Origin of the sequence: Thermomonas hydrothermalis (assembly GCF_900129205.1) — a bacterium.
GTDB classification, from domain to species: domain Bacteria; phylum Pseudomonadota; class Gammaproteobacteria; order Xanthomonadales; family Xanthomonadaceae; genus Thermomonas; species Thermomonas hydrothermalis.
The window spans coordinates 1-46,417 of sequence record NZ_FQUK01000019.1 but is presented as its reverse complement, the minus strand read 5'-3'; the positions used below and the strand labels follow the sequence as shown (position 1 = coordinate 46,417).

Here is a 46,417-nt window from a genome sequence, read left to right as displayed (position 1 = left end):
GTGCTCTCCGATAACGGCTCCGAGTTCGAGGCCGACTTCTCCAAGGCGCTCGCCACGCAGGGGATCCAGCGCTGGTACACGTATCCCAAGACACCCAAGATGAACGCGCATGTCGAACGCTTCAATCGAACCGTGCAGGAGTCCTTCGTGGACTACCACGAAGACCTGCTCTTTACCGACCTGGATGCGTTCAACCAGCAGCTGGCCAACTGGCTCGTCTTCTACAACGCCGAGCGCCCCCACCACGCCCTCGGCCAGCGACCCCCGCTACACTTCCTGCTCCAGCACCAACCCGAGTGCCAAAGGTGGTGGACTCATACAGGCCGTTGCCACCTGGGCAAGGCCGCAATAGCCTCCGGGGATGCCGATCCTGACCTTGCTGCGTCGTCTGCTGTCTGCCTTTGGGCTGTGGCTGCTGTTGCCTTCCCTCGCCGCCGCCGTCGACGTGGACCGGATCGAGCCGGGCAACTGGTGGGTCGGCATGCGCCACCACCAGGTGCAACTGCTGCTGCACGGCCAAGCGCTGGATCGCGCCACGGTGTCGATCGATCACCCTGGCGTCAAGCTGCTCGACAGTCGCGCCGGCGACAGCCCGCACTGGCGATTCGTCACTGTGGATATCGCCGCCGACGCCCGACCCGGCCCGGTTCCGATTCGGATCAGCGCGCCCGATACACCGGCACGTGTAGTGACGTGGTCTTTACAGGCGCGCGCTCCGGATGCCGCCAGCCGCCGCGGGTTCGGCCCGCAGGATGCCATCTACCTGCTCATGCCGGACCGTTTCGCCAACGGCGATCCCAGCAACGACACCATCGCCGGCCTGGGCGACCCAGCCAACCGCGCAGACCCCAACGGGCGCCACGGCGGCGATCTGGCCGGGATTCGCGCCCACCTGCCCTATCTGGCCGGGCTGGGCATCACCCAGCTCTGGCTCACCCCGGTGCAGACCAATGCCCAGCCGCAAGGCGCCTATCACGGCTACGCGATCACCGATTTCTACGCCATCGACCCACGCCTGGGTAGCCTGCAGGACTATCAGGCGCTCGCCACAGACGCCCGCCGGTACGGCATGGGGCTGATCATGGATGTAGTCCTCAACCACATCGGCGACCACCACCCGTGGTTGGCCGACCCGCCCCGCCGGAACTGGATCCACGGACAAGGCCGGTACTTCCCCACCAATCATCGCCGCACCACCGTGCAGGATCCGCATGCGGCACCGGAAGACCGCACCGCGTTCACCGACGGCTGGTTCGTTCCGACCATGCCGGATTTGAACCAGCAAGACCCGGAACTGGCGCGTTACCTGATCCAGAACACCCTGTGGTGGATCGAAACCGCTGGCCTATCCGGGCTGCGGGTGGACACCTTCAGCTATGTCGACGCCCAATTCCTGAGCCATTGGGCGCAGGCCATCCTCACCGAATACCCCAACCTGACCATGACCGGCGAGGAATGGAGTACCAACCCGGCGATCGTGGCGCACTGGCAACGCGGCAAGATCAATCCGGACGGCCATATCCCCTGGATGCCCGCGATGCTGGATTTCCCCCTGATGCAGGCCTTGCGTCAGGCCCTTACCACGCCACCCGCCGCAGGCGAGGACGGCTGGTTACCGGTGTACGAAACCCTGGCCAACGACTTTCAGTACCCGGCCCCAGGACAACTGGTCATCTTTGCGGAAAACCACGACACCACCCGCCTGCTGGCCGCCCTCGGCGGCGACGCGACCGGCTGGCGTCTGGCAATGGCGCTGCTGGCCACCACCCGCGGGATCCCGCAGATCTTTCAGGGCTCGGAGGCCCTGCTGGAGGGCCCCCGGCACCGCGACGATGGCCGGGTCCGCGCCGACCTGCCCGGCGGCTGGGCAGAAGATGCCACCAACATCTTCACCGGGGCCGGACTGACCCCGGCCCAGCAGCAAGCCCAAGACTGGCTGCGCCGTCTCCTGCAGTGGCGCAAGCGCACCCCGCTGGTTCAGACCGGCCAGCTGACCCACTACGCGCCACAGGATGACGTTTATGTCTATTTCCGGCATGCCGGCATCCCCGGTCAGGGGCCTGCGGTCATGGTTGCCCTCAACCGCGCCGAGGCACCCCGGCAACTCGACCTCACCCGCTTTGCCCGCTTCCTGCAAGGCCACCGGGCCCGCGAGGCCCTGGACGGCACGCCGGTCCGCCTGGACACGCCGTTGACCCTCCCGCCGCGGGCACCACTCCTGCTGGAAATCGACTAACTCCTGGCCGGGCCACCCACAGCAGGCACGCCGCAGGTTTGCCACCTCAGGGCTTGGGCATGTCCGCCGCGTCTGCAAGCGCAAGCCAACCGGACAGGATCTCTGCCAGCGTCTCCACGCCCTGGCGGGTTTCAGCAGAGAACAACTGCACACTGACCGCGCCCGGAAACTCCCGGCTCAAGGTCGCCCGCACTGCCTGCAGGGTATTCCCGGCAGCGCCGCGGCCCAGTTTATCGGCCTTGGTCAACAGCACATGGGCCGGCAGGCCGCGCTGTTGCGCATAGTCCAGCATCTGCCGGTCGTAATCCTTGAGGGGATGGCGGACGTCCATCACCACCACCAGTCCACGCAGCGCCTGGCGCCGGCGGAAATAGTCCTCGATAAAGGCTTGCCAGTGGGCTTGCAGATCCTGCGGCACCTTGGCATAGCCATACCCCGGCAGATCCACCAGATAGCGGCCCGCCGCCTGCGGCAGCTCGAAATACACCAGTTGCTGGGTGCGACCTGGCGTCTTCGACACCCGTGCCAACGCATTCTGCTGGCACAGGGCATTCAGGGCAGACGATTTGCCGGCATTGGATCGCCCGGCAAAGGCGACCTCGAAGCCGCCATCGGCAGGCAGTTGACGAGCAGTGTGCGCGGCCAGCAGGTAGCGCGCGCGTGCAAACGGATTGGGAGCAGCCATGCCAATAGCATGACACGTCCCCCCGATACCCGGCCGCCGGTGGTTGCACCGACTTGCACCGTCCCACCATAATCCAGAGGTTGTTCGACGGTTCATCACACCCCAGTCGCCAGTGGAGTCCTGCATGCGTCCTGCCCACGCCCTTGCCGGTGTTGCCTGCCTCGCCCTCGCTGCGTTCGCGTATGCGCAGAGCACCCCCTCGGCCGCTCCCGACAATGCGCCGGTTCAGACCGCGCCACTGGAGCAGGCACCGCCAACCTGGGGCGACCCCAAGGCAGGCCAGACCAAGGCTGCGGTGTGCGCTGGCTGCCACGGCGTCGATGGCAACGCCATGCTGCAGAATGCGCCCCGCATCGCCGGCATGCCCGAGCGTTACATCGCCGAGCAGCTGGAACTGTTCAAGACCGGGCAGCGCACCAGCGGGCTGGCCGGCGTGATGATGCCGTTCGCCAGCATGCTCAGCCCGCAGGACATGCGTGACGTCGGCGCCTGGTTTGCCGCGCAGACGCCCGGCGCTGGCGTGGCCGATGACACCCTCATCACCTCCGGCCCCAACAAGGGCCTGAAGTTCTATCAGGTGGGTGAGCGCCTGTTCCGTGGCGGCGACGCCAGCCGCGGGATTCCGGCCTGCATGGCCTGCCACGGCCCGGCCGGCGACGGCAACCCCGGCCCGGCCTACCCGGCCCTGCATGGCCAGGATGCCACCTACGTGGCGCGCCGGCTCGAAGAGTACCGCGCCGGCACCACCACCTATAAAAATCCGGCCCACTTCCAGCTGATGGCCGCGGTGAGCAAGTCGCTCACCGATGAGGAAATCCGCTCCCTGGCCAGCTACGTGCAAGGGCTGCACGCACGCTGACCGGTATGCCGGCGCTGCCGGCTGCCTGCCCCACGCCCCCGGAGCCTTCGAGAATGCGGACACTGCTGCTGACCCTGGCGCTGCTCCTGCTGCCACTGCTGCCTGCGCGTGCCCAGTCCTCCCTGCCCGGGCTGACCGAAGGGGTGGAATACCGCACCCTGGCCGATGGCCAACCCTACCAGCCACTGCCTCCGGGCATGGTGGAAGTGGCCGAGGTGTTCGCCTACACCTGCCCGCACTGCGCGCATTTCGCGCCGATGCTCAAGGCCTGGGAAAAACAGCTGCCGCCGCATGCACGGTTGGTGCTGGTGCCGTGGGTCTCCGATCGCAACGACCCCTGGGCGCGCATCTACTTCGCCGCCCGCAAGGCCGGCGCGCTGGATCTGCTACATCCGCGCCTGTTCGCCGCTATCCACGACACCGGCGAGCTGCCGCGCACCGCCAGCGGCCCGCAGATCCTGGCATTTGCCAGCACGGTCAGGGGCGTCAACACAACCGCCCTGAAGGCCGCCTGGCAGGATGAGGCCGCCCAGCTGGACGCCCTGCGCGCCGCCTTCGAGTTTGAACGCCGCACCGAGGTGGAAGGCACGCCCACCCTGATCGTGGCTGGCCGCTACCAGATCCTTGGCAACAGCTATCAGAACCTGCTGGACAATGCGCGCAAGGTGGTGGCTGCCCTGGCGCCGGCCCAGCCCGCACCGGCCAAGCCCACGCCGACCAAGCCTGCGTCAGCACCCCTGCGGGCAAGTCCCCGGCGCGTCCCGCCCCCCGTCACTGACCGATCATCCCTGCCATGACGTTGCTTCGTTCTGCCCTGCTCCTGCTCGCCCTGCTGCCACTGGCTGCCTGCAAAAACGAGTCCACCCCTTCAACCCCGGCCGCCGCCACTGCGACCAGCACCAGCGTGCCCGCCAGCAAGCCGGTCAGTGCCGAGGATCCGCAGCGCAAAGCCCAGGCCGAAGCCGCCTGGAAGGCAGTCGAAGCCGCTGCCGCCAAGGCGCCGCCGCCGGTGGAAGGCGTGGACTATGTGGTGATCCCGAATGGCGAGCCGTTCGACACGCCGCCGGGCAAAGTCGAAGTGGTGGAGTTCTTCGGCTACGTCTGCCCGTTCTGCGCCGCGGTTCAACCCACCGTGAGCGCGATGAAGGCCAAGCTGCCTGCGGACGTGCACTTCGTTTACGTGCCGGCCGCGTTTGGCTCGATGTGGGATAACTACGCCAAGGCGTTCTACGCCGCGCAGGCCATGGGCGTGGAAGAAAAGACCCACGATGCCCTGTTCCGCGCCATCCATGTCGACCAGACCCTCAAGGGCGAACGCGGCATGGATACCCCGGAACAGATCGCCGCCTTTTACGCCAACTACGGCGTCGATCCGCAGCAGTTTTTGAGCAGCATGGAAAGCTTTGCGGTGGCCACCAAAGTCAACCGTGCGCGCCAGTACATGCAGGCGGCGTTCGCCAATGGTGACCAGATGGGCACCCCGACCTTCCTGGTCAATGGCCGTTACCGGGTGAAAGGCAAATCGGTGGAAGACATGTTCCGCGTCCTCTACCAGCTGATCGTGGCCGAACGCGCCAAGCTGACGGCCCAGCCCGCCGCCTCGCAAGCCGCCACGACCACGCCTGCGCCGCAGGGCTGAACCTGGCACGCACATGCCCACCCGCCGGCTGCGGTTACTGAGCGCCAATATCCAGGCCGGCGCCAGTACCCGCGGCTACCGCGACTATCTGACCCGTAGCTGGTCGCACATCCTGCCCGCCGGCAACAAGCGCAACGCCCTGGACCAGATCGCCACACTGGCGCGCGAACACGACATCGTCGGCCTGCAGGAAGCCGACCCCGGCAGCCTGCGCTCTGGCTTCACCAACCAGACCCATTACCTGGCCGAACGGGCCGGGTTCCCCTACTGGAGCCACCAGACCAACCGCCGCGTTGGCACTGTCGCCTCCAGCGCCAATGGCCTGCTCAGCCGGCTGCCGCCAGTGCGGGTGGAAGACCATCCGCTGCCGGGCCGGGTCAAGGGCCGTGGCCTGCTGCTGGCTCGCTTCGGCCCCGGCAAGGCGGGTCTGGTGGTCGCCATCGCCCATCTTTCACTCGGCGCCCAGTCGCGCCGCCTCCAGCTGGAATGCATCGCCGAGCGGCTGGCCGATGCCCCGCACGCAGTCCTGATGGGCGATTTCAACTGCGAGCCGACACGCCCGGAGCTGCAAGTGCTGTTTCGAAAGACCCTGCTGCAACCGCCAACCCGGCCCCTGCCCACCTTCCCGGCCTGGCGCCCGCAGCGGGCCATCGACTACCTGCTGGTGACGCCGGCGCTACATCTTCACGCTCTGGACGCGTTGCCCGCTGCACAGTCGGACCACCTGGCCCTGTCAGCCACACTGGACGTCCCGGAGCACGCGCTGGCAGCCGAACGCACACCATGACGGGCAAAAACCAGCGCCGCACCTATCCCCGTTCGCAACGCATCATCGCCAGACAAACCCCGCCGCCACCAGCAGCAGAAAACCGGCAAACACCCGCCGCAGGGCGTCGGCGCTGAGCGCATGCGCCAACCGAGTGCCGTAGGGCGCGGCCAGAATCGACGTCAGCGCCACCCCGATGGCCGCCGGCAGATACACATACCCCACCGCCCCGGGCAGCGGTAGAGCGCCCGCCGGTGCCTGCATGGCATAGCCTGCGGCACTGGCCAGACCGATGAAGACCCCGCACGCTGACGACGTGCCGACGGCCCTGACCGGCACCACGCCGCGCCAGATCAGCAAGGGCACGGTCAAGCTGCCACCGCCGATGCCGACGATCGCCGATACCGCGCCGATGCCGACGCCAGCCAGGCTATAGCCCACCCCGCGCGGGGCCTCCGTGGCATGGGCTGCCGTCGCCGGACGTGGCCGTAGCAGCTCCAGCGCCACCACCACGCAGTAGCCGGCCACGCCCCAGCGCAGCACATCACCACTGAGCGCGATCGCCAGCCGGCTGCCCAGCCAGCCGCCCAGCATCATGCCTGGCGCCAACCAGGCCACCGTCGGCCACAGCACACTGCCACGCCGGTGATGCGCCCGTGCGGAAGCAGCCGCGGTCAGCACGATGCTCGCCAGCGAACTGGCCAGTGCCGCATGCATGGCCGCCTCCGGCGATACCCCTTGCCAGGGCAGCAGCCAGGCCAGCGCCGCGACCAGCACCAGCCCGCCACCGATTCCCAGCAACCCGGCCAGCAGGCCCGCCACGGCGCCTAGCGCCAGATAAATCGGGAAAAACGTCATCGCAATCGCTCACGTCAATGCTCACCAAGCGTGCCGGCATGCTCGGCTATAGTCGGCGCATGCACAAGCACGCATTCCCCCGGCTGCTGTGGCTGCTGCTGGCGATGACCGGCACCGCACTGGCCCAGACCACACCCGCGTCACCACTCCGGCCGACGGTACGCATCCCGCCGCCCGATCCAGCCCTGCGTGCCGCCTTTGCCGCCACCGACCAAAGCCGCCTCGACGATCTGGCACTGGCCGGTTTTCAGGGCCAACCCCTGGCCGGCTGGCTGGAATACGCCGCCCTGCGGCCGCAGCTGGACACCCTGCCTCTGACGCGCGGCCGCGCGTTCCTGACCGCCCATGCCGGCGAACCTGTGGCCGAGGCATTTCGCAGCGACTGGCTGGCGGCCTTGGCCCGGCGCAATGAGTGGCAAGCATTCCTGGACGCCTGGGACAGCCGCATCGAAAGCCCGGCACTGCGCTGCCTGCGCCTGCAGGCATTGATGATGCTGGATCGTGTCGATGCCGATTGGGATCGTCAGGCGCAGTCGCTCTGGCGCAGCAGCGGCGCGTCCCTGCCTGCGCAGTGCGATGCTCCCTTCGCCCTGCTCGCCGCCCGCGGTGGCCTGGACGATGCGCTGCGCTGGGAGCGCTTCGACAAGGCGCTGGACGCCGCCCAGACCGGGGTCATGCGCCGCATTGCCCAAGGCCTGCCACCCGACCAGGCCGCCCTCGCCCTGGCCTATGCCGACTACCTCGATGCCCCCGGTGGCGACATCCGCCAATGGCCCAAGACCGCGCGCAGCCAGCGCGTGGCTGTGCTGGCCCTGTCCCGGTTGGCCAAGACAGACCCTGACCGTGCTGAACGCCTGCTGCCGGACGTGGCCCAGGTGCTTGGGCTGGATGCCATAGCCCAGGGCAAGGTGCGCCAGCAGATTGCGCTGTGGTCGCTGGCGTCTTACCTGCCCGATGCCGAGCGCCGGCTGGCGGCGGTTCCAGCCAGCGCCGAGGACGACCTGCTGCGCGAATGGCGGCTGCGGCAGGCGCTGGCACGCGCCGACTGGCCGGCGGTACGCGCCGCCTTGGATCGGCTGTCGCCAGCCCAGCGCAGCGACAGCCGCTGGCTGTATCTGGCCGCACGCGTGCACGAACTGACCGGCGATGCCGATGGCGCCCGGGCGCTGTATGCACAGGCGGCCACACGCCCGGAATTCCACGGCTTCCTCGCCGCCGACCGACTGGGGCTGCCCTATGCCTTATGCCCGCGCCCACTCGAGGGCAGCGTTGGCGCAAAGCAGGCGCTGGCCCGCGATCCGGGCCTGCTGCGTGCCCTGCAGCTCTACCAGCTCAACCGGCGCAGTTGGGCGTTACGCGAATGGAACGCGCTGCTGGCCCGGCTGGATGCGCCACAACGCCGGCTGGCGGTGGAACTGGCGCAAGACAACGGCTGGTACGACCGCGGCGTGTTTGGCCTGGTCAATGTCGGCAACCAGCGCTACCCGGACGAGCAGGCACTGTATGTCCTGCGCTTCCCGCTGGCCTATACCGACATCGTGCAGCGCGAGGCCGCCCGCAATGGCCTCGACCCCGCCTGGGTGATTGCCGAGATCCGCGCCGAAAGCGTGTTCGACCCACAGGCACGCTCGAGCGCCGATGCCCGCGGTCTGATGCAGCTGCTGCCAGACACCGGCCGCACTATCGCGGCCCAGCTGGGCCTGCCCTGGTCCGGCCCGGACGCACTGCTGGATCCGGTCACCAACATCACGCTCGGCAGCGTCTATCTGCGCCAGTTGCTGGACCGCTACGGCAGCCAGCCCGCCTACGCCATCGCGGCTTACAACGCCGGATCGGCCGCGGTTGATCGCTGGCGGGCACAGCGCCCGGCCCTGGATACCGATTTCTGGATCGAAACCATCCCCTACCGCGAAACCCGCGACTACGTGGCCCGGGTGCTGGCCTTCAGCGTGCTGTACGACTGGCGCCTGCAGGGCACCGCGCTGCGGGTCAGCGACCGCCTGCGCGGCCGCTTCGATGCCCCCCGCACCGGCTTCGTCTGCCCCGCCGCCAATCCCACACCGTCTCCGCAACCGTCCCGTCCATGATCCCGATGCCCCCTTCGCTGCTGCCGGCCTCCGTGCAGGTGTATCTGGTCGGCGGCGCCGTGCGCGATGCCCTGCTCGGGCTGCCGCCCGGCGACCGCGACTTCGTGGTGGTCGGCGCCAGTGTGCAGGACATGCTGTCCGCCGGCTTCCGACAGGTCGGCCGCGAGTTCCCGGTATTCCTGCACCCTGAGACCGGCGAGGAATACGCACTGGCCCGCACCGAACGTAAGCGCGGGCTTGGCCACACCGGGTTTGTGGTGCATGCCGACCCTGGGGTCACCCTTGAAGATGACCTGCGCCGTCGTGACTTCACCATCAATGCCATCGCCCAGTCCGCCGATGGCCAACTGATCGACCCATTCGGCGGCCTCCACGATCTGCAGGCGCGCCGGCTGCGCCACGTCAGCGACGCATTCGTCGAAGACCCCCTGCGGGTGCTGCGCGCGGCACGCTTCATGGCGCAACTGGCCAAGTTGGGCTTTACGGTGGACGCCGGGACACTGACGCTGATGCAGCAGATGGCCGCAAGCGGGGAGCTCACCACGCTGACCCCGGAGCGGGTCTGGCAGGAACTGGCCAAAGCGCTGCGCAGCCCGGCACCGTCGGCATTTCTGCGCACCCTGCGCGCTGCCGATGCCTTACGCACCGTATTGCCGGAAGTCGATGCCCTGTACGGCATCCCGCAGCGCCCCGAATACCACCCGGAGGTGGACACCGGCCGGCATTGTGAACTGGTCTGCGACATGGCCGCACAGCTGGCCCCGGGCGATGACCTGATCGGCTATGCCGCGCTTTGCCATGACCTCGGCAAGGCGCTCACCCCGGCGGCCGAGCTGCCCCGCCACCTCATGCACGAACAGCGCGGCGTCGCCCCGGTACAGGCGCTGAGCGAGCGTCTGAAAACACCCGGCGAACACCGCACGCTGGCACTGCTGGCCTGCCGTGAACACCTCAACGTGCACCGCATCGCTGAACTCAGGCCGGCCACCGTGCACGACCTGATCAACCGCTGCGACGGCTTCCGCAAGCCGGCCCGGATCGACCAACTGGCCACCGTGTGCGAAGCAGATGCCCGTGGTCGCGCCGGTCTTGCCGACAGCCCCTACCCGCAGGCGCAATGGCTGCGCCGGCTGCACGCTGCGGCGCTGTCAGTGCGCGGCGAGACGATCGCAGCGCATGGGCTGACCGGACCGGCCTTCGGTCAGGCCCTGCGCCAGGCCCGGATCGAGGCGATCGCCGCAGCGCGCGCGGCACTGTGCTGAAAGACCGCCCAAGCATCCGGCGGTATCAGCGGCGAAACAGCCAGCCATCCAGCCGGAGCAGCGCATCGCGCAGCGGCATGAACATGGTCGCAAGCCCCAGCAACACCCCCAGCCCGTTGGCCAGCGCATCGCGCATGTCCTGAGTGCGCCCCAGCCCCATCGCGCCCTGCAAAAACTCCAGCAGCACGCCCAACAGGATCAGCAACACACAGACCACGACCAGCGAGCGGCGCCGCGAGAACAGCTGCACCGCACCGGCCGACAACAGACCGTAGGCAAGGAAATGCTCGGTCTTGTCACTCACCTGCCACTGCGGCAGATCTGATCCTGGCAACAGCGAGGCCACTACGACCGCCGCCAGCGCCAGTATCCACAGGCAGGCCCACAGCAAAGGGCGAGAAAACGGCTTGAACGAACGCAGCCTGGGCGACATCGGGCGTCTCACAACCGGTGGCTCAAATCACCCAGCGCAAACGCTGGCTCCAGATCGACGCCGCGCTGGAACCCCATGACCTGGAAGCGCTCGCCCATCTCACTGGGCAAGGTCAGGCGCTTGACCTGCTGGCGCAGATTGTGGCGCGCCACATCATCGGCGGCCTGCGCCTCGGCCGCCTGCAAATGCGCCTGCAGACCGTTGGCCAGCAGGAAGCTGGCCTGTGCGCAATAGCCGGAAAACTCAAAGCCTGCCGCCAGCCCAGCCTCGGCCAGGGCGGTGAAATCCACCGAAGCGGTGATGTCCTGCAGGCCCGGCCAGGCAAAGACATCCTCGATCAGGTGATGCTGCCTAAACGCCCGCAGGGTGCCGTCGCTGCGCTCGGGCAGGTAGTACTCCTGCCGGGCATAGCCATAATCGACGAACAGCAGCGCCCCGTTGCGCAGGCCACCGACCACCGCCTGCAACCAGTACGGCAGCTGCGCCAACACCTCGCTGCGGTAGCCATCCGGAAGTGGCTGCGGCAGGCGCGCACGGATCCGCTCCACGGCCTGCACCAACAGCGGATCGGCTGGCTGCTCGCAGCGCACGAACCGGCCATCGCCGTCCAGTCCCACGCATTCCTCGTGCACCACCCCACCGCGCAGCACGAACCGCGGCGTGGGCAAGGCATCAAGCACTTCGTTGGCAAACAGCACGCCATTCCAGGGCTGCTCGATCGGCCCCTGCAGCCACTCCACCCGGGCAAACAGCGCCGGGGCCAGCTGCGCCTGCAACCGCTCACGCTGCCGCTGCTGCAGATCGGCGCTGGGCTCCAGGATCGCGTAACGCGCAGGCAAAACGCCGATGTCCTGCAACCGGGTCAGACAGGCTTCGGCAAACGCCCCGCTGCCGCCGCCCAGCTCCATGAACACCGCACCTTTGCCGGCCTGTCGCAAAGCCGGGGCCAGCGCATCGGCCACGCAGGCGGCAAACAGCGGCGACAGCTCGGGCGCGGTGACGAAATCACCGGCCGGGCCGAACTTATGCGCACCGGCGCTGTAGTACCCCAGCCCCGGCGCGTACAGCGCCAGCTCCATGAACTTCCAGAACGGCAGATGGCCGCCGGCCGCAACGATCTGCGCCTGGATGTGGCGACGCAGGCGTTCGCTGTGGGCCTGCGCATCGGCCGACGGCAAAGGCAAGGTGCTGGTGCTCATTGCGGCATCACCATGCGCCGACCCGCACTCTGGCCCGGCCCCGAAAACACGCGGACTTCGATGGCCACCACGGCATGCTCGCGCAACGTCTGGGGATCTTCCGCCAGCCGCTCCAGAAACCAGCGCGCCAGCTCTTCCAGGGTAATGTTTTCCAGCGGCAGCAACCGCACATCACGACGCAGGAATGGAATCACCTGCCCGGCAAAATGCGCCAGCACTTGCTCGCCGGCCTCTTCGATCCGCAAGTAGGGCGACCGAGTGGGCAGCAACATCCATTCGTTGAGCTCCCGGCACAAGGCGATCACCCGGTCTTTGTACAGGCCGTAATCGAAGCACATGCCGTTGCCCAGCATGCGCGCCTCGATATCCACCTCGACCGTGAAGTTGTGCCCATGCAGGCGCTCACGCTCGCTGGCCGAAAAAATGGTGAAGTGCCCGGCGGAAAACTTCATCGCCTGCTTGGCCAGGCGGATCATCACGATCTCACCGGAGTCAGGCTGTCTCTGCATGCTCATGCGAAATCCGCCTCCCCGATATCACCGCGCTGCGGCCGCATCACGATGTCCTCCACCACGGTGCGTGCTGACAGATGCCACGCCGTCCAGGCCATTTCGGCGACATCCTCCGCTGGCATGAACCGCTCCGGCGGCAGTGCCACCCCAGCCCAGGAATCGGTGAGCGTGGCCCCTGGCAGCAACGCCACCACGCGTACGCCGTGCGGCTTCATTTCTTCGCGCAGATTGCGCGAGAACCCGTACAGCGCGTGCTTGGCGATGCTGTAGGAGCCGCCATTCGGGTAAGCGGCGATCGAGGCGGTGCTGCAGACATTGAGCACCATGCCGCTGCGGCGCTCGATCATCCGGGGCAGCAGCCGGCGGGTCAGCCGGTAGGCCCCAAACAGGTTGGCGCGCAGCATTTCCAGCAACGCATCGTCGTCTTCACTGGCGATCCCGCCGGGCCTGAATGCCCCGGCATTGTTGACCAGCAGATCCACCGCACCATGGCGGGCAAGCACGGCCTGCGCCAACGCATCGATGGCCGCGTCATCACGCATGTCGCAGGCATGGCATTCGACCTGCGGCAGCGCCGCCTGCAGCGCATCCAACCCGGCCTGGCCACGCGCACAGGCGATCACGCGGGCGCCCTCGCGGGCAAACCGCTCGACGATGGCACGCCCGATCCCGCGCGAGGCGCCCGTCACCAGCACGACCGGCGCCGTCATGACGACCTCCTCGCGCGCGCAATCTCCACGCCCACCGCCGCTGCAGACTTCAGCGCAGTAGGTTTGGCCAGACGTAGCTGCACACGCTCGGCGCCGAACTCGTCCAAGATCAGGGCAGCACAGCGCTCGGCCAGGGTTTCCACCAGCGCAAAGCGGGTGCTGGCCACGTACTCGGCCAGCCGCCGCGCCACGGCGTCATAGTCCAGCGCGTCGCTTAAGGCATCGCTGGCGGCGGCACGCCGGGTGTCGAACTGCATGCGAATATCCAGCCGCAGCGGCTGCGGGGCGAGGCGCTCGTGCGCATGCACGCCAATCACGGCGTCCAGACACAAGCCCTCAATGAACACGACGTCAGTCATTGCATTCCAGGCACAGGAGGTACGCCGCAGGTACTGCGGCAGAAGGCAAAGCAGATGCACAGCTTAGCAAGCCGACCCATGACGACGGCCGTCTCAGCCCACCGCTGGCAATGTCGCCATATCCCAGCGTGGCCAGACCGTGATGGCCGGTTCTTCGCACTGCCCTGCGGCCAGCCGCAAGGCACCCGCGAAGGCGATCATGGCGCCGTTATCGGTGCACAACGCGGGCGGCGGGAAGCACGCCCGCCCCCCACGCGCCTGGCACAGCGCCGTCAAGGCTGCACGCAGCCGCTGGTTGGCGCCCACGCCGCCGGCCACGACCAGGGTCTTGCCCCCCACCTGCTCCAGCGCCCGCGCGCATTTGATCGCCAGCGTCTCGACCACGGCATCCTCGAAGCCACGGGCCAAATCGGCCCGCGTCTGCTCGGACTGGTCGCTGTCACGCCAGGCCAGCAACACCTGAGTCTTGAGCCCACTGAAGGAAAAATCCAAGCCGGGCCGGTCGGTCATCGGGCGCGCAAAGCGAAACCGCCCGGGAACACCATGGGCTGCCAATGCCGCCAGCTGCGGACCTCCCGGATACGGCAGCCCCATCAGCTTGGCGGTCTTGTCGAAGGCCTCGCCAGCGGCATCGTCCAGGGTTTCACCGAGCAGGCGGTAGCGCCCAATCCCATCCACCTGCACCAACTGGGTATGCCCCCCGGACACCAGCAGGGCGACGAATGGCGGTGCCGGTGGATCGTCGGCCAGCAGGGGCGCCAGCAGATGCCCCTCCATGTGATGCACGCCAATGGCCGGCACCTCCAGTGCCCAGGCCAGCGCGCGACCGACCGCGGCCCCCACCAGCAAGGCGCCGACCAGACCGGGCCCGGCGGTGTAGGCCACCGCGTCGATGTCGCCCACGCCCAACCCGGCCTCCGCCAGGGTCTGACGAATCAACGGCAGCAGCTTGCGCACATGGTCGCGGCTGGCCAGCTCCGGCACCACCCCACCATACTCGGCATGCAGGGCAATCTGGCTGTAGACGGCGTGCGCCCGCAGGCCGGCCGGGCCACCGATGTCGGTGTCATAGACGGCCACGCCGGTTTCATCACAGGAAGTTTCAATGCCCAGGACGCGCATCCGCATATCTTGCGCCCAAATCTCTGTCGCTGCTATCATGCGCGGCTCGCCTGTCAGGCGTAATTGACTCCAGCCACGAGATTTCCGATGCCCAGCGTCAAAGTCCGCGAAAACGAACCGTTCGAGTTTGCCCTGCGTCGCTTCAAGCGCACCTGCGAAAAGGCCGGCATCCTGGCCGAGACCCGCAAGCGCGAGTTCTACGAGAAGCCCACGCAGGCCCGCAAGCGTAAGGCCGCTGCTGCGGTGAAGCGTCAGGCGCGCCGCGCCTCGCGCGACGTCACCAAGCGCCAGCGCCTGTACTGACGGCGCAGCGGATGACAGCGCAAGCCGGCACGCGCAAGCGTGGCCGGCTTTTCGCGTTTCTGCCTGTAACCCCCATTTCGCCAGGAGCCACGCCATGAGCCTCAAGCAGCAACTGATCGACGATATGAAGGCCGCCATGAAAGCCGGCGAGAAAGAACGGCTGGCGGTAATCCGCCTGATCAATGCCGCCATCAAGCAGAAAGAAGTGGACGAGCGGGTGGAGATGACCGATCCGCTGGTCATGGCGGTGCTGGAAAAAATGGTCAAGCAGCGCAAGGACTCGATCGCCCAGTACGAAGCCGCCGGCCGCGAGGATCTGGCCGCGCAGGAGCGCTATGAGATGCAGGTGATCGAGGCCTATCTGCCTGCGAAACTGGGCGAGGCGGAAATCCTGGCCGAAATCGACAAGGCCATCGCCGCTACCGGCGCCAGCAGTGCTGCCGACATGGGCAAGCTGATGGGGGCGCTCAAGACCGCCCTTGCCGGCCGCGCCGACATGGGGCTGGTGTCGAAGCTGGTGAAGCAGAAGCTGGGCTGACATGAACACCGGCACCGTCCAGCCCGTGCTGTCGATCCGCACCGCCACGCCCGCCGATGTGTCGCTGATCCACCAGTTCATCCTGGAGCTGGCCGAGTACGAACGCCTGACGCATGCCGTGGTGGCGCGTGAATGCGACCTGCAGGCCCAGCTGTTTGGCGAGCACCCCGCCGCCGAAGTCCTGATCGGCGAAGTCGACGGCGAGCCGGCCGGCTTCGCCCTGTTCTTCCACACCTTCAGCACCTTCCTGGGCAAGCGCGGCCTGTATCTGGAAGATCTGTACGTACGCCCGACGTTTCGCGGCCTGGGGCTGGGCCGGCATCTGATGACCACCCTGGCGCGGCTGGCCGTCCAGCGTGACTGTGGCCGCTTCGAGTGGAGTGTGCTGGACTGGAACCAGCCCGCCATCGACTTCTACCGCCAGCTCGGCGCGGTTGGCATGGACGACTGGACGGTGCAGCGGCTGGAAGGTCCGGCCCTGGCCGCCCTGGCGGCCCGTGCCGAGCTGTAAACAAACGCGCGAGCGTTCTCACGCCTCCTGGACGTCCCTCGCCCCCCCCTGAAGCAAGCGCCGGCCTACACTAGCCCGATGGCCCGCATCCCCGACGCGTTCATCGACGAGCTTCTGGCCCGCACCGACATCGTGGAGGTGATCGGCGCACGCGTGCCGCTCAAACGGCAGGGCAAGGAATACGCGGCACGCTGCCCATTCCACGACGAACGCAGCGCCAGCTTCACCGTTTCGCCCACCAAGCAGTTCTATCACTGCTTCGGTTGTGGCGCGCATGGCACCGCGCTGGGCTTTCTCATGCAGTACGAACGCCTGGAGTTTCTCGACGCGGTGGAGGAGCTGGCCAGACGCGCCGGCATGGAGGTGCCGCGCGATACCGCCCAGCGGCATGCCAATCCGGAAACTCGGGATCTGTATGGGGCGATGGAGGCGGCCGCCAGCTTCTTCCGCAGCCAGCTGCTTCGTAGCGACAAGGCACGCGCCTACGTCGAACGGCGCGGCATCGCACCTGAAATCGTCGAGCGTTACGCCATCGGCTATGCCCCCGACAGCTATTCGGCGCTGCGCGAGGCATTGGGCAGCGATCCGCGCCGCCTGCACTTGCTGGAACGCGGCGGCCTGTTTTCGAAGAACGACAAGGGGCACCTGTACGACAAGTTCCGCGACCGGTTGATGTTCCCCATCCACGACCGGCGCGGGCGGGTGATCGCCTTCGGCGGCCGGGTGATCGACCCCGAGGACGCTCCGAAATACCTCAACTCTCCAGAAACCCCGCTGTTCCACAAGGGCCGCGAACTCTACGGGCTGTGGCAGGCGCGTCAGACCAACCCAACGCTTGCGCGGCTGATCGTGGTGGAGGGCTACATGGACGTGGTCGCGCTGGCGCAGTACGGTGTCACGCAAGCCGTGGCGACCTTGGGCACTGCCACCACGGCCGATCATGCCGAGCTGCTGTTCCGCAATGCCCCGGATGTCTATTTCTGTTTCGACGGCGACCGCGCCGGCCGCAGCGCCGCCTGGAAGGCGCTGGAATCGGTACTGCCGCGGATGAAAGATGGCCGCCAGGCGTTTTTCCTGTTCCTGCCCGAGGGCGAGGACCCGGATTCACTGATCCGCAAAGAAGGTGTGGATGGTTTCGAAGAACGCCTGCGCACTGCCACACCACTGTCGGAGTTTTTCTATACCAGCCTGACCGCCGCAGTGAACCTGGCCACCCTGGATGGCAAGGCACGCCTGGCCGAGCGCTGCAAACCGTATCTGGCGCAGATCCCGGATGGCGCATTCGCCGACCTGATGCGGCAGCGCCTGGCCGAGCTGACCGGGCTTGCCGCCACACCCGCTGCGCCGCCACCCCCTGCCCGCCCGCCAACACGCCGTGCCTTTACCCCATCGCAAAAACCGAGCCTGGTGCGCACGGCCATCACTCATCTGGTGCAACACCCCGGCTTTGCCCGCGACCTGCATCCACCTTACCGGTTTGCCCAACTGCGCCAGCCAGGCATCGATCTGCTGGCAGAACTGGTCGTGCTGCTACGCGAACGCCCCGAGCTCAGCACCGGCGCACTGCTGGAACACTTCGCCGACCGCCCGGAACAGGCCGTGCTGCAAAAGCTGGCGCTGCTCGACCTGCCGGGCGAAACACGCGACCTGCGTGCAGAATTTCTCGATGCCATCGCTCAGCTCGACCGACTGGTCATCCAGCAGCGGCTGGAGGAACTGCAGCAACAGCAGCGCGAGGGCGGGCTGGACGAGGCCGGGAAACAGGAACTGCGGGCACTGCTCCAGGCCCGCCTGCAGCGATAGGCGATCTACGAGCACGTCGGCGCTTCCCATTCCCCACGGCTGGCCGCGGGCGCACCGCGACTGACGTCGTGTCAGTCGCGGGCGGGCGGCAACGCCTTTGCCTCACCGACCACCCGCCATGCCCCCAGCGTGAAGGCGCCTGCCACCAGCAGCCCGGCCGCGAACACTGCCTGCGAGCCAAACGCCGACAGCAGCTTGTGCAGCCAGACGAAGGTGAGATCGCCGCCACGGTAGATCACCGTGTCGATCGCCGCCCCGGCCTTGTAGCGCCACTCCCGCGCCACCCGCGTGTAGATCGTCTCGCGCGCCGGCTTGCCCAGCGAAAACTCACCGGCGCGGGTCGCCACCTGCACCACGGCGACCAGCAGTGGCAGCGGCGAAGCCGCCAGCGCGGCATAGCCCAGCACCACCGCCAGCGCCGGCAGCATGAGGGCCGGCGCGATCCCGAACCGCGACAGCAGGGCACGGGTGATGAACAGCTGGACCAGCAGGGTCAGCCCGTTCACCGCCAGGTCGATGCCGGCGTAATAGGCCGTGGCCGCCTGCGGATCCGGATAGAACTGCCGCACGATGGCCGCCTGTTCGTTGTACAGCAGCGTGCCGACACCGACACCGAATACAGTCAACACAGCCAGCCAACGCAGCAAGGGCTCGCGCACCACCAGCCGCAACCCCGCCAGCACGGTGCCCCCCATCGGCTGCTCGCCGCTGGTCAGATGCCGGCGCGCCTCACGCGCCACCGCATGGCGCCGCAGCCGCATCAGACACAGGATGCACAGCAGCAGGCAGCCAGCCGACACCAACATGAGCTGGGCGATCCCGACCCGCTCCACCAGCAGCCTGGTCAACACCGGCCCCAGGATCGCCCCCACGGTTCCGGCGGCACCGATGTAGCCATAGACCGCCCGCGCTTCCGTGTCACTGAAGACATCGGCCATGAAGCTCCAGAACACCGCCACCGCAAACAGGTTGAACACGGTCAGCCAGAGGAAAAACGCCATGCCGCGCCCCGGCATCCCGGCATGGAAGGCGGCATGGAACAGCAACAGCGTGATGATGAAAAACCCGTACACCGCGGGCAGAAACACCCGTCGCGGCCAGCGGCTGACCAGCCAGCCGTAGACCGGTTGCAGCACCAGCATGATCAAAAACGTCAAGGTGAACAGCACCTGCAACTGCAGATCCTTCAAGGCCACGCCATGTGCAGCGAAGAACCGCACCATCGCCGGCGGAAACAACGCGGTCACCTCACTGGACGCGCCCATCGCCTCACGCACCGGGCGCAGCACGTAATAGCCGGTCAGCAAGAAAAAGAAATACAGAAACGCCCACACCAGCGGCGGTGATTGCCGCAGTGCAGCCCGAAACCGGGCCAGGTGACCTAAGGCAAGCGAGTTGTCGGCCAAGGAACCGCATCGGGAAAACGGTGATGCGCAACGGTACTCGCGCCACACGCCCAATGCCAGCCTTGACGCCAGGGCGCTGCGCAGCCGGATCGAGCAAATGCTCTAACCAGCCCGCCTACGGTCAGGGCATGCCCGCTGCAGGATCCCACGTGTACGACTACATCATCATCGGCGCCGGCTCGGCCGGCTGCGTACTGGCCAACCGGCTGAGCGAAGATCCATCGGTCAAGGTGCTACTGCTGGAAGCCGGCGGGCGTGACTGGCACCCGTTCGTACACATGCCGGCGGGTCTGGCCAGAATCGCCGGGATCAAATCGATCAACTGGGACTACCAGACCGTGCCGCAACCGCACCTGGGCGGGCGCGTGCTCTGGTGCCCACGCGGCAAGCTGCTGGGCGGCTCCAGTTCGATCAACGCGATGTGCTACATCCGCGGCGTGCCTGGCGATTACGACGCCTGGGCGGCCGCTGGCGCCGAGGGCTGGCACTGGGACAACGTGCTGCCCTACTTCCGCAAGTCAGAGGGGAATACCCGCGGTGCCGATGCCTTCCACGGCGCGGATGGCCCGCTCACGGTCTCCGACCTGCGCTACGTCAACCCGCTCACCGAGGTGTACATCCAGGCCGGCCAGCAGCTCGGGCTGCCCTACAACCCCGATTTCAACGGGCCGCAACAGGAAGGCGTGGGGCTGTACCAGGTCACCCAGCGCAACGGTGCACGCTGCTCGGCAGCGGTGGCGTACCTGCATCCGGTCAAAGCCCGCCCCAATCTGACTATCCGCACCCATGCCCAGGTCAACCGCATCACCTTCGTCAAAGGGCGGGCCAATGGCGTGGTCTGCGCGATTCGCGGCCAAGGCTTCCACTTCGAGGCTGCGCGCGAAGTGATCGTCAGCGGCGGCGCGATCAACTCGCCGCAGCTGCTGATGCTGTCGGGCATCGGCCCGGCTGATCACCTGCGCCAGCTCGGCATCGAGGTGGTGCACGACGCCCCCGGGGTCGGCGCCAACCTGCAGGACCATCTGGACGTCACCACCCTGCAGCACTGCACGCAGCCGATCAGCTACGACCGTATCAGCGAAGTCAAAACGGCGCTGCAGTACTACTTCGGCGGCCATCGCGGCCCCGGCACCAGCAACGTGGCGGAAGGCGCAGGCTTCGTGCGCTCGCCGCTGGCGCCGGATGACCGCCCGGACATCCAGCTGCACTTCATCCCGGCGATGATCGACGACCATGGCCGCAACCGGCTGCCGGGCGACGGCTACACCCTGCATGCCTGCTTCCTGCGCCCGCGCAGCCGCGGCACGCTGCGACTGGCCAGCAACCGCGCCAGCGACAAGCCGATTATCGACCCCAACTATCTCGGCGATCCGGACGGGTTCGACCTCAGGATGCTGGTTGAATGCGCCAAGCTGTCGCTGGACCTTCTGGCACAGCCGGCCTTCGCCCCTTATCGCGGCGCACCGATCTTCCCGGATAAACCGCCGCGCAGCGACGCGGACTGGATCGCTTTTGTGCGCCAGCGCGCCGAGACCGTCTATCACCCGATCGGCACCTGCCGGATGGGCAACGACGCGACAGCGGTGGTCGATCCGCTGCTGCGCGTGCACGGCGTGGACGGCCTGCGCGTGGTCGATGCCTCGGTGATGCCAGATCTCCCCGGCGGCAACACCAATGCCCCCACGATCATGATCGCCGAACGTGCCGCCGACCTGATCCGGCACGGCAGCTAAGTGCCGGTCTGGCGCTGTCAGCACACACCGAACTCGGGCCATGAACGCGAAGCAGGTCACAGCTTGGCGCACATCCCGCCCGCGGCAAGCCCCCAATTCATGCAAAACGCGCGATCGCCGCTAGAATCGGGCGATTGATACACAGCGCAGGGGGCCTGCCGATGAACGAACGCATGCGCCAGCCGCGGTGGCGTTGGGGTGTGATCACTGCCCTACTGCTGCCACTGGCCCTGGCCTCGGCCGCACAGGATGCCGCCCACCCACCGGCTCCGGTCGCCGCGCGACCACACCCGGCACCATCGCCGGATGCCCTGCCCACACCGCTGGATGCAGCACCTCTGCCTGCATCCGCCTCCGACCAGAGCGCCACGGCGCTGGATGTCCGCCGCATTGAGGCCATGGCCGAGGCATTGGTGGCCAACGGCCGGGTGCCGGGCCTGGCCATGGCCATCGTCAAGGACGGCCGGATTCTGAGCCTGCGCGGCTACGGTGTCACCGATGTGCGCAATCCACAGCCGGTCGATGCACACACCGTATTCCGCCTGGCCTCGCTGTCCAAATCCTTCGCCGCCACCCTGGCAGGCTTGCTGGTCAACGATGGCGTCCTGCGTTGGGATAGCCGGGTCATCGACTATCTGCCGGACTTCCGGATGTCGCAGCCGGATGCCGCCGCCCACCTAACCCTGGCCGACCTGCTCAGCCACCGCACCGGGCTGCCGCGCAATGCCTTCGACCGTGATCTGGAGGCCAATGCCCAGTACCGCGACCTGACCCAACGCATCGCCGATACGCCGCTGATCTGCGCGCCCGGCGAATGCTATGCCTATCAGAACGTGGCGTTCAGTCTGGTGGGGGATTTAGTGTTTGCCGCCACCGGGCGCTTCTACAGCGAAGAGGTGGCCCGCCGTATCTTTCAGCCGCTGGGCATGCACGATGCCAGCTATGGCCTGGAAGGCCTACAAGCCAGCGCCCGCTGGGCGCGCCCGCATGCACGGGGCCGCGGCGGCTGGGTCTCGCTGGACCCGAAACCCAACTACTACCGCGTCCCGCCTGCTGCCGGCGTCAATGCCAGCATCAGCGATCTGGCGCAATGGCTGCTGGCCCACGGCGGCCACCGGCCCGACGTTTTGCCGCCGCCACTGCTCGCCACCCTGCATGCGCCGCGAGTGGCCACGCCCACCGAGATCCGCGGCTCCTCCTGGCGTCGCGCCCGCCTGCGTCAGGCCAGTTACGCCCTGGGCTGGCGCGAATACGACTATGCCGGGCATCCGCTGATCTTCCACGGCGGCGCAGTCCAAGGCTATCGCGGCATGATGGCCCTGCTGCCGGAACAGGACCTGGGCATTGCGATCCTGTGGAACAGCGAAAGCGCCCTGCCGAGCGGGCTGCTGCCGACCGTGCTCGACAGCGTGCTGGGGCTACCGGCTGGCCACTGGCTCGACAATGACGTGCTGGATGAGTCGGAAGAACTGCTCTATGCCGACCGCGCACAACCAGCCGGCACCACCAACGCACGCGCCCAGGCCTCGCCGCACTGACCGCTTGCGGTTCCGACATCGCCATCGCGGAAGCACTCGCTGACATCGCACTCGGGCTGCCCGGCACTCAACATCCGCGCAAACTCGCTGCGGCAAGTGTTTGTGTCAGCCCCACGCCTTGCCCACCCTGCAGCCTGCGGGTGTGGTGACGGCAAGACGGCCGCGCACAAAAGAAACCCCTCCCGCCTGGGCAACGGGAAGGGTCGTGCAGGGTTGATGCATGCCCGTCCAGACGTGCTGGACGGGCTGACTCGGTTACATCGTGGGGACCGGACCCGGGCTCGGAATCGGCGCGGCCGGAGCAGGCGCCGGCGCCGCCTTCTTGGCCGCAGGCTTCTTCGGTGCTGCCTTCTTGGCAACGGCCTTCTTCGCCGCCGGCTTCTTGGCAACGGCCTTCTTCGCCGCCGGCTTCTTGGCAACGGCCTTCTTAGCCGCCGGCTTCTTGGTAGCCGCCTTCTTCACCGCCTTCTTGGCGGCGGGCTTCTTGGCGGCTGCCTTCTTCACCACCTTCTTGGCAACGGCCTTCTTCGCCGCCGGCTTCTTGGCAACGGCCTTCTTCACCGCCTTCTTAGCGGCGGGCTTCTTGGCAACAGCTTTCTTCGCTGCCGGTTTCTTGGCAGCGGCTTTCTTCACCGCCTTCTTGGCGGCGGGCTTCTTTGCAGCTTTCTTCACGGCCATGGTATGGCTCCTCGTCAATGGGTAGATCGGTAAAGCCCAGTACGAAAGACGCCGCAGGTATCGGACCTGCGATCGACCGCCGGCGCGCCAGGCGCGCCGGAACGGATCCGACAAGCCATGCGGGTACTCACCCCTGCCCGCACGCCCCTGGATGCACTGCATCCATGAAAACACCCGCGGCGATTCACGCTGCAGGCCTCAATCCCCACCCCTGCCAGCACGAGCACTGCCGCGTTTGAAACCGACCATGACAGCTTCACCCGCCTCACCAAACCGCCGGTGGTGTGCCATGAAGTGCCACTGACGCGTGCGTGTTGTGTGCTCACTTGCCTGTGCAGGTTGTGTCTGCTTGGCGAAACCTAATCACGGTTTTTTCAAGTGTCAACAACTCTGCTTGCGATTCGCACGCACCATCGCCCGCAAATCCTGACAGCAAAGGCCGACCGAGCACTCGCAAAGCGCTGCAACGTCTAAAAAAGCGAACTGGCATCAACCTCTTTCGCCCCGCTGAAAGCAAGCATTGGCGCGGCTTTCAGCCACTCCAAGACACGCCATGACACAACAGCGCAGCAATGCCTCCGCGATTGTCTGCAGGCACACCGCGACTCACCTTCGGGCGCGCGCATGGCAACACCGATTTCGCGTCGCACAAGCCGGTTTGCGCGAAAAATGCGCAAACTGCGACGCCTGCGCGTGCTCAGGCACCCCCCCCAAGACGCATCTGCGCAGCATGAAAAAGCCCGCGGTGGCAGCACCGCGGGCTCCGATCGACACATGCTGTCTGGCGTCAGTGCGATTCGCTTTCAACCAGCTCGGCATAGTCATCCGGGCCAAGCAATTCGCCCAGCTGATCGGGATCGCTCATCTCGAGGACAAACATCCAGCCATCGCCGTAAGGATCCTCGTTGATGGTCTCCGGCTTATCGACCAGCGCGGCGTTGACCTCGACCACCTTGCCGCTGACCGGGGCGTACACGTCGGAGGCGGCTTTGACCGACTCCACCACCGCACAGGCGTTGCCTGCCTCCACCGTATCCCCGACGTTGGGCAGTTCGACATAAACCAGATCGCCGAGCAGGCTCTGGGCGTGATCGGAGATACCGACGGTCACCTTGCCGTCGCCCTCGACACGAACCCACTCGTGGGATTTGAGGAATTTGAGATCGCCGGGGATGTCGCTCATGGAAGACTCCTGCTTACGCGGTGCGTGGGGTGGAAAAAGTCTAACGAAGGCCGGGGCAAAAGATCAGATGCCCGGCTGCACGGTGTTGTCACGGACGAACGGGAACTTGACCACCCGCACCGGCACCTGCCGGCCGCGGATGTCCACCCGCACCTGGCCCGGATCACCAGCGGGGATGCGTGCAAAGGCGATCGCCTTGCCGATGGTGGGCGAGAACGTACCGGAAAGGATCTCGCCTTCGCCGTTGTCGGTCAGCACTTTCTGGCCGTGCCGCAGCACGCCCTTCTCGTCCATCACCAGACCCACCATCTGCCGCGGCACACCGGCGGCCTGCTGCGCCTCAAGCGCCGCCCGACCGATGAAATCGCGGCCCGGATCGAGTGCAACCGTCCAGCCCAGCGCCGCCTCATACGGAGTCACGGTTTCGTCCATGTCCTGGCCGTACAGGTTCATTCCCGCTTCCAGACGCAAGGTGTCGCGCGCGCCAAGCCCAGCCGGCTTGACGCCCGCTGCCAGCAGGGCGTTCCAGAACGCCACCGTCTCCGTGTCCGGAACAATCACCTCGAAGCCGTCCTCACCGGTGTAGCCGGTTCGGGCGACGAACACCGGCACCCCATCGGCGGTGGTCGCCTCGCAGGCGGAAAACCGCACCAGGCGCGATACCGGGTCACGGTCCTCCTCGCGCAGCAGCGCGATCACCTTGGCGCGGGCGTTGGGCCCCTGCACCGCGATCATGCCGAACTCGGGACGCTCCCGAACCTCGACGCCAAATGCGGCGGCCTGGGCGGTGATCCACGCCAGATCCTTGTCGCGGGTGGCGGCATTGACCACCAGACGGAACCAATCCTCGCGCATGAAATAGACGATCAGATCGTCGATCACGCCGCCTTGCGGATTGAGCATGCAGCTATACAGGGCACGGCCGGGCTTCTGCAGCTTGTCCACCGAGTTGGCCAGCAGATGGCGCAGGAACGCGCGCACCTGTTCACCGTGCAGGTCAATCACCGTCATATGGCTGACGTCGAACATGCCGACGTCACGCCGCACCTGGTGGTGCTCCTCCAGCTGGGAGCCGTAGTGGATCGGCATGTCCCAGCCACCAAAATCCACCATCTTGGCGCCGAGAGCACGATGCGTTTCATTGAGGACGGTCTTGGAGGTCATGCGCAACCTGCGAGGTGAGGGAAGCGGTGATTATCGCAGACCCACGCCCCTCACTTGGGAAGCTCATCCATGCTCGGCGGGGCGGCATCCACCGCCTTCAGCGACCGGCTCGACCTTGAGGGTCATCGCGTCGGCATCCACGATCCGCACCGGTGTGCCGGCCGGCAGATCCGGGCCTGTGACATCCCAGAACGCATCCGCAATCTGCACCCGGCCGTGGCCGGCCACGATCGGGCTAGCCAGCGGCACCACCCGTCCGATGAACGAGGCGCCGCGCCGGTTGAGCGCCGGCTGGTCACTGGCTGGCTCGCGCCGGCGGAACCAACGCCAGTAGATCAGGATCGACACGAAACTGAGCACCACGAACGCGCCGACCTGGGCTAGGGCCGACAAGGGAACGGGGAGCAGCCAGACCAGCAGGAACACCGCGGCGGCGGCAAACCCGAGCCACAGCATGAACGCTCCTGGCGCCATCGCCTCCAGTGCCAGCAGCACCAGCGTCACCGACGCCCAGACAAACATGTCCCAGCGCATGCTCACGCCCCCGGCTTCGAAACAGACGTGTTGCCTGCGCCCCGCCCCAAGTTCTCACGCGCCAGTTCGGCAATGCCACCCAACGCCCCCAGGACGCCCGAGGACTCCATCGGCAACAGCACGAACTTCTGGTTCGGGGCCTGTGCCAACGTCTGGAATGCCTCGATGTATTTCTGCGCCACGAAATAGTTGATCGCCTGCACGTTACCGCCTGCGATCGCCTCCGACACCATGCGGGTGGCGTTGGCTTCGGCCTGGGCCAGACGCTCGCGCGCCTCCGCCTCGCGGAACGCGGCTTCGCGGTTACCCTCGGCCTCCAGGATCTTCGACTGTTTCTCGCCTTCGGCCTTGAGGATGGCGGCCTGACGCAAGCCCTCGGCTTCCAGGATGTTGGCGCGTTTCTCACGTTCGGCTTTCATCTGTCGGGCCATGGAATCGACCAGGTCACGCGGCGGCTGGATGTCTTTGAGCTCGATCCGATTGACCTTCACGCCCCATGGATGGGTGGCCTCGTCCACCGCCCGCAGTACCTTGGCATTGATTTCATCGCGCTTGGACAGCGATTCGTCCAGATCCATCGAACCGATGGCAGTGCGGATGTTGGTCATCACCAGATTGAGGATGGCCAGCTCCAGATTGGCCACCTCATACGCCGCCTTGGCGGCATCCAGTACCTGGAAATAGACCACGCCGTCCACCTTCACCACAGCGTTGTCCTTGGTGATGACGTCCTGGCTGGGCACGTCCATCACCTGCTCCATCATGTTGATCTTGCGCCCAACCCCGTACACGATCGGGATCAGGAAATGCAGCCCCGGCTCCATGGTGTGGGTGTATTTGCCAAACCGCTCCACCGTCCATTGGTAGCCCTGTGGCACCACTCGCACGGTCTTGGCCACTCCGATGATGCCGGCCACCAGCAACAAAAACACGAGAATCGGTGTCATGTCCAAACCCTCCAGGATGATGTGGCGAGTATAGGCACACGGCCTGGGCATGCGTGCCCGCCGGCATCCGGGGCGGGATCAAGCAGGGTCAATCGCTGACCGCATCCCGACCGGCATCCTTGGCGCGGTACAGGGCCGCATCGGCGCGTTTGAGCAGATCCTCCAGCTCCATGTCCGACGGGGCGCGGGTGGCGACACCCACACTGACCGTCAACCGCCCCTTGGGTGAACCGGCATGGATGATGTCGGCCTCGTGCACCCGCTTACGCACGCGCTCGGCCACGCGCATGGCCTGGGCGTGGCTGGTGGCAGGCAGGAATACGGTGAACTCCTCGCCCCCAGGGCGGGCGAGCACGTCGTCAGCGTGCAGCAGGGCGCTACGCACGGCACCGGCAAACCGGCGCAAGGCACCATCGCCGGCGGCATGCCCATAGAGATCGTTGTAACGCTTGAAGTAATCGATATCCAGCGCTAGCACCGACAGCGGCTTGCCACTGGCCTGCGACTCCTGCCACAGCCGCTGTCCGGCCTCGGTGAAACCGCGGTAGTTGAGGCTGCCGGTCAGGGCATCGGTACGACTGAGCCGGTCGAGCTCGGCCACCGCCCGCCTGAGCGAATCGGTGCGGGCGGCAATGACCGCTTCACGCTCTTCGAGAGCCTGACGCAACTCGGCGAACGCCGCGTTCATGCGTGTCCCCAGCTCGCTGATGCCCTCGGCCAGTGGCTGCAGCTCTTCCGGCAAGCGCCCGGGGGAAATCGATTCCATGTGCCCACCCAGGGCATACCCGCGCAGGGTGGCCAGCAGATAGCCGATGCCATCGCCCAGGATCCGCCGTTGCCGCCAGATCGCCAGCAACATGCCCATCACGGTTACTGCCAGCGCTGCCCCGAGCAGCCACAGCTTGGGCAGCAGTGGCCCCAGCAAAGCATCCTCAGGCGCCACCACGGCCAGCACCCAGCCGTTTTGCAATCGCACGGCGCCGACGTACGCCGCCGCGCCGGTCCGCAGCAGTCCGGTGTCACGGCGCACCTGCACCGGACGGTCCACCGGCGCGGCCACCGCTGCCAGCATCAACCCGACACGTCCGGTGTCGTCCATGACCTGCCAAGCCAGCTCGTGCTCAGCGTGGATGACCCGCTGGTGTTGATCCAGCAGCAACAACCACAACCCGCGCTGGCGCAGGCTGTCGGCCGGGCGCCGCGCCAGACTGGCGGCCGGGATCGCCGCTTCCAGCGCCCCGACGAAACGGCCATCACGCACAACCGGAACAGCGAGCGTCACCACCGCCTCGTCGCCATAATCCAGCTGCCGCTGCACACCGGACACCTCGGGCCGAACCTGGTCACGCAGCCGATCAAACCACGCCATCCCGGCCACCTCGGGGACCCGCTGGGCCAGCGGTCGTCTGCGGCTGTCACGGGCAACTCGAACCCGCCCCTCGGCATCGATGGCGCGGGCACGCAGCAGGGCCGGGTAAGCATCGAGCAACCTGGAAAGCGCTTCGCCAGCGCGGGGCGAAGTTGGTTCCACCTGATCCGCCAGCATCACCAGCGCGGCCGTTTGTGCGGCCAGCTCATCCTCGATGACGCCGGCGCTGAAACGTGCGTTGGCATCGAGATTGAGCCACAGCGCCTGCCGGGCACTGCGCCACTGATCCTGCACCAGACCGACGGTAAACAGCAGGAACGGCACCAGGGTGGCCAATGCCAGCAGATAAGCCAGACGGCGGTAGAGGCGCCACTTCCGGTTTTTCGCTTGCTGGGGCATTGGCGCTTTCATAGCACACCCGATCGCAGGCGTCAGGCCGGATCAGCCGGCAGCGCCAGGGACTCTCCGAACGCTTCGGAGAGTCCCATCGGCCACGGATGACCCATCGCGCAGCGATGGCGCATCCGATTGCATCGCGTGCGCCGGGCCGGTGTTCAAACCTTCCTCAGATGGACTGACGGGCCTGGCGCGGGCAAGACCCAGCCCATGGTGCAGGCTCTCGGCGATCCGCTGCGCATAGGCCTGCACCCGTGCCGCCTGCGCCGGCGTCAGCACCGTTTCCGCAGTCGCACGCCACAGCGCCAGCCAGTGCAGGAAATGCGCCGTCGTGATCGGATGCCGGCGGTGCGCGGCCATCGGGTTGCCGCGATAACTGCCTTCGCGCCGCAGCACCGAGGCCCAGAATGCGGTCAGTTGACGTTTATGGGCGGGCCAGTCAGTGATCGCAGCATTGAAGATTGGCCCCAGCTCGGGATCCACCCGGACGCGATCGTAAAAGCAGTCAACCAAGGCTTCGATCTGCACCCGGCTGGGAATGGCGGAGTCGCTCGGCGTGACGACCCCGTCGCCCTCCGTGTGCACGCCTGCCTCTTTCTGCATGCCTGTCACCAGCGCGCATCACTCTGCCGTCTGCCAACATGCCGGGCCCCGCAGGTGGCGGGGCCCGGATGATCCATGCCGCTCGGCACGGCTTACTTGCCGGCCATCACCCGGATCATCTCCAGGCACTTGTTGGAATAGCCCCACTCGTTGTCGTACCAGGCCACCAGTTTCACGAAGGTGGGGTCGAGCGCGATACCGGCCTCGGCGTCGAAGATGCTGGTGCGCGCATCGCCGCGGAAGTCGGTGGCCACCACCTTGTCCTCGGTATAGCCCAGCACGCCCTTGAGCGCGCCCTCGCTCTGCGCCTTCATCTCCGCGCAGATCTCGGCATAGGTGGCCGGACGCTCCAGCTCCACGGTCAGGTCAACCACCGACACGTCGCTGGTCGGCACCCGGAAGCTCATGCCGGTGAGCTTCTTGTTTAGCTCCGGAATCACCACCCCCACTGCCTTGGCCGCGCCGGTGCTGGAGGGAATGATGTTTTCCAGGATGCCACGGCCACCGCGCCAGTCCTTGTTGGACGGGCCATCGACGGTCTTCTGGGTGGCGGTGGCGGCATGCACGGTGGTCATCAGGCCACGCTTGATGCCCCACTTGTCGTGCAGCACCTTGGCAATCGGGGCCAGGCAGTTGGTGGTGCAGGACGCGTTGGAAATGATGTCCTGCCCAGCGTAGGTGGTGTGATTGACACCGTAGACGAACATCGGGGTGGCGTCCTTGGACGGCGCCGACATCAGCACCTTCTTCGCGCCGGCGGCGATGTGCTTGCGTGCCGTCTCGTCGGTGAGGAACAGGCCAGTGGACTCCAGCACCACCTCGGCACCGATGGCATCCCACTTCAGGTTGGCCGGGTCACGCTCGGCGGTCAGGCGGATGGTCTTGCCGTTCACCACCAGCTGACCGTTCTCGACCCGCACATCACCCTCGAAACGGCCATGCACGGAGTCATAGCGCAGCATGTAGGCCAGATAGTCCGGCTCCAGCAGATCATTGATGCCGACGATCTCGATGTCGTCGCTGAAGTTCTGCACCGCCGCGCGGAACACGCAGCGCCCGATGCGACCAAAACCATTGATACCGACCTTGATGGCCATGAATCGTGACTCCTGACGGGCTGGACAAACCCGCATTTTACCGGATCGCCCCGGCCCGCTCCGGCCACAGGATTTGACTTCGATCAATACCGCCGCATCCGACCAGCCGGATTATTTGTTTCACTTGAAACAACCTGACCCCACAGAAGGAGACATGCCATGACACACTGCCGTATCGCCCTCGCCTGCGCCCTGGCCCTGGCCGCCAGCCCCGCCCTTGCCCAGTCCGCTGGGACCTGGACCGTCGGCGTCGGTGTCCACAACGTCGCCCCCAAGTCCAACAACGGCACTTTGGTTGGCACCCCGCTGGGTGACCTGAAGATGGACGTGGGCAACAACGCCCGCCCCACCATCACCGCCGAGTACTTCCTGAAGGACAACCTGGGCGTGGAGGTGCTGGCCTCGCTGCCGTTCCAGCACGACATCAACGTGGTGGGGGTGGGCAAGGTCGGCTCCACCAAGCACCTGCCGCCGACCGTGTCGCTGCAGTATCACTTCGGCACGGGCAAGGTGCGGCCGTTCGTCGGCGCCGGCGTGAACTACACCCGTTTCTTCAGCACCAAGTCTGCAGGTCCGATCGCAGGTGCACGCCTGGATCTGTCCGACTCCTGGGGGCTGGCGGCCCATCTGGGCATCGATTTCAAGGTGAGTGACAAAGGCGCTCTGCGCATCGACTACCGGTTCATCGACATCGACACCAAGGTCAAGCTGAACGGTGCCAACCTGGGCGCTCCGAACACCGTGCATATCGATCCATCGGTGTACGGCGTGGCCTACGTGTATTCGTTCTGATCCAGTCACGTGCTCGCCATCATGCCGGGATATCATTCCCGGCATGAACACGAGCTCCCGTTTCCGCATCCTGCTCAGTGCCGCCCTGCTCTGTCTGGGCGGCGTTTCTTTCCACGCAGCCGCCTGGTCACGCCTGGGCCACGCCATGGTGGGCGATATTGCACGGCGCCATCTCGACCCCAAGGCCCGCGCCGAAGTCGATCGCCTGCTGGCCGGCGAGCCTTACCCCAATCTTGGCGGGGTGGCCTCCTGGGCCGATGACCTGCGCAACACCGACCCCGAACTGTTCCGACAGACCTCGCGCTGGCACTACATCAATGCCAAGGGCGGCGGCTGTGACTTCGACCTGGCACGCGACTGCCCGGACGGCGACTGCGTGGTCGGCGCGATCAACAAAGAGCTGGCCATCCTGGGCGATCCCGACCAGCCGCTGGAGGCCCGCCGCAATGCGCTGAAGTTCGTGGTGCATTTCGTCGGCGACGTGCACCAGCCGATGCACGCCGGTAACCGTCCTGACGCCGGCGGCAACAAGTATCAGATCAGCCTGCGCACCCAGATCCAGCCTGAGGCCTACGCCGCGAAGAACTATGTGAACGGCGTGATGGGCACCAACCTGCACGCCATCTGGGACTACTACATCCTCGCCAGCAAACCGCTGCCGGTGCTGGATTACATCGCCCAGCTCGACCAGGCGCTGACGCCTGGCCCGTATGAAACCCCGGTGGCCCCCGACGAACCGCTGGCCTGGGCCGAGGAATCCTGCCGGCTGATCGATGCCAAAGGGCTGTATCCGCCGAATAACTCGCACATCCTCACCGACGCCTATCTGGACAGCATGCGTCCACTGGCTGAGGAACGAGTGCGGTTGGCAGGCGAGCGCCTGGCCCGGCTGCTCAACCAGACCATCGGCGAAGGCGCGCACGCCCGCTGATACACCTGCGCATACAGCAACGCCCGGCCTGCCGGGCGTTGCCGTTTCCCACTGTCAGCAACCGCAAGACCGCGCCCGGCACTCTCTCCAGCCCTCCCTGGGCCAGGGCGCCGCTGATTTGCTCAAAGGCACCCTCAAGGGTGTTCGGCTTCGATGTGTTCCCGCTCACGCCGCAGCAGGTAGAGGCCGCTGCCAATGATGATCGCGGCCCCCAGCCAGGTCATCGCATCCGGCAATACCCCCCACAGCGCCAGATCCAGCGCCACGCCCCACAGCAGGGCGGTGTATTCCAACGGCGCCAGCAGCGATGCCTCACCGTGCCGGAACGCTTCGGTAATCGCGTACTGACCAAGCGCGCCCGCCAGCCCCACCGCCGCCACCAGCCAGAGCGACGCTGTATGCAGCGCCACCCAGTCCGGCCAGGCCAGCACGCCCGCACCGCCGGCCATCATTGCCAGCATCCAGAAGGTAATGGCCTGACTGGAATCGCGCCGCGCCAACACCCGCACCATCAGCGCTGACAGCGCATAGCACAACGCCGACAGCAGCACGGCCATCCCCGCCAGCCCCAGCATGCCGGTGCCACTAGGCCGTAGCACGACCCACACGCCCAGCATGCCGGCGCCGATCGCTGCCCAGCGCCGTGGCCCCACCCGTTCCCCCAGCAATGGCCCCGATAGCGCGGTCAGCAGCAAGGGGGCAACGAAAAACAGTGCATAGGCCGAGGCCATCGGCATGCGTCCAAGCGCATACACGAAGCTCCCCATCATCACCACCCCCAGCACACCACGCAGCAGATGCAACAACCAGCGCCGGGGCCACAACGCCCGTGCACCGGCGGTCGCCAGCGTCCAGCCCAGCACCCAGGGCAATGACGCCAGCCCGCGCAGGGCCGCCACCTGCATGGGTGGGTAGTGCGCGGCCAACAGCTTCAGGCCGGCATCCATCCAGGCAAAGGTCGCCACTGCCGCCAGCATCAGCCAGGGCGCATGCCGCCGCTTGCGTGCCTCCAAACCGGCGGGCGTGTTCATACCGAAAACAACTGCGCCCGGTCGGCGTCGTCGAGCACCCGCCATTGCCCCTGCGGCAGATCGCCCAGGGTCAAGCCGCCGATCTGTTCGCGATGCAAGGCGAGCACATGGTTGCCCACCGCGGCAAACATCCGCCGCACCTGGTGGTAGCGCCCCTCGTGCAGCGTCAGCCTGGCCAGCCGCGGCCCCAGCGGCTCCAGCTTGGCGGGTAACAAAGGTGTGGAATCCCCATGCAACTGCAACGTGCCGCTGGCAAACAACGCCGCTTCGTCGCCACGCAGATCCTCGGCCAGGGTGGCGCGATATACCTTGGGCAGCTTCGACTTCGGCGCAATGATCCGGTGCAGCAGTTGCCCGTCATCGGTCAGCAACAGCAGCCCGGAGGTGTCACGATCGAGCCGGCCAACCGTGGATAGCACCGGCGAACGCAGGCGAAACCGAGGCGGCAAGAGATCGTGCACCAACGGCCCGAGATCGCGAGTCGAACAGGTGTAGCCGACCGGTTTGTGCAGCATCAGCAGCACACCCGGCGGCGGGTCCAGTGGCGCTCCGTCCACCCGCACGTCCTCGTGCACCAGCGGGTCGTCGGCATAGAGAACGTCGCCCGCGGCATTGGTGATCCGTCCTTCGCGGAACATCTGCCGCACCTGCTTGCGGCTGCCGTAGCCAAGATTGGCCAGATGTTTGACCAGCTTCATGCCTTCACCGCCTGCACCACCTTGTACCCGTCTTGCTGGAGCAGGCAACGCACCTGCCCAAAGCCTTGCCCCAGCGCCTCCTCGTAGGGCAGATGCCGGTTGGCGACCAGCCAGAGCTCGCCACCCTGGCGCAGCGCCTGTGCCGCCGCACGAATGAAAGCGCGCCCGATCTCCGGACGCTCACCACGCCCCAGGGCATGGAAGGGCGGATTGCAGACGATGGCATCGAAGCCCGCCGCGACACCGGCGGTCACATCGTGCCAGTGGGTGTGCACCGTCACCCCCCGCGCGCGCGCCGCCGCAGCGAGATTGCGCTCGGCCAATGCCAGCGCCCGGGCGTCGGCTTCGAACAGCTCCAATGTCGTGACACCCGAGCAGCGGGCCAGCACCTGCAGGGCCAGATAGCCCCAGCCGGCACCGAAATCGGCCACCCGACCGGACAAGCCGGTCGGCAATGCCTGCGCCAGCAGCGCCGACGCCGGATCCACCCGATCCCAGGCAAACACACCGGGGCGGGTGAGAAAGGCGCCACCCGGCACGGCGGGGCTTTCAACCTGACGCGGCGCATCGGCCTGCACCCAATCCGACAGCAGGCCGGGATCGAAACGGGCGCCTGGCACCGTCCAGCACACCCGGCAGTGGTGTTTGCCGATGCTTTGGATGGCGCCTGCCAAGCGTTGCAGGTCGGCTTCGCGCGCGCGGCCACCTTCATCATTGGCCGCCGCGCACACGACCACCCCATCCGCGGCCACGGCCTGGCAGGCACGCGCCAGCAGCGCACGCGCCTCCTCGCGCTGGCGTGGGGGCAACACCAACACCCGCGCAAATGCCGCTGCCGGCAAGGCATCCTCGTCCTGCCATGTCAGCCCCAGGCGCTGCAAACGCTGGGCCTCAGGGAAAAACGGCTGGGTGACGACCAGACCATCCGCCCCCAGCCCAGGCAAGACCGCACCCACCCGAGCACGTAGAAACAGCACCGGCCCCGACCAGTCAATCTGACCGGTCTTGAAAGGCATCATCAGGGCGTCGAGCGCGGCATCATGCGGGGCGGCAGGCATCTGTCCAGTGTACCGGCCGCGGCCGGTATCCTAGGCGCACGGCCACAGGCCTGGGCTTACCGTTGCATCCACACACGCTCCCCACACCATGACCATGACCAATACCACCGACACACCACCCGACCGCCTCAGCAACGACCCGCGCAGCCCGTTTTATCAGCCGGCACTGCTGGAGCGCGGTATCGGCATCCGCTTCAATGGGATCGAACGCCACAACGTCGAGGAATACTGCATCAGCGAAGGCTGGGTGCGCGTGCAGGTGGGCCGTTCGCTGGATCGCCGTGGCCAGCCCATGACCATGAAGCTCAAGGGCACGGTTGAAGCCTGGTTCCTCGATACGGCCACCCCCGCCGCCACGACCGAAACGGCCGCTGACTGACTGCCGGATCTGCCGCCTCCGCACGCTGCGCAGGCGGCACACTTGTATACCGGTTACACCGCAGGAGTCCTGCCATGCGCACCGTCATCGCCACCGTCCTGATCCTGCTGGGCCTGGCCGGCTGCGCCGGCTCGACCAGCAAAGGCATGCTGGCCGCCGACGCCCCACGCGCGCTACCACCCTCGGGCCCGGTCAGCGTGAGCTGGAGCGATCCGGCCAAGTTCACCGAAATCACCACCAGCGGCAATGCCTGGGCCGCCGCGCAAGGCGACTGGCTGGTTCAGCTGGCCCAGTACATGCGCCGCCAGGCCGAACGCCAACTGCCGCCAGGGCACCAGCTGGAGTTGACCATCCTCGACATCAAGCGCGCTGGCCAGTACGAACCCTGGCTGGGCGTGGATCAACAGAACGTGCGGATCGTGCGTGACATCTACCCGCCACGCATGAAAGTGCGATTCCGTGAACTCAACGCCCAGGGCCAGGTCGTGGCCGAAGGCGAGCGCAGTCTGACCGATCCCGGCTTTCTGGTCAGCAGCGGGATGCTCAATGACAGCGACCCGCTGCGCTACGAAAAACGCATGATCGACAGCTGGCTGCGGCGCGAGTTTGCCGCTCGTGCGGCGGCACGCTGACGCAGTCCCGGCGTCCATTCCAGCCAGCAGCGCGCCGACTTGAATCGGCGCATGCGGCCATCGCGCAAGTGCGCACGATGTGATCTTTCCTGCACCCCGGCACGCCACCCGTCGTGCCGTTCTTGCTCCGCGCGCGACGCGGCAAACTCCGATCCTGCGACAAGGCGCCGGCCGATCCTGCCCCGATCTGGCGCGCCTCATGCTGAGTCCACTGCTGTCACAGGAGCCTGCCATGGATCTGCGCGCCGCCCTGCTCGCCGTGTTGCTGTCATCGACATGCCTGACGTCTTCCCCGGTGTGGGCCGTTGCGCTCATCCCCGCGCCGATGCTGGCCACCTCGCTGCGCGGGGACATCGATGTTCGCCAGTATCTGGTCAGTGAAAAGCTGGACGGCGTGCGGGCCCGCTGGGACGGGCGACGCCTGCTGACCCGCAATGGTGACCCGATCCTGGTGCCGGCCTGGTTCACCGCCGGCTGGCCGGCAACCCCGCTTGATGGCGAGCTGTGGCTGGGGCGTGGGCGCTTCCAGCAGATCAGCGATCTGGTCCGCGCCGTGCGTCCGGATACAACGGCCTGGCGTACGGTGCGCTTCATGGCCTTTGACCTGCCGGCCGATCCTGCACCGTTTGCGCAACGGGCGACCCGATTGCAGGCATTGGTGGCCGCGACTGCCGCGCCGCACCTGCACGCCATCGCCCAATCTCCGGTGGACAGCCGCGCCGCCCTCGACGCACGCCTGCGCAGCGTGCTCAAAAGCGGCGGCGAGGGGTTGATGTTGCATCACATGCAGGCCCGCTATCAGGGCGGCCGCAGCGATGCCCTGCTCAAGTACAAACCGGTTGCCGACGCCGAAGCCCGCGTCATCGGCTATCGACCCGGGCGCGGCAAATACGCAGGGCTGGTCGGCGCAGTGCTGGTCGAGGATGACGCCGCCGCCGCTTCGCACTGGGCAGCGGCCTGTCCGACGCCGACCGCCGCCATCCGCCACCGGTCGGTACCCGCATCACCTACCGCTACAACGGCGTCACCGCGCACGGCACACCGCGCTTTGCACGCTACTTGCGGGTGCGTGCAGACACTCCGGACAGCAGGCCCTAAGCGTGCGGTCGGTCGGTGCGGCGATGCTCAGGCCGGGGCGAGCGCGGCTTCCAGCACCGCCATGCGCACCGCCACGCCATTGGCCACCTGGGTGAGCACGCGCGACTGTGGGCCGTCGGCCACTTCATCGGTGATCTCGATGCCGCGATTCATCGGCCCAGGATGCATGACGACGGCATCCGGCGCGGCACGTCGCAGACGCGCTGCGGTCAGACCGTAATCGCGGTGGTAGTCCTCCAACGAGGCCACCAGCCCCTCGGCCATCCGTTCCCGCTGCAAACGCAGCATCATCACCACGTCCACCCCATCGAGGGCGGCATCGAAATCATGGCTGACCTGACAGCCAGCCAGGGTGTCGTCCTCGGGCAGCAGGCTGGCTGGCCCGCAGACGCGGATTTCCCCACACCCCAACGCACGCAGCGCGTGCAAATCACTGCGCGCCACCCGCGAATGCTTGACGTCGCCAACGATCAGCACCTTGAGCTTGGAGAAGTCCTCCCCCTTGGCCTGACGCAGGGTGAGCATGTCCAGCAAGCCCTGGGTGGGATGATGGCTGCGCCCATCACCGGCATTGAACACCGCCACATCCGGGTTTGCCGCCGCTGCCAAGGCGGCCACCGCGCCATCGATGCGATGGCGAATCACGATGCCGCGTGCCCCCATGGCCTGCAGGGTACGGAAGGTGTCCAGGTCGGTCTCGCCTTTGGTCACCGACGAGGTGGAGGCATCGAAATTGAGGATGTACGCACCCAACCGCTGCGCGGCCAGCTGGAAGCTCAGACGGGTACGGGTGGAGGGCTCGAAGAACAGCGTGCAGACGGCCACCCCGGCCAGCGCCGTCGGCGCCTGGGCACCGTCGGCAAAGGCCTGGGCCCGACGCAGCAGGGCGTCCATCCGGCTTGCGGGCAGCGACACCAGATCCAGCAGATGACGAAGACGGGGCGAGGACTCATTCGACATGGTCATACCATTGAAAATCCACCAGATTGGGCGTCACGGCAGCACATGCGCCTGCTGCGGGCAGGCCAGCCAGCGTTCGATGATGACGGCAGCCGCGAAGGCATCCAGCACCGCGGCATCGCGCCGTCGCCGGCGGCCGTCGGCACGGGCGGCCGCAAAGCGGCGCGCGGCTTCCTGCGAGCTGTTGCGCTCATCCACCAACACCACGGGCAGCGCAAACCGCTGCTGCAGGGTGGCGGCGAAGGCGTGCGCGGCCTTGCGGATCGGCTGATCGCCGCCATCGAGGGTCAGCGGATCACCAACCACCAGCCCGCCAGGACGCCATTGCCGCACCAAGGCATCCAGCTGCGTCCAGTCGGGGCCGGCCGTGTGGACCTCCACCACCGCCAGCGGACTGGCCGTACCGGTGAGGGCATTGCCCACGGCCACTCCGATCCGCCGTGCGCCGACATCGAAGCCCAGCACGGTGGCATCCGGCCGGATCACGGTCGACGCAGGGACAGCCGGCACGGTCATGCGTGGCCGCTGTGACTGGCGTGATTGAGCAAGTCGATCCCGATGCTGCCGGCAGCCGCCTGCCAGCGTTGCGCCAGCGGCAGTTCAAACAGCACGTCGGTCCGCACCGGAGCCAGCAACCAGGCATCCTCGACCAGCTCCTGTTCCAGCTGGCCGGGGCCCCAGCCGGCGCAGCCCAGTGCCACCAGGGCATGCGGCGGGCCTTCCCCTTTGGCCATCGCCTCCATGACATCGCGCGAGGTGGTCAGGTACAGCCCCTCGCCGACCTGCGTGCTGGAGTCGTATCGCCGATCACCGTCATGGATCACGAAACCGCGCTCGCGGTGAACCGGGCCACCCTCCAGCACCGGCTGGTCACGCACGGCCGGGTCGTCGGTGGACAAGCCCAAATGCTGCAGCACGTCGCCGACGGTGACCTGACTGGGCTGATTGATGATCACGCCCAACGCCCCTTCGTCATCGTGGTGACAGATCAGGGTGACCGTGCGCTCAAAGTTGGGGTCGCGCAGCGAGGGCAGCGCGATCAACAAATGGTTCGTGAAGTTGGCAGGAGGCAGTTGCACGACGCGGATTGTAACGCGTCGCCGCGCCGCCCCGCGGCGGCGCCGACACGTCCTGCCTCAGCGCCCCACCTCGGCAATCCCGACGCCCTCCAGCCCGCCGGTCAGAGTGTTGACGTCACCGCCCTGGGCCAGCTTGATGCGCAGCCGCACTTCGTTGGCCGAATCGGCATAGCGGAGCGCGTCCTCGTAGCTGATTTCGCCAGCCTGGTACAGCTCGAACAGGCTCTGATCGAAGGTCTTCATCCCCAGCTGGACGGATTCCTTCATGACATCCTTGAGCTTGTGGATTTCGCCCTCGCGGATGTAATCCTGCACCAGCGGCGTGCCGAGCAGGATTTCCATCGCCACCCGCCGCGCCTTGCCATCGGGGGTGGGGATCAACTGCTGCGCCACCACCGCCTTGAGGTTGAGGGAAAGATCCATCAGCAGCTGGCTGCGACGATCTTCCGGGAAGAAGTTGATGATGCGGTCCATCGCCTGGTTGGCGTTGTTGGCATGCAGGGTGCACAGCACCAGATGGCCCGTCTCCGCGAAGGCAATCGCATGATCCATGCCTTCACGGGTGCGTACCTCACCAATCATGATCACGTCGGGCGCCTGGCGCAGCGTGTTCTTCAGCGCGTTCTCCCAGCTGTCGGTATCGATGCCGACCTCACGCTGGGTGATGATGCACCCCTCGTGCTTGTGCACGAACTCGATCGGGTCCTCGATGGTGATGATGTGACCGGTCGAGTTCTGGTTGCGGTAGCCGATCATCGCCGCCAGCGATGTCGACTTACCGGTACCGGTGGCACCCACGAAGATGATGATGCCGCGCTTGGTCATCGCCAGGGTCTTGATGATCGGCGGCAGCCCCAGCTCCTCGATGGTCGGGATCCGGGTCTCGATCCGGCGCAGCACCATGCCCACCTGGTTGCGCTGGTAGAAACAGCTGACGCGGAACCGCCCCACGCCGGCCACACCGATCGCGAAGTTGCACTCGTGGGTTTTCTCGAACTCCTCGCGCTGCTGTGGCGTCATCACATTCAGCACCAGATCGCGCGACTGCTGGGGCGTCAGCGGGTTCTGGGTGATCGGCGTGATCTTGCCGTTGACCTTCATCGACGGCGGCATGCCGGCGGTGATGAACAGGTCTGACGCCTTCTGGTGCGCCATCAGCTTGAGGAACGAAGTGAAATCGATGCCGCTCATGTCTGGCTACTCCTGCGCGGGGGCGCTCATTCGAACAGACGCTTGTCCTTGGCGTACTGACGGGCCTGCTGACGGCTGACCACGCTACGTTTGACCAGCTCCTGCAGGTGCTGGTCGAGTGTCTGCATGCCTTGGGCCTGGCCGGTCTGGATCGCCGAGTACATCTGCGCCACCTTGTCCTCGCGGATCAGGTTGCGAATGGCCGGGGTGCCGACCATGATCTCCCACGCCGCCGTACGACCGCCGCCGATCTTTTTCAGCAGCGCCTGGCTGATCACCGCACGCAGCGATTCCGACAGCATCGAACGCACCATGGGCTTTTCGCCCGCCGGGAACACGTCGATGATGCGGTCGATGGTCTTGGCTGCCGAGCTGGTGTGCAGGGTGCCAAACACCAGGTGACCGGTCTCGGCGGCGGTCAGGGCCAGACGAATGGTCTCTAAGTCACGCAGCTCGCCGACCAGGATGTAGTCCGGATCCTCGCGCAACGCCGAGCGCAGCGCCTCGTTGAAGCCGTGGGTGTCCCGATGCACCTCGCGCTGGTTGATCAGACACTTCTGCGAGGTGTGGACGAACTCAATCGGATCCTCGATGGTGAGGATGTGGGCGTATTCGTTCTTGTTGATGTGATCGATCATCGCCGCCAGGGTGGTCGATTTACCCGAGCCTGTGGGCCCGGTGACCAGGATCAGCCCCTGCGGCTGCTCGATCAGCTCCTTGAACACGCGCGGGCAGCCCAAGTCTTCCAGCGTCAGCACTTCCGACGGAATGGTGCGGAACACCGCGCCGGCACCGCGGTTCTGGTTGAAGGCATTGACGCGGAAGCGGGCCAGCGAGGCGATCTCGAACGAGAAGTCCACTTCGAGGAATTCTTCGTAATCGCGCCGCTGCTTGTCCGACATGATGTCGTAGATCAGCGCATGGACCTGCTTGTGGTCCAGCGGCGGGATGTTGATCCGGCGCACATCGCCATCGACGCGGATCATCGGCGGCAACCCGGCCGAAAGATGCAGGTCGGAGGCTTTGTTCTTGACCGAAAATGCCAGAAGTTCAGCGATATCCATGCGTATCCCCTACCCATCCCATTCGTTGGTGCCGCCACGCGGCCTGATGCACGGTAGCATCAGTGCCCCCCCACAGGCAGTATGAGCGCCACCCGCCTCCGTATTCAACCGCCCGTGACCGCGCCCGCCGCATCCCTGAATACCCTGTTGTCTGCCATTACCAACGCCAACGCCCGGCCAGACAGGCCAGCGCCACGCCTGCTGGCCGTCTCCAAGACCCGGTCCGCGGAGGAGATCGCCACGCTCGCCGCCGCCGGCCAACGCGCCTTTGGCGAGAACTACGTCCAGGAGGCGTTGCCCAAGATCGAGGCGCTGCGCCCGCTAGGGCTGGAATGGCACCTGATCGGCCACCTGCAATCCAACAAGGCGCGTGAGGCCGCACGCGCCTTCGACTGGATCCAGACGGTCGACCGGCTCAAGCTGGTGGAGGCACTCGACCGGCATCGCCCCGCCGAAGCGGCGCCATTGAACGTGCTGATCCAGGTCAATATCGACGATGAAGCCAGCAAGCACGGCTGCCGGCCGGAGGAGATCCCGACCCTGGCCGAGGCGATCGCTGCCCACCCCCGGCTGCGTCTGCGCGGGTTGATGGCCATCCCCGCCCCGCACCCCGACATGGCCCGCCGGCGTGCGGCATTCCGCGCCATGTCGGCCCTGTTCGACACGCTCGCTGGCCGCTGGCCCGGCATCGACACCCTGTCGATGGGCATGAGCGAGGATTACAGTGTGGCGATCGAGGAAGGCGCCACCCTGGTACGCATCGGTACCGCCCTGTTCGGACCACGTCCGGCCAAACCACGCAAGGATTCCACGCCATGAGCAAGACGATTGCCTTCATCGGTGGCGGCAACATGGCCCGCAGCCTGATCGGCGGGCTGGTCAGCCGCGGCCAGCCACCCGCCACGATCCGCGTCGCCGAGCCGGTGGCCGCGCTGCGCGACGCCCTGCACGCCGATTTCGGGGTCGCCGTGTTCGAAACCGCCGCCCAGGCCGTCCCCGATGCCGCCTGCGTGGTGCTGGCGGTCAAGCCGCAGGTGATGCACGCGGTCTGCCAGACGCTTGCGGCGCAGGTGCAGGCCGATCGCCCGCTGGTGGTCTCCATCGCCGCCGGCATCACGACCAGCCAGCTCGACCGCTGGCTGGGCGGCGACGTTGCCGTCGTGCGCGCCATGCCCAATACCCCGGCCCTGCTCGGTGCCGGGGTCACCGGGCTGTATGCCGCGGCCCGGGTGGACAGCCAGGGCCGGGCCGATGCCGAGGCGCTGCTGGCCGCAGTCGGCAAGACCGTCTGGTTGGACGACGAGGCCCTGATGGATGCCGTCACCGCCGTCTCCGGCAGCGGCCCGGCGTATGTCTTCCTGCTGGCAGAAGCCATGATCGATGCCGCCATCGCCGAAGGACTGCCGCCCGATGCCGCACGCACGCTGGTACTGCAAACACTGCTGGGCGCTGCCCGCATGCTCACCGAGTCCGGCACTGATGCCGCCGAGCTGCGTCGCCGCGTGACCTCGCCCGGTGGCACGACCCAGGCCGCGATCGAAACCTTCGAATCAGGCGGCCTCCGCGCCCTGGTGCACGCCGCCATCCATGCCGCCCGTGTGCGCGGCGCCGAGCTGTCTGCTGCCAACCCCTGAAGGGTGAACGCCATGCATGCCCCTGCCTTCCTGCGCGCAGTTCTGTCCGCCGCCCTACTCGCGAGCCTGACAACCGGCTGCACCCGAACACCGGATGCCCCGGCACCCGCCGATGCCGTGTTGGCCAACAGCACCAGCACAGTCACCGCCCGCGCGGATGACGCGGTGTTCCAGGCCGTCGCGCTGGACATCGCCCAGCTCGACCCGACAACCGCCAAGCGCTATGGCTTAGACACCCAGACCCCGGGCGCGCTGCTGCTGGTCACCCTGCGTGATGCGGCGGGCAACGGCCTGCCGCCGGATGATCTGGTCCTGACTGCCACCGCCAACACACTGACAGACACCCCCAGAGCACTGGGTCTGCATCATCTGCAGGTGGACGGTCTGAACGACTATGTCGGCGTGTTCGCCGCGCAGCCACCCGCCCAAGTGCAGTTTCACATCACCGCCGTGCGCCATGGCCAACGCGCCACACTGGAAACCGGCGTATCGCTCTACCCCCGCTAAGCCCTGCCCACAGGCACCGACTTTGGGCATCCCAGGCCGATTCACCACAGGACTGCATTTGCCACTCTATGTCAGCACATCCCTTGCGTGATGACGCACAGACACGGGCCGATGCCGACCTGCTGGCACGGCTGGCCAATGGTGACCAGCGTGCACTGCGCCAGGTTCTGCAGATGCACGGCCAGGCGGTGTATGCCTACGCCCTGCGCCGGCTGGGTTCCCCCGACGATGCCCAGGACGTGGTCAATGACACCCTGCTCGCGCTGTGGCGTCAGGCGGGTCGCAGTCTGCCGCAGATACCCTCGCTGCGGGCCTGGCTACTGGGCATTGCCCGCCACAAGATCGTGGACATCCTCCGCAGCCGCAGCCAGACCTGGCGGGAAGTGAGCGATGACGATGGCATGCTGCTCTCGGTGGCGGCCGACCCCGACCCCACACCGCTCGACCGGCTGTGCGCCGAATGCGACGAAACCCGGCTGGCGGCCGCGCTCGACGCACTCCCGGAAGTCCAGCGCGAAGCCCTGTACCTGTTCACTTACGAAGGGCTGTCGCTGGCGGAGATCGCCGCCATCCAGCAGGTCCCGCTGGCCACCGTCGGCACCCGCCTGCATCTGGCCCGGCAGCGGCTGCGCCAGCACTTGGCCAGCGAAACCGCCTCGGTGCGTTGAAAAAATCGCCCCTTCCCCACGATCTGGATGACATGACTCCCCACGACGACGACCCCTGGCCGCGTGACGACGCCTTCTCTCGCCACTTGAAGGCGCATTGGCAGACGCGCACTCCGCCCCTGGATCAGCAGGCCGCCTGGCAGCGCCTCAAGACCCAGTTGCCGGCACCTCGCTCGCCCCTGGCCCGCCTGCTGGACTGGCGGGCGTGGTGGCCGCCGGTGATGGCGTTCGCCGGTGGTGCTGCCTGCGCGTTGCTGGTGGTGGCGTTCTTGCCCCACAGCACTCTCGACACCCAAGCACCGGCGCCCGCCTTCCAGGCCCTGTCCGGCCCAAGCAACACCACCCAACGCACCGACGCCGCCCTGGTCCAGGTCGCGTTCTCGCAACAGGCGCGCATGGCTGACGTCAACGCCTTGCTGGTACGGGTCGGCGCGGTGGTGGTCGATGGCCCCAGTGCGCTCGGACTGTTCACTCTGGCCGTCCCGTCTGGATCGGCGGCGGCAGCCCTTGCCGAACTTCAGGCCAGCCCGCTGGTGGAAAGCGCGGCCAAGGTGTCCGACACATGATCCGTGCCATCTCCCCACGCGGTCGGTTGATTGCCAGGCTGCTGCTGGGGGCGGCACTGCTCACGGGCGCCCCGGCATTCGCCCAGACCGGAGGAACGCCGAAACAACCGCCACCCACACGGACTGAACCGGGCCGTCACCAGGGGGGCGTCGGCATGGGCGTGGGGGTGCAGGTCGATCTGGGCCAGGTGTTCCGGCTTGGCCGTCGCCTGCTGCAATCCGACACCCCCCCGGCCTATGCCCCCGGGCGGGCATTACTGGCCATCGAGGCCGACAGCGCCCTTTCCCCCGCAGCGCTGGCCGCTGAGGCCGGGCTGCGGCTGATCGAAACCCAGACGCTGACGTCCCTAGGCCTGACCGTGGCCGAACTGGAAGGTGAGCCCGAGCAACTGCCCACCCAGCTGCAACGCCTGCGCGATGCCCACCCCGACCTAAGGAAGGTCTGAACAACCCGCTCTGCCGCCCGGATTGCGGCATCGTGGCGCCGGCCTGGCGTCGCTTTCGAGCCGGATTTCGCCCGTGCAGGGCGGTTTTTGGCGGGTTTCCCCGCCTTACGGACGCACTGCTCCCGTCGTCGGCAACAAACGCCGGCGCGCCATCCACAGGTTCGACAGCGCGAACAGCGTCAGCACCTGCGCCGCGTTCTTCGCCAGGCCGCGGTAGCGCACCTTCGTGTAGCCGAACTGCCGCTTGATCACCCGGAACGGGTGCTCCACCTTCGCCCGCAGACTGGCCTTGTAGCGCTCCCACCGCTCGGCGTAGCGCCGCTCGCGCTCGTTCTTCATCGCACGCAGCTTCGACGGCTTCTCCGCGATCAGGAATCCGGCGTCCACGTCCTGCAGCTCCTCGCGCTTCTCGGCACCCGTGTAGCCGCTGTCGCCGCACACCGTGTCTTCCCGGCCGTGCAGCAGCTTGTGCACCTGCGTCACGTCGGCCACGTTCGCCGCCGTGCATTCCACGTGGTGCACCAGACCGGACGCGTCATCCACGCCGATGTGCGCCTTCATCCCGAAGAACCACTGGTTGCCCTTCTTGGTCTGGTGCATCGCCGGATCGCGCTCGCCCGCCTTGTTCTTGGTCGAGCTCGGCGCACTGATGATCGTGGCATCCACGATCGTGCCACTGCGCAGGCTCAGGCCCTTGCGCTGAAGATGGGCGTTGACCTGCTCGAAGAGCTTCTCGGCCAGCCCGTACGTCTCCAACAGCCGGCGGAAGTTGAGGATCGTCGTCTCGTCCGGGATGTCGGCAAGCCCGCCCAACTGCGCGAAGCGGCGCATCACCGGCGTGTCGTACAAGGCTTCTTCCATCGCCGGGTCGCTGAGCGCATACCACTGCTGCAGGAAGTGGATGCGCAGCATCGTCGCCAACGGATAGGGCTGGCGACCGGGACGGCCCATCTTCGGGTAGTGCGGCTCGATCAGACCCAGCAGCGCCTGCCACGGCACCACCTGCTCCATCTCCGCCAAAAACACCTCGCGCCGCGTGCGCTTGCGGCTCCCCAGACCCTCGGCATCACCGAACGACAGCTGCATCGCACTCACCCCGATCACGGTGAGGCATTGTCGCGCAATCGGGCGGAGTTGTTCAGACCTTCCCTAA

The 46,417-nt window shown here is 66.8% G+C and carries 49 protein-coding genes and 2 pseudogenes; 25 read left to right on the top strand and 26 right to left on the bottom strand.

Annotated features, from left to right (window positions below; all coding sequences use genetic code 11):
- Positions 1-99: 99 nt before the first annotated feature.
- Positions 100-207 (top strand): annotated as a pseudogene (locus BUA29_RS12525) (integrase core domain-containing protein); the annotation flags it as partial.
- 154 nt (positions 208-361) lie between these two features.
- Positions 362-2,236: a glycoside hydrolase family 13 protein gene (locus BUA29_RS06885; protein WP_072755873.1), complete on the top strand. Its 1,875-nt coding sequence runs from the start codon at positions 362-364 to the stop codon at positions 2,234-2,236.
- Positions 2,237-2,282: 46 nt separating this feature from the next.
- Here BUA29_RS06885 and yihA read toward each other — a convergent pair whose 3' ends face one another.
- Positions 2,283-2,921, bottom strand: a complete 639-nt coding sequence (yihA, locus tag BUA29_RS06880; protein WP_072755872.1) for a ribosome biogenesis GTP-binding protein YihA/YsxC — start codon at positions 2,919-2,921, stop codon at positions 2,283-2,285.
- 124 nt (positions 2,922-3,045) lie between these two features.
- On the opposite strand from yihA, the gene BUA29_RS06875 reads away from it, so the two are divergent.
- From BUA29_RS06875 to BUA29_RS06860, 4 genes are read left to right on the top strand one after another with little or no spacing between them, the layout of a single operon-like run.
- Positions 3,046-3,780, top strand: a complete 735-nt coding sequence (locus BUA29_RS06875; protein ID WP_072755871.1) for a c-type cytochrome — start codon at positions 3,046-3,048, stop codon at positions 3,778-3,780.
- A gap of 53 nt (positions 3,781-3,833) precedes the next feature.
- A complete protein-coding gene (locus BUA29_RS06870; protein ID WP_072755870.1) occupies positions 3,834-4,577 on the top strand; it encodes a thiol:disulfide interchange protein DsbA/DsbL in 744 nt (247 codons plus the stop codon).
- On the top strand, positions 4,574-5,419 hold the full coding sequence (locus BUA29_RS06865) for a thiol:disulfide interchange protein DsbA/DsbL (protein ID WP_072755869.1): 846 nt from the start codon (positions 4,574-4,576) through the stop codon (positions 5,417-5,419). Before BUA29_RS06870 ends, BUA29_RS06865 begins: the two co-directional genes overlap by 4 nt.
- 13 nt (positions 5,420-5,432) lie before the next feature.
- Entirely contained in the window at positions 5,433-6,206 is a 774-nt protein-coding gene (locus BUA29_RS06860; RefSeq protein ID WP_072755868.1) for an endonuclease/exonuclease/phosphatase family protein, read from the top strand.
- Positions 6,207-6,248: 42 nt separating this feature from the next.
- On the opposite strand, the gene BUA29_RS06855 is transcribed toward BUA29_RS06860, so the two are convergent.
- Positions 6,249-7,043 (bottom strand): sulfite exporter TauE/SafE family protein, encoded by a 795-nt coding sequence (locus tag BUA29_RS06855; protein WP_143148839.1) that lies wholly within the window; start codon positions 7,041-7,043, stop codon positions 6,249-6,251.
- A gap of 17 nt (positions 7,044-7,060) precedes the next feature.
- Between BUA29_RS06855 and BUA29_RS06850 the strand changes: the two genes are divergently transcribed.
- Positions 7,061-9,130, top strand: coding sequence for a lytic transglycosylase domain-containing protein (locus BUA29_RS06850; protein ID WP_245770522.1), 2,070 nt, complete (start codon positions 7,061-7,063; stop codon positions 9,128-9,130).
- A gap of 32 nt (positions 9,131-9,162) precedes the next feature.
- Positions 9,163-10,392 carry a multifunctional CCA addition/repair protein gene (locus BUA29_RS06845; RefSeq protein ID WP_072755878.1) on the top strand — a complete coding sequence of 410 codons (1,230 nt, stop codon included), beginning with the start codon at positions 9,163-9,165 and terminating at the stop codon, positions 10,390-10,392.
- Positions 10,393-10,417: 25 nt separating this feature from the next.
- Here the strand turns inward: BUA29_RS06845 and BUA29_RS06840 are convergent, their stop codons facing one another.
- The 6 genes from BUA29_RS06840 to tsaD all read right to left on the bottom strand — a co-directional run bounded on the left by BUA29_RS06840 (position 10,418) and on the right by tsaD (position 14,727).
- Entirely contained in the window at positions 10,418-10,825 is a 408-nt protein-coding gene (locus BUA29_RS06840; RefSeq protein WP_072755866.1) for a VanZ family protein, read from the bottom strand.
- Between the two features lie 8 nt (positions 10,826-10,833).
- Positions 10,834-12,024 (bottom strand): class I SAM-dependent methyltransferase, encoded by a 1,191-nt coding sequence (locus BUA29_RS06835; protein WP_072755865.1) that lies wholly within the window; start codon positions 12,022-12,024, stop codon positions 10,834-10,836.
- Positions 12,021-12,539, bottom strand: coding sequence for a 6-pyruvoyl trahydropterin synthase family protein (locus tag BUA29_RS06830; RefSeq protein ID WP_072755864.1), 519 nt, complete (start codon positions 12,537-12,539; stop codon positions 12,021-12,023). Before BUA29_RS06830 ends, BUA29_RS06835 begins: the two co-directional genes overlap by 4 nt.
- On the bottom strand, positions 12,536-13,246 hold the full coding sequence (locus BUA29_RS06825) for an SDR family oxidoreductase (RefSeq protein WP_072755863.1): 711 nt from the start codon (positions 13,244-13,246) through the stop codon (positions 12,536-12,538). The genes BUA29_RS06830 and BUA29_RS06825 overlap by 4 nt, the downstream gene beginning before the upstream one ends.
- On the bottom strand, positions 13,243-13,605 hold the full coding sequence (gene folB, locus BUA29_RS06820; RefSeq protein ID WP_072755862.1) for a dihydroneopterin aldolase: 363 nt from the start codon (positions 13,603-13,605) through the stop codon (positions 13,243-13,245). Before folB ends, BUA29_RS06825 begins: the two co-directional genes overlap by 4 nt.
- 93 nt (positions 13,606-13,698) lie before the next feature.
- Positions 13,699-14,727 carry a tRNA (adenosine(37)-N6)-threonylcarbamoyltransferase complex transferase subunit TsaD gene (gene tsaD / locus BUA29_RS06815; RefSeq protein ID WP_072755877.1) on the bottom strand — a complete coding sequence of 343 codons (1,029 nt, stop codon included), beginning with the start codon at positions 14,725-14,727 and terminating at the stop codon, positions 13,699-13,701.
- Between the two features lie 87 nt (positions 14,728-14,814).
- Here tsaD and rpsU point away from each other — a divergent pair, with 87 nt between their 5' ends.
- The 4 genes from rpsU to dnaG all read left to right on the top strand — a co-directional run bounded on the left by rpsU (position 14,815) and on the right by dnaG (position 17,882).
- On the top strand, positions 14,815-15,030 hold the full coding sequence (gene rpsU, locus BUA29_RS06810) for a 30S ribosomal protein S21 (RefSeq protein ID WP_072755861.1): 216 nt from the start codon (positions 14,815-14,817) through the stop codon (positions 15,028-15,030).
- Between the two features lie 94 nt (positions 15,031-15,124).
- Positions 15,125-15,568, top strand: coding sequence for a GatB/YqeY domain-containing protein (locus tag BUA29_RS06805; protein WP_072755860.1), 444 nt, complete (start codon positions 15,125-15,127; stop codon positions 15,566-15,568).
- Position 15,569: 1 nt separating this feature from the next.
- Entirely contained in the window at positions 15,570-16,079 is a 510-nt protein-coding gene (locus tag BUA29_RS06800) for a GNAT family N-acetyltransferase (protein WP_072755859.1), read from the top strand.
- A 78-nt stretch (positions 16,080-16,157) separates the two neighbouring features.
- A complete protein-coding gene (gene dnaG / locus BUA29_RS06795) occupies positions 16,158-17,882 on the top strand; it encodes a DNA primase (RefSeq protein ID WP_072755858.1) in 1,725 nt (574 codons plus the stop codon).
- 71 nt (positions 17,883-17,953) lie between these two features.
- Here the strand turns inward: dnaG and BUA29_RS06790 are convergent, their stop codons facing one another.
- Complete coding sequence (locus BUA29_RS06790; RefSeq protein ID WP_072755857.1) at positions 17,954-19,288, bottom strand: NTP/NDP exchange transporter; 1,335 nt, start codon at positions 19,286-19,288, stop codon at positions 17,954-17,956.
- Between the two features lie 149 nt (positions 19,289-19,437).
- On the opposite strand from BUA29_RS06790, the gene BUA29_RS06785 reads away from it, so the two are divergent.
- Entirely contained in the window at positions 19,438-21,021 is a 1,584-nt protein-coding gene (locus tag BUA29_RS06785; RefSeq protein WP_072755856.1) for a GMC family oxidoreductase, read from the top strand.
- A 161-nt stretch (positions 21,022-21,182) separates the two neighbouring features.
- On the top strand, positions 21,183-22,559 hold the full coding sequence (locus BUA29_RS06780) for a serine hydrolase domain-containing protein (RefSeq protein WP_072755855.1): 1,377 nt from the start codon (positions 21,183-21,185) through the stop codon (positions 22,557-22,559).
- Positions 22,560-22,814: 255 nt separating this feature from the next.
- Here BUA29_RS06780 and BUA29_RS06775 read toward each other — a convergent pair whose 3' ends face one another.
- The 8 genes from BUA29_RS06775 to gap form a co-directional block, all read right to left on the bottom strand.
- A complete protein-coding gene (locus BUA29_RS06775; protein ID WP_084602384.1) occupies positions 22,815-23,237 on the bottom strand; it encodes a histone H1-like repetitive region-containing protein in 423 nt (140 codons plus the stop codon).
- 787 nt (positions 23,238-24,024) lie between these two features.
- Positions 24,025-24,420 carry a glycine cleavage system protein GcvH gene (gene gcvH / locus BUA29_RS06770; RefSeq protein ID WP_072755854.1) on the bottom strand — a complete coding sequence of 132 codons (396 nt, stop codon included), beginning with the start codon at positions 24,418-24,420 and terminating at the stop codon, positions 24,025-24,027.
- Between the two features lie 63 nt (positions 24,421-24,483).
- On the bottom strand, positions 24,484-25,584 hold the full coding sequence (gene gcvT / locus BUA29_RS06765) for a glycine cleavage system aminomethyltransferase GcvT (protein WP_072755853.1): 1,101 nt from the start codon (positions 25,582-25,584) through the stop codon (positions 24,484-24,486).
- A gap of 63 nt (positions 25,585-25,647) precedes the next feature.
- On the bottom strand, positions 25,648-26,118 hold the full coding sequence (locus tag BUA29_RS06760) for an NfeD family protein (RefSeq protein WP_072755852.1): 471 nt from the start codon (positions 26,116-26,118) through the stop codon (positions 25,648-25,650).
- Between the two features lie 2 nt (positions 26,119-26,120).
- Positions 26,121-27,065, bottom strand: coding sequence for an SPFH domain-containing protein (locus BUA29_RS06755; RefSeq protein WP_072755851.1), 945 nt, complete (start codon positions 27,063-27,065; stop codon positions 26,121-26,123).
- A gap of 88 nt (positions 27,066-27,153) precedes the next feature.
- Entirely contained in the window at positions 27,154-28,833 is a 1,680-nt protein-coding gene (locus BUA29_RS06750; protein ID WP_072755850.1) for a sensor domain-containing diguanylate cyclase, read from the bottom strand.
- A 42-nt stretch (positions 28,834-28,875) separates the two neighbouring features.
- On the bottom strand, positions 28,876-29,433 hold the full coding sequence (locus BUA29_RS06745) for a group III truncated hemoglobin (protein WP_072755849.1): 558 nt from the start codon (positions 29,431-29,433) through the stop codon (positions 28,876-28,878).
- 92 nt (positions 29,434-29,525) lie between these two features.
- The gene (gap, locus tag BUA29_RS06740) at positions 29,526-30,530 is read right to left on the bottom strand and encodes a type I glyceraldehyde-3-phosphate dehydrogenase (protein ID WP_072755848.1); all 1,005 of its coding nucleotides are present in this window, start codon (positions 30,528-30,530) and stop codon (positions 29,526-29,528) included.
- Between the two features lie 159 nt (positions 30,531-30,689).
- On the opposite strand from gap, the gene BUA29_RS06735 reads away from it, so the two are divergent.
- Together BUA29_RS06735 and BUA29_RS06730 are read left to right on the top strand one after the other, a co-directional pair.
- Positions 30,690-31,322: an OmpW/AlkL family protein gene (locus tag BUA29_RS06735; RefSeq protein ID WP_072755847.1), complete on the top strand. Its 633-nt coding sequence runs from the start codon at positions 30,690-30,692 to the stop codon at positions 31,320-31,322.
- A 43-nt stretch (positions 31,323-31,365) separates the two neighbouring features.
- Positions 31,366-32,253, top strand: a complete 888-nt coding sequence (locus BUA29_RS06730) for a S1/P1 nuclease (RefSeq protein ID WP_072755846.1) — start codon at positions 31,366-31,368, stop codon at positions 32,251-32,253.
- A 134-nt stretch (positions 32,254-32,387) separates the two neighbouring features.
- Here BUA29_RS06730 and BUA29_RS06725 read toward each other — a convergent pair whose 3' ends face one another.
- From BUA29_RS06725 to BUA29_RS06715, 3 genes are read right to left on the bottom strand one after another with little or no spacing between them, the layout of a single operon-like run.
- Positions 32,388-33,230, bottom strand: coding sequence for a DMT family transporter (locus BUA29_RS06725; RefSeq protein ID WP_072755875.1), 843 nt, complete (start codon positions 33,228-33,230; stop codon positions 32,388-32,390).
- A gap of 50 nt (positions 33,231-33,280) precedes the next feature.
- Positions 33,281-33,982 carry a pseudouridine synthase gene (locus tag BUA29_RS06720; protein ID WP_072755845.1) on the bottom strand — a complete coding sequence of 234 codons (702 nt, stop codon included), beginning with the start codon at positions 33,980-33,982 and terminating at the stop codon, positions 33,281-33,283.
- Entirely contained in the window at positions 33,979-35,040 is a 1,062-nt protein-coding gene (locus BUA29_RS06715) for a class I SAM-dependent methyltransferase (RefSeq protein WP_072755844.1), read from the bottom strand. The genes BUA29_RS06720 and BUA29_RS06715 overlap by 4 nt, the downstream gene beginning before the upstream one ends.
- Before the next feature lie 94 nt (positions 35,041-35,134).
- Between BUA29_RS06715 and BUA29_RS06710 the strand changes: the two genes are divergently transcribed.
- The 3 genes and pseudogenes from BUA29_RS06710 to BUA29_RS12425 form a co-directional block, all read left to right on the top strand.
- On the top strand, positions 35,135-35,419 hold the full coding sequence (locus BUA29_RS06710; protein ID WP_072755874.1) for a DUF3297 family protein: 285 nt from the start codon (positions 35,135-35,137) through the stop codon (positions 35,417-35,419).
- 74 nt (positions 35,420-35,493) lie between these two features.
- A complete protein-coding gene (locus tag BUA29_RS06705) occupies positions 35,494-36,051 on the top strand; it encodes a DUF3016 domain-containing protein (RefSeq protein WP_072755843.1) in 558 nt (185 codons plus the stop codon).
- 199 nt (positions 36,052-36,250) lie between these two features.
- Positions 36,251-36,919, top strand: a pseudogene (locus tag BUA29_RS12425) (DNA ligase); the annotation flags it as partial.
- A gap of 257 nt (positions 36,920-37,176) precedes the next feature.
- Here BUA29_RS12425 and BUA29_RS06695 read toward each other — a convergent pair.
- The 5 genes from BUA29_RS06695 to BUA29_RS06675 are packed head-to-tail and all read right to left on the bottom strand — an operon-like array spanning position 37,177 to position 41,443.
- Positions 37,177-38,115: an aspartate carbamoyltransferase catalytic subunit gene (locus BUA29_RS06695; RefSeq protein ID WP_072755842.1), complete on the bottom strand. Its 939-nt coding sequence runs from the start codon at positions 38,113-38,115 to the stop codon at positions 37,177-37,179.
- Positions 38,116-38,142: 27 nt separating this feature from the next.
- Complete coding sequence (gene ruvX, locus BUA29_RS06690; protein ID WP_072755841.1) at positions 38,143-38,625, bottom strand: Holliday junction resolvase RuvX; 483 nt, start codon at positions 38,623-38,625, stop codon at positions 38,143-38,145.
- Positions 38,622-39,188 (bottom strand): YqgE/AlgH family protein, encoded by a 567-nt coding sequence (locus tag BUA29_RS06685; RefSeq protein ID WP_072755840.1) that lies wholly within the window; start codon positions 39,186-39,188, stop codon positions 38,622-38,624. Before BUA29_RS06685 ends, ruvX begins: the two co-directional genes overlap by 4 nt.
- A 57-nt stretch (positions 39,189-39,245) precedes the next feature.
- Positions 39,246-40,379, bottom strand: a complete 1,134-nt coding sequence (locus BUA29_RS06680; RefSeq protein ID WP_072755839.1) for a PilT/PilU family type 4a pilus ATPase — start codon at positions 40,377-40,379, stop codon at positions 39,246-39,248.
- A 26-nt stretch (positions 40,380-40,405) separates the two neighbouring features.
- Positions 40,406-41,443 carry a type IV pilus twitching motility protein PilT gene (locus BUA29_RS06675; RefSeq protein WP_072755838.1) on the bottom strand — a complete coding sequence of 346 codons (1,038 nt, stop codon included), beginning with the start codon at positions 41,441-41,443 and terminating at the stop codon, positions 40,406-40,408.
- Positions 41,444-41,524: 81 nt separating this feature from the next.
- Between BUA29_RS06675 and BUA29_RS06670 the strand changes: the two genes are divergently transcribed.
- From BUA29_RS06670 to BUA29_RS11985, 6 genes are all read left to right on the top strand, one after another.
- Complete coding sequence (locus tag BUA29_RS06670; RefSeq protein ID WP_072755837.1) at positions 41,525-42,262, top strand: YggS family pyridoxal phosphate-dependent enzyme; 738 nt, start codon at positions 41,525-41,527, stop codon at positions 42,260-42,262.
- On the top strand, positions 42,259-43,077 hold the full coding sequence (gene proC / locus BUA29_RS06665; RefSeq protein ID WP_072755836.1) for a pyrroline-5-carboxylate reductase: 819 nt from the start codon (positions 42,259-42,261) through the stop codon (positions 43,075-43,077). The genes BUA29_RS06670 and proC overlap by 4 nt, the downstream gene beginning before the upstream one ends.
- 12 nt (positions 43,078-43,089) lie before the next feature.
- The gene (locus BUA29_RS06660) at positions 43,090-43,584 is read left to right on the top strand and encodes a DUF4426 domain-containing protein (RefSeq protein WP_072755835.1); all 495 of its coding nucleotides are present in this window, start codon (positions 43,090-43,092) and stop codon (positions 43,582-43,584) included.
- Positions 43,585-43,652: 68 nt separating this feature from the next.
- A complete protein-coding gene (locus BUA29_RS06655) occupies positions 43,653-44,252 on the top strand; it encodes an RNA polymerase sigma factor (RefSeq protein ID WP_072755834.1) in 600 nt (199 codons plus the stop codon).
- Positions 44,253-44,284: 32 nt separating this feature from the next.
- A complete protein-coding gene (locus BUA29_RS06650) occupies positions 44,285-44,818 on the top strand; it encodes a hypothetical protein (RefSeq protein WP_072755833.1) in 534 nt (177 codons plus the stop codon).
- On the top strand, positions 44,815-45,264 hold the full coding sequence (locus BUA29_RS11985; RefSeq protein ID WP_143148837.1) for a hypothetical protein: 450 nt from the start codon (positions 44,815-44,817) through the stop codon (positions 45,262-45,264). The genes BUA29_RS06650 and BUA29_RS11985 overlap by 4 nt, the downstream gene beginning before the upstream one ends.
- A 105-nt stretch (positions 45,265-45,369) precedes the next feature.
- Here BUA29_RS11985 and BUA29_RS06640 read toward each other — a convergent pair whose 3' ends face one another.
- Positions 45,370-46,350, bottom strand: a complete 981-nt coding sequence (locus BUA29_RS06640; protein ID WP_072755831.1) for an IS5 family transposase — start codon at positions 46,348-46,350, stop codon at positions 45,370-45,372.
- Positions 46,351-46,417 lie beyond the last annotated feature (67 nt).

What these genes read in the sequence shown, in the direction of transcription:
- BUA29_RS06885 (WP_072755873.1), top strand. Translation starts at nt 362, where the DNA reads ATGCCGATCCTGACCTTGCTGCGTCGTCTGCTGTCTGCCTTTGGGCTG.
- yihA (WP_072755872.1), bottom strand. Translation starts at nt 2,921, where the DNA reads ATGGCTGCTCCCAATCCGTTTGCACGCGCGCGCTACCTGCTGGCCGCG.
- BUA29_RS06875 (WP_072755871.1), top strand. Translation starts at nt 3,046, where the DNA reads ATGCGTCCTGCCCACGCCCTTGCCGGTGTTGCCTGCCTCGCCCTCGCT.
- BUA29_RS06870 (WP_072755870.1), top strand. Translation starts at nt 3,834, where the DNA reads ATGCGGACACTGCTGCTGACCCTGGCGCTGCTCCTGCTGCCACTGCTG.
- BUA29_RS06865 (WP_072755869.1), top strand. Translation starts at nt 4,574, where the DNA reads ATGACGTTGCTTCGTTCTGCCCTGCTCCTGCTCGCCCTGCTGCCACTG.
- BUA29_RS06860 (WP_072755868.1), top strand. Translation starts at nt 5,433, where the DNA reads ATGCCCACCCGCCGGCTGCGGTTACTGAGCGCCAATATCCAGGCCGGC.
- BUA29_RS06855 (WP_143148839.1), bottom strand. Translation starts at nt 7,043, where the DNA reads ATGACGTTTTTCCCGATTTATCTGGCGCTAGGCGCCGTGGCGGGCCTG.
- BUA29_RS06850 (WP_245770522.1), top strand. Translation starts at nt 7,061, where the DNA reads ATGCTCACCAAGCGTGCCGGCATGCTCGGCTATAGTCGGCGCATGCAC.
- BUA29_RS06840 (WP_072755866.1), bottom strand. Translation starts at nt 10,825, where the DNA reads ATGTCGCCCAGGCTGCGTTCGTTCAAGCCGTTTTCTCGCCCTTTGCTG.
- BUA29_RS06835 (WP_072755865.1), bottom strand. Translation starts at nt 12,024, where the DNA reads ATGAGCACCAGCACCTTGCCTTTGCCGTCGGCCGATGCGCAGGCCCAC.
- BUA29_RS06830 (WP_072755864.1), bottom strand. Translation starts at nt 12,539, where the DNA reads ATGAGCATGCAGAGACAGCCTGACTCCGGTGAGATCGTGATGATCCGC.
- BUA29_RS06825 (WP_072755863.1), bottom strand. Translation starts at nt 13,246, where the DNA reads ATGACGGCGCCGGTCGTGCTGGTGACGGGCGCCTCGCGCGGGATCGGG.
- folB (WP_072755862.1), bottom strand. Translation starts at nt 13,605, where the DNA reads ATGACTGACGTCGTGTTCATTGAGGGCTTGTGTCTGGACGCCGTGATT.
- tsaD (WP_072755877.1), bottom strand. Translation starts at nt 14,727, where the DNA reads ATGCGCGTCCTGGGCATTGAAACTTCCTGTGATGAAACCGGCGTGGCC.
- rpsU (WP_072755861.1), top strand. Translation starts at nt 14,815, where the DNA reads ATGCCCAGCGTCAAAGTCCGCGAAAACGAACCGTTCGAGTTTGCCCTG.
- BUA29_RS06805 (WP_072755860.1), top strand. Translation starts at nt 15,125, where the DNA reads ATGAGCCTCAAGCAGCAACTGATCGACGATATGAAGGCCGCCATGAAA.
- BUA29_RS06800 (WP_072755859.1), top strand. Translation starts at nt 15,570, where the DNA reads ATGAACACCGGCACCGTCCAGCCCGTGCTGTCGATCCGCACCGCCACG.
- dnaG (WP_072755858.1), top strand. Translation starts at nt 16,158, where the DNA reads ATGGCCCGCATCCCCGACGCGTTCATCGACGAGCTTCTGGCCCGCACC.
- BUA29_RS06780 (WP_072755855.1), top strand. Translation starts at nt 21,183, where the DNA reads ATGAACGAACGCATGCGCCAGCCGCGGTGGCGTTGGGGTGTGATCACT.
- BUA29_RS06775 (WP_084602384.1), bottom strand. Translation starts at nt 23,237, where the DNA reads ATGGCCGTGAAGAAAGCTGCAAAGAAGCCCGCCGCCAAGAAGGCGGTG.
- gcvH (WP_072755854.1), bottom strand. Translation starts at nt 24,420, where the DNA reads ATGAGCGACATCCCCGGCGATCTCAAATTCCTCAAATCCCACGAGTGG.
- gcvT (WP_072755853.1), bottom strand. Translation starts at nt 25,584, where the DNA reads ATGACCTCCAAGACCGTCCTCAATGAAACGCATCGTGCTCTCGGCGCC.
- BUA29_RS06760 (WP_072755852.1), bottom strand. Translation starts at nt 26,118, where the DNA reads ATGCGCTGGGACATGTTTGTCTGGGCGTCGGTGACGCTGGTGCTGCTG.
- BUA29_RS06755 (WP_072755851.1), bottom strand. Translation starts at nt 27,065, where the DNA reads ATGACACCGATTCTCGTGTTTTTGTTGCTGGTGGCCGGCATCATCGGA.
- BUA29_RS06750 (WP_072755850.1), bottom strand. Translation starts at nt 28,833, where the DNA reads ATGCCCCAGCAAGCGAAAAACCGGAAGTGGCGCCTCTACCGCCGTCTG.
- BUA29_RS06745 (WP_072755849.1), bottom strand. Translation starts at nt 29,433, where the DNA reads ATGCAGAAAGAGGCAGGCGTGCACACGGAGGGCGACGGGGTCGTCACG.
- gap (WP_072755848.1), bottom strand. Translation starts at nt 30,530, where the DNA reads ATGGCCATCAAGGTCGGTATCAATGGTTTTGGTCGCATCGGGCGCTGC.
- BUA29_RS06735 (WP_072755847.1), top strand. Translation starts at nt 30,690, where the DNA reads ATGACACACTGCCGTATCGCCCTCGCCTGCGCCCTGGCCCTGGCCGCC.
- BUA29_RS06730 (WP_072755846.1), top strand. Translation starts at nt 31,366, where the DNA reads ATGAACACGAGCTCCCGTTTCCGCATCCTGCTCAGTGCCGCCCTGCTC.
- BUA29_RS06725 (WP_072755875.1), bottom strand. Translation starts at nt 33,230, where the DNA reads ATGCTGGCGGCAGTGGCGACCTTTGCCTGGATGGATGCCGGCCTGAAG.
- BUA29_RS06720 (WP_072755845.1), bottom strand. Translation starts at nt 33,982, where the DNA reads ATGAAGCTGGTCAAACATCTGGCCAATCTTGGCTACGGCAGCCGCAAG.
- BUA29_RS06715 (WP_072755844.1), bottom strand. Translation starts at nt 35,040, where the DNA reads ATGCCTGCCGCCCCGCATGATGCCGCGCTCGACGCCCTGATGATGCCT.
- BUA29_RS06710 (WP_072755874.1), top strand. Translation starts at nt 35,135, where the DNA reads ATGACCAATACCACCGACACACCACCCGACCGCCTCAGCAACGACCCG.
- BUA29_RS06705 (WP_072755843.1), top strand. Translation starts at nt 35,494, where the DNA reads ATGCGCACCGTCATCGCCACCGTCCTGATCCTGCTGGGCCTGGCCGGC.
- BUA29_RS06695 (WP_072755842.1), bottom strand. Translation starts at nt 38,115, where the DNA reads ATGACCATGTCGAATGAGTCCTCGCCCCGTCTTCGTCATCTGCTGGAT.
- ruvX (WP_072755841.1), bottom strand. Translation starts at nt 38,625, where the DNA reads ATGACCGTGCCGGCTGTCCCTGCGTCGACCGTGATCCGGCCGGATGCC.
- BUA29_RS06680 (WP_072755839.1), bottom strand. Translation starts at nt 40,379, where the DNA reads ATGAGCGGCATCGATTTCACTTCGTTCCTCAAGCTGATGGCGCACCAG.
- BUA29_RS06675 (WP_072755838.1), bottom strand. Translation starts at nt 41,443, where the DNA reads ATGGATATCGCTGAACTTCTGGCATTTTCGGTCAAGAACAAAGCCTCC.
- BUA29_RS06670 (WP_072755837.1), top strand. Translation starts at nt 41,525, where the DNA reads ATGAGCGCCACCCGCCTCCGTATTCAACCGCCCGTGACCGCGCCCGCC.
- proC (WP_072755836.1), top strand. Translation starts at nt 42,259, where the DNA reads ATGAGCAAGACGATTGCCTTCATCGGTGGCGGCAACATGGCCCGCAGC.
- BUA29_RS06660 (WP_072755835.1), top strand. Translation starts at nt 43,090, where the DNA reads ATGCATGCCCCTGCCTTCCTGCGCGCAGTTCTGTCCGCCGCCCTACTC.
- BUA29_RS06655 (WP_072755834.1), top strand. Translation starts at nt 43,653, where the DNA reads ATGTCAGCACATCCCTTGCGTGATGACGCACAGACACGGGCCGATGCC.
- BUA29_RS06650 (WP_072755833.1), top strand. Translation starts at nt 44,285, where the DNA reads ATGACTCCCCACGACGACGACCCCTGGCCGCGTGACGACGCCTTCTCT.
- BUA29_RS11985 (WP_143148837.1), top strand. Translation starts at nt 44,815, where the DNA reads ATGATCCGTGCCATCTCCCCACGCGGTCGGTTGATTGCCAGGCTGCTG.
- BUA29_RS06640 (WP_072755831.1), bottom strand. Translation starts at nt 46,350, where the DNA reads ATGCAGCTGTCGTTCGGTGATGCCGAGGGTCTGGGGAGCCGCAAGCGC.